Source organism: Burkholderia sp. Ax-1719 (assembly GCF_011753055.1).
Lineage (GTDB): Bacteria > Pseudomonadota > Gammaproteobacteria > Burkholderiales > Burkholderiaceae > Paraburkholderia.
The window spans coordinates 1-56,871 of sequence record NZ_VWWJ01000036.1; the positions used below are offsets into that span (position 1 = coordinate 1).

Here is a 56,871-nt window from a genome sequence, read left to right on the forward strand (position 1 = left end):
TCGCCCAGCGCGTAAGCCGCCGCCCGCCGCGACGACCACGCGATACCCGCGAGCAGCACCATGCCCGGCAGCGTGCCGGAAGCGAAGACGGTCTGCGCCAGGCCGCTCATCAGGCCCGAAAACGCTTGTGCTGCATCCAGCGCGGCGGGTAACGGGGAAACCGCGGTGGCGGTGCGTTCGCCGCCCGCGCCCAACGCCATCCAGAGCCACGTCGCCGCCAGACACGGCGCCGAATACACCGCCAGGCGCGCGCGGCCCCAAAGATGCACGAGCGGCGTCCCCAGCCATGCGCTGAACGCCGCAGCCAGCAGCGCGAGGGCGAAGGCCGTGGCGGTATCGGCGGCGAAGGTGAAGGCCGCGAGGCCCGCGAGCGCACCGTTGAAGCCCGCCAGGCCGTCGCGGATCGCGTCGAATGGCGCGCGCCCCAGTAGCGCACAGACGTTGGCGGCGGTCGCGCCGATCAGCGCCGCGCAGGCCAGCCGCAGGTCGCAGAGCGCCAGCGCGGCGAGCACGCATGCGCCCGTGCCCGCGTGCCTTTGCAGGACGATCTGGCCGAGACTGCGCAGCAGCGTGCGCAAGGGCTCGGCGAGACTGGCCGCGGAATCGAGGGAAATGGCGCGAACGGTCGCGTGGGATGACATGGTGGGGCGAAAACGAAGGGAACGAACAAACGATCAAACGCGAAGAACAAGCGGCACGCGCCGCTTCGCGAGCATAGGCGAAGCGCGCCGTCCTGCGCGCGCGCAGACGTAATAGTCGCTATTTGCGGGGCTGCTACGATGAACGCCTGATCCGCCGCATTGCTGTTCAACACATTCAGCACGGAGACGCACCATGCGCGAAGTACGTTGGGCTTCGGAGGAAGGCGAGGGCATCGAGCATCTGGCATTCGATGCGAGCGGCGGCGCGATCCGCGTGGAAAGCGTGGTTGTCGGGCAGCGTTACGGCAAGGCGTACGGCCTTTGCTACACGGTGCACTGCGATCCGCATTGGCGCGTGACCTACGCGGCGTTTCGCGTGATGGGCGGCGCGAGTTTCGTTATGCACAGCGACGGCCAGGGCCACTGGCGCGACGGCGAGGGCCACGCACTCGACGCCATCGAAGGCTGCATCGATATCGACCTCGCGGCCACGCCATTCACCAACACGCTGCCGATTCGCCGCCTGGGTCTCGCGCGCGGCGAGCGTCGTCCGATCGAAGTAGCCTATATTGCCGCGCCGGAACTCGGGGCCACGCGCGTCGCCCAGGCGTACGTGTGCATCGAGCCGGATCGCGAATACCGCTACGAAGGCATTTTTCGCGACTTCACCGCGGATCTGAAGATCGACGCGGATGGTCTGGTGATCGACTATCCAACGCTGTTCCGTCGCTTGGCAACGACCGCGTGATCAAGGCGTTGGCTGCGCGGCAGGCTCGCCGCTTTGCACGATATGCAGTTCGCGCGTGCGCAGCGGCAGCGCGAAATGCGCGTCATTGAGCGTCTGGCGCACCTGACGCGAGAGTTCCCAACGCATTTCCCAGAACGTATCGATATTGGCCCAGACGCGAATATTCAGCACTGCGATGCTATCGTCGAAGCGCGTCACCATGACTTGCGGCGCGGGCGCGGCCAGCACGCGCGGATCGGCGGCAGCGAGTGCGCGTAATGCGTCAATCGCGCGATTCACATCGTCGCGCACCGAGACTTCCACTTCCAGATCCAGACGGCGCGTGGGATTGCGGCTGTAATTGCGGATCGAATTGCTCCACAGCGCGCTGTTCGGCACGTATTCGCAGATGCCGTCGGGCTTGGTGAGGCGCGTGGTGAAGAGATTGACTTCCTCGACGGTGCCCGCGACATTGGTGCCGCCATCGATATAGTCGCCCACCTTGAAGGGGCGCAGCAGCAGCAACATGATGCCGGCGGCGATGTTTTGCAGCGTGCCTTGCAACGCAAGACCGATGGCGAGACCCGCCGCGCCCAGCACCGCGACGATGCTCGCAGTCTGAATGCCGATCTGCGAAAGCGCGCCGACAATCGCGATCAGACGCACGCCCCATACGGCGCTGTCGCGCACGATGGGCCGCAGCGTGGCGTCGATGCTGCCCTGACGCGAGAGCCAGTTGCCCGCGCGCCGCGCGATCCACCAGCCAAGCCACAGAATCGCCACAGCCGCGCACAGGCGCAGCGCGAAGGCGGTGAGCGCGTCCCACAGGAAACTCCAGTTGGACGGATGAACGTGCACGAGTAGCGATTGCATGGGGCGATGATCCTCGAAATAAGCGTGCGGGCCGGTGTGCGACCGGCTCGCGGGAGGACCTATTTTAAGGGCGTGTGCGCCCCAGATGCGTTCGCTAACGTTGCGCCGGGTTCAGCTCAGGCTTTCGTGGCGACGATGAAAAGGCGCGGGAACGGCAACAGCACGGTGCCATCGGCCAGGGCGGGATAGGCCTGCGCGATGGCTTCGCGATAGCGCGCCGTGAAAGCCGCACGCTCCTCGTCATTGCCGAGCGCGGCGAGGAAAGGCCGCAGGGCGCTGCCCTTGAACCATTCCACGACGGCGTCGGCTCCGCCTGCGAGTGCGTGATAGTAGGTCGTGCGCCACACGTCGACGCGCGAGCAGAGCGGCGCGAGCAGCGCGTAATAGTGGCGCGCATCGTAGCGTTCGGTGCGTGCAGTGTTCGCCAGGCGGCTTGCCCACGGCCCGTTTGCGGCGATCTCGCGCAGCAACCGGTGTGCGGGTTCGTCGAGATTGTCGGGCATCTGGATGGCGAGATGACCGCCGGGAGCAAGACGCCGCACGAGCTGCGGAAATAGCGTGTCGTGATCGGGCAACCATTGCAGCACGGCATTCGCCAGCATCAGATCGTAGTGCGGCGCTTCGTCTTGCGCGGATGCGCTCCATTGCGCGATATCGGCGAGCGTGAAGTCGATCTGCGGCAGCCGTTGGCGCGCGGCGTCCAGCATATCCGCCGATGCGTCGAGACCGCTTATATGGGCTTCAGGCACGCGCGCAATCAAGCGTTCGGTGGAGTTGCCCGGCCCGCAGCCGATATCGATCGCATGGGTCACCGGCGTGGCAGGTACGGCGGCGAGCAGATCGCGCACGGGCCGCGTGCGCTCGCTTTCGAACTGTACGTACTGCTTTGCGTAGCCGTCGCCACGTGTGAGGTTGCTGTTCTCCATCGCGTTCTCCTGTTGCGTGCTGCGCCGTGGGGTAGGGGGAATGCGCGTATTCTGGTCGCCGGGCGGAAATCAGTAAAATGAAATAAATTGACGGATTGATGCCAATTTCTAATGAAAATCGACACACTCGGCGTACAGGCATTCGTGGCCATCGCGGAAGGCGGCAGCTTCCGGCAAGCGGCGCAGGAGCTCAATGTCACGCAAACAGCCATCACGCAGCGGCTGCGCAAGCTCGAATCGTATCTTGGCGTGGTGCTGGTCGAGCGCACCACGCGCCATTGCGCGCTCACGGAAATCGGCGAGCGCTTTTTGCCGCAGGCGCGCCGTCTGTTAGGCGAACTGGCCGATGCCCTCACGGAAATCCGCGAGACCGGCATGAGCCAGCGCGGCGACGTGTCGATTGCCTGTGTGCCAACGGTCGGCGTGCAGTATCTGCCGCGCGTGCTGCGGCGCTTTTCGGCGAGCCGTCCGCATGATCGCGTGCGGATTCTCGATCATGCGTCCGCGCATGTGCGCGCGGCGGTGCTCAGGCGTGAGGCGGAATTCGGCATTGGCGTGGCGGGCGAGCAGCATCCCGAGTTGACGAGCGTGCCGCTCACCACCGATCCCTATGTGCTGGTGTGCCGCGACGATCATCCGCTGGCGAAGCGGCGGCGCGTGAAGTGGTCGGCGCTAGGCGCACACGCGCTGATTTTCGCGGGCGAAGTGAGCGCGAATCGCGGCTTGCTGGATGTCGCGCTCGAAACCAATGGCGTGAATCTGCGCGCGTTTTACGAGGTGCAGCGCAGTTCGACGGCGCTTGGACTGGTCGCGGAAGGGCTGGGCGCGGCGGTGGTGCCGCGGCTCGCGGTGCAGAAGGATGTGTTCCCGATGGTGCGCGTGATCGAACTGATCGAGCCCGATGTGTCGCGCACCTTGGTATTGCTCACGCGCAAGGCCGCGCATCTTTCGCCTGCGGCACAGGCGCTCTATGACATGTTGCTGGATCAGGCACAGATGCCGCGCTAGACGGGCGACGTATCTAGCAAGGCATGCCTGGCTTCAATCGATCGGCACGCTTTGCGCCCCTTCACCCAGCGTACGCTGCATCAGCGCCGTGTCGCGCCAGGCGCCGTGCTTGAACCCGACCGATCGCAGCGTGCCCACCGGCTCGAAGCCCAGACTCGCGTGCAGTGCGAGCGATCCGCCTTGCGGGTCGGCGATCACGGCGATCATTTGACGCCAGGGGCCCGCTTCGCAACGCTCGATCAGCGCGGCTAGCAAGGTGCGACCCAAGCCACGCCCGCGAAACGCTTCGTCGATATAGATCGAATCTTCGACCGTAAAGCGGTAGGCCGGACGCGGCCGATACGGCGTGGCGTAACAGTAGCCCGCCACGCATCCATCGATTTCCGCGACGATCCACGGCAAGCCGTGTTCGCGTACAGCGGCGTGACGGCGCAGCATTTCGTCGAGCGAAGGCGGCGTTTCTTCGAACGACGCCGTGCCGTACTGCACGTGATGGGCGTAAATCGCGGCGATGGCGGGGAAGTCTGCGGGCGTGGCGTCGCGCAACAGCGGCGCGGCAATGGGCGGTGCGTTCATGATCGGCATGCGGATTCAATGTGCCGCGCAAGCGGCGCGGCGCTCGCATCCACTATGCCTTGCGGGCGGCCCGAAATGAAGCGCGTCAAAAATCCGGCGCAGGCATTGGCGTTTGAATCCTATCTGCTATGCATTCAACCCGCACGCGCCGGAGCGGGCGTAGCGCGCCCGAAGCGCCGCGCCCCCGCCACGCAGGCGATCACGACCGCCGTGACGGCGAGCATCGCGGGCGGCACTGCCTCATGGAGCAGCAGCGCGGCAAGCACGAAGCCGAAGAACGGCTGCAGCAACTGCAACTGGCCGACGCCCGCGATCCCGCCAAGCGCCAGGCCGCGATACCAGAACACGAAGCCGATCAACATGCTGAAAAGCGACACATAGGCGAGTCCCCACCACGACGCAGCGCTCACGGACGCGAACGAAACCGGCATGAACCAGCCCGCGAGCGGCGCCATCACCGGCAACGAAATCACCAGCGCCCAGCAGATCACCTGCCAGCCGCCGAGCCGGCGCGAAAGCCGCGCGCCTTCCGCATAGCCCAGCCCGCAGACGACGATGGCGGCGAGCATCAGCGCATCGCCGATGGGCGAGGCGTCCGCGCCGTGGCGCAGCGCGAACGCGACGACGGCGGCGCTCCCAATCGCCGAAAACAGCCAGAACACGGGCTGCGGGCGCTCGCCGCCGCGCAGCACGCCGAACAACGCCGTCGAAAGCGGCAGCAGGCCGACGAAGACGATCGCATGCGCCGAACTCACATGCCGCAGCGCGAGCGCCGTGAGCAGCGGGAAACCCACCACCACGCCCAGCGCCACGATCACGAGCGGCCAGAGTTCGCGCCGTTCGGGCCACGCGGCGCGGAAGAGCACCAGTAGCAGCGCGCCGAGTGCGCCTGCCAGCGTGGCGCGCGCGCCGGTCAGAAAGAGCGGATCGAGGCCGAGCACGGCCAGCCGCGTGGCGGGCAGCGAGCCGCTGAAGATCAGCACGCCGGCGAGACCGCAGAGCCAGCCATCGGTAGTGGTATCGAGGGATTTGCGCATGAATTCGACGAGAGAGTAAGCGTTAAGCCATTCGACCGATCATGCGCGCGTGGGGACAAACCGGTAAGCTAAGCATCAGTACAATTTCGACAAACTGTATTGGATACGGAGCAGTACAGATGGAGGACACGCTTCGCGCGCCGAGCGCAACGAAAGTCAGCAGCGCAGCCGCAGCACCGCTAACCCGCGTCGAACAGGTGATGGAGGCCGTGCGCGAGCGCATTGCGACGCGCGCGCTGGCGGCCGGGGCGCGCGTGCCGTCGATCCGCGTCATGAGCGAGCAGATGGGCGTGTCGAAGTCGACCGTGGTGGAGGCGTACGAACGGCTGGTCGCCGAAGGCGCCCTGGCGGCGCGGCGTGGCTCCGGCTTTTTCGTGGCGGGACATGGCGCTGCATTGACGCGCGGCCTTGCCGGCATGCACGGAACGCCCGGCCCAAAGATCGACCGCGAAATCGATCCGCTCTGGCTCACGCGCCAGTCGCTCGAAACCGATGCGCGCGCGCTGCGTCCCGGCTGCGGCTGGTTGCCCGCCGCGTGGCTGCCGCAGGATGCGGTGCGGCGTGCGCTGCGCGCCATCGCCCGCGACCCGCGCGCGCAACTCACCGATTACGCCACGCCGCTGGGCCTGCCCGCGCTGCGCCATCAGCTGGCGTGGCGGCTTGGCCAGCATGGCATCGACGCCGCGCCGGAGCAGATCGTCCTGACTGATGGTGGCAGCCAGGCGCTCGACATCCTGTGCCGCTTCCTGCTCGAACCCGGCGATGTCGTGGTCGTCGACGATCCGTGCTACTTCAATTTCCAGGCGCTGCTACGCGTGCATCGCGTGCAGATCGTGAGCGTGCCCTATACGCCCACCGGGCCCGATCTGGCCGCGTTCGAGCGCGTGCTCAAGGAACATCGGCCGCGCTTGTACGTGACGAATTCGGCGATCCACAATCCGACCGGCGCGACGCTCGCGCCCGCGATTGCGCACCGGTTGCTCAAGCTCGCCGAGGAGCACGATCTTCTGATCGTCGAAGACGATATTTTCGCCGACTTCGAGACTGATCCCGCGCCGCGTCTCGCCGCCTTCGACGGCCTCGCGCGCGTGGTGGCGATCGGCAGTTTTTCGAAGACCATGACGGCGGCCGCGCGTTGCGGCTATATCGCGGCGCGCGCGGACTGGGTCGAACCGCTCGTCGATCTCAAGCTTTCGGTGTCGTTCGGCAATGGGGAACTGGCGGCCGATCTGGTGCAGCGTCTGCTGGTGGACGGCACCTATCGGCGTTATCTGGATGGGCTGCGCGCGCAGCTTGCCGATGCGATGGGCGAGACACTGCGTCGTCTCGCGTCGGCGGGACTTACGGCCTGGACGCGGCCGCAGGCGGGCATGTTGTTGTGGGCTCAACTACCCGATGGGCTCGACGCGGCGCAGGTCGCGCGCGAGGCGCTCGTCGATGGGGTGGTGCTGGCGCCGGGGAACGTGTTTAGCGTGTCGCGCAATGCGGCCAGTTTTCTGCGCTTCAATGCTTCGCAGTGCAACCGGCCAAAAGTCTACGAAACCTTGCAGCGCGCGATGGAGCGCGCTGCAACGCCTGCGTGAGTGTGGTCTGGATGTTTCAGTGATGCGTACGCAACGGCGCATTGCGCATCAACCAGGACAGCGCAAAGGCCAGCACGACCACGCACGCCGCCGAGAGATAAACCGTATGCAGCGCGCCCGCGAACGCATCGAGATATTGCGCGTGCAGCGCGGGCGGCAGATGGCGAATCACTTCAGGCGTGAGCGGCTGGGGCAGTTCGACATCGGCGCTGATCAAGGCGGCCAGCCGCGTATGCAGGCCGTGCGAAAACACCGCGCCGAACGCCGCCACGCCCACCGAGCCGCCAATCGAGCGGAACAGCGTCGCGCCCGAAGTCGCCACGCCCATATGGCGGAATTCCACCGTGTTCTGCACGGCCAGAATCAGCACCTGCATCACCATGCCCAGCCCGCAGCCGAGCAGGCCCATGTACAGATACATCTGCGTGATCGGCGTGGAGATTTCCAGCCGCGCGAGCAGCATCATCGCCGCGGCCACGCATGCGGTGCCCAGGATCGGGAACATGCGGTACTTGCCGATCTTGCTGATGATGCGTCCGGCGACCATCGACATGACCAGTACGCCGCCCATCATCGGCAACATCTGCACGCCGGCCTGCGAAGGCGTCGAGCCCTTCACGACCTGCAAATAGAGCGGCAGGAACGTCACCGACCCAAACAGCGACACGCCGACGATAAAGCCGATCAGGCTCGACAGCACGAAGGTGCGCTCGCGAAACAGCGCCAACGGCATGATGGGCTCGACCGCGTGCTTTTCCTCGTGGATGAAGCCCGCGACGGCCACCACGCCCATCAGCAAGGTCAGCCAGAGTTGCGGCGAATTCCACGGCAGCAGCGATCCGCCCTCGCTCGTGAAGAGGATCAGGCAGGTGAGCGCGGCGGCCAGCCAGCCCGCGCCCAAATAGTCGATCACGTGCTTGACCTGCTCGACGCGCGGCTTGAACACCGCGCCGATCACCACCAGCGCGAGCGCGCCCAGCGGCAGGTTGATGTAGAAAATCCAGCGCCACGACAGATGCTCGACCAGAAAGCCGCCGAGCAGCGGACCGACCACGGTCGCGAGGCCGAACACGCCGCCGAACATGCCTTGGTACTTGCCGCGCTGCGCAGGCGGAATGACGTCGCCGACAGCGGCCATCGTCACGACCATGAGGCCGCCGCCGCCGATGCCCTGCAGTGCGCGCAGCGCGATCAGCTGGGGCATGTTCTGCGCGACGCCGCACAGCGCGGATCCGACCAGGAAAATCACGATGGCCGTCTGCAGCACGATCTTGCGGCCGAACAGGTCGCCGAACTTGCCGTACAGCGGTACGACGATGGTGGAGGTGAGCAGGTAAGCGGTCACGACCCACGAGAGCCGGTCGAGCCCGCCCAGTTCGCCGACGATGGTGGGCAGGGCGGTCGACACGATGGTCTGGTCGAGCGCGGCCAGCAGCATGACGAGCAGCAGCGCGGGGAACAGCAGACGCAGCGGCGGGTGCGCCGACGCCGCGGGACCGGATTCCGTGTTAACGGAGAGCGCGGTTTGCGTGGGGGATGGCATCGGGGAATCTCCAGCCTTGGGAAGCCTTGAAGGCATCGCGGATCTTGAAATTAATTAACTCGACGATTAATATTAGGATAATTCCTGTTGCCGGTCAAAGCCAGAAAAAGTAACGAGATGAAAGAGTCGAACGAATCGAAGGAAACGCAGGGGCGCGCGACGTCGGACAAGCCCGTCGCACGCCGTCCGGGACGCCCGAGCGGCGCTGCGCGCGGGGTCGAGCAGCGCGAGCGCCTGATTGCCGCAGCGCTGACGCTGTTCGCGCGTCAGGGCATCCTGGACACCACGCTCGGCGCGATTGCGCGCGAGGCGGGCGTCACGTCCGCGATGGTCCACTATTATTTCAAGACACGTGACCAGTTGATCGATGTCCTGATCGACGAGCGTTTCCTGCCGCAGCGCGCCGCGTTTGGCGGCTGCTTCGAGGCGCATCCCGACGATCCTGTCGCCGCGCTGACGGCGCTCACGCGGCGTTTTGTTGAAGTCGGCGAGGCCAATCCGTGGTTTGCGCCGTTGTGGGTGCGCGAGGTCATCAGCGAAGGCGGGCTGCTGCGTCAGCGTATGCACGAGCGCTTCGGGCAGGCGCAGCAGCACCGTGTCCACGAGGCCATCGTGCGCTGGCAGCGCGAAGGCAAGCTCAACCCGGCGCTGGAGCCGTCGCTGCTGTTCCAGTCGCTGCTCGGGCTGACGCTGCTGCCGCTTGCCACCGCGCCGGTCTGGCGCAAGGATGTGGTGCCGCGCAACGTCGGTGCGGAGGAAATTGCCCGCCACGCCGTCGCGCTCATCACGCAAGGCATACGGCCTGCTTAAGCCTCGTCGTATCGCGTGGTACGCTGCGCCTCGCAATTAGAGACCGCCGCGAGGCCGCCGCGCGGCATCACCATCGTCGAGGTCCGTCTGTCTCCGAAAAAATCCGCTTCCGCTCCCGTGATCGTCTGGTTTCGCGACGATCTGCGTCTTGCCGACCAGCCCGCGCTCGCGCACGCGGCCGCCACGGGCCAGCCCCTGATCTGCCTGTATATCCACGATGAACAGGCGGCGGGTGAACGACCGCCCGGCGCGGCGATGCGCTGGTGGCTGCACGGCTCGCTCAAGGCGCTCGACGCGTCGCTGCACGAGCACGGCGGCCGGCTGCTGATCGTGGCCGGCGCGCAGGACGAAGTGCTCGATGCGGTCATCGCTGCGAGCGGCGCAACCGGCGTGTTCTGGAACCGACGCTATGGCGGAAAGGCGCGTGAGGCCGATGCGGCGCTCAAGGCGCGTCTGCGCGACGACGGCCTGACGGTCGAAAGCTTTAACGGCACGCTGCTGCATGAGCCGTGGACGGTGCTCAACCAGTCGGGCGAGCCCTTCCAGGTTTATACGGCGTTCTGGCGCGCTTGCCGCCGCGCGGGCGATCCGCCGCCGCCCGAACCCGCGCCGGAACGGATGATTTTTCAACGTCTACCGGCAGGACTTACCCAAATGGCATCGAAACTCGACGATCTGGGTTTCGAGCCGAAGAAGCCCGACTGGGCGGGCGGCATGCGCGACGCGTGGGCGGCGGGCGAAGAGGCCGCGCTGGAACGCCTGCGCGCATTCCTGCACGGCGACCTCGAAGCCTATGCCGAAGAACGCGACGACCCGAGCGTCGCCGCCACCAGCCGTCTTTCGCCTTATCTGGCGGTGGGGGCGCTGTCGCCGCGCCAGGCATTTGCGGCCCTGAAGGCGGCGCAGCACGGCAAGCACGGCGGTTCGCCCACGCGCCGCGAGACCAGCGCCGAAAAATTCCTCAGCGAACTGGGCTGGCGGGAGTTCTGTTACTACCAGCGTTTTCACTGGCCCGATCTCGCCGAACGCAATCTGCGCGCGGCTTTCGACGCGATGCCTTGGCGCCGCGACGCCAAAGGGCTGCGCGCATGGCAGCGCGGTCTGACGGGGTATCCGCTCGTCGATGCCGGGATGCGCGAGCTTTGGCACACGGGCTGGATGCATAATCGCGTGCGCATGGTGGTGGCGTCCTTTGTCGCCAAGCATCTGCTGGTGGACTGGCGCGAGGGCGAGGCGTGGTTCTGGGACACCCTGGTGGACGCCGATGGCGCGAGCAATCCGGCCAACTGGCAGTGGGTGGCGGGCTCGGGCATGGATGCGGCGCCGTATTTCCGCATTTTCAATCCCGTGTTGCAGGGCCAGAAGTTCGACCCGCGCGGCATCTACGTGCGGCAATGGGTGCCGGAACTCGCGGGCCTGCCCGACAAGTTCATCCATCAGCCGTGGAAGGCCAGCGAGGCGCAACTGGAAGAAGCCGGTGTGCGCCTGGGCACCGACTATCCGCTGCCGGTGGTCGAGCATGATATGGCGCGCCAGCGGGCGCTTGAAGCGTTCGCCAAGACCGGCAAGGGCAAGAATCCGCCCGCTGCGGCCGAGCGCAAGACGAAGCAATAAATCGACAAAAAAGGGCCGCGTGGCTGTCATCGGCGTGACGTCGGCGGCGGTTATCGTGCGCGCGGCTGAACGCACGGCATCAATATTGCTCTAATGGAGCGCCCGGGCATGAATGGGCGCATTCGCAGCGTCGAATTCGCGCCTTGCCCGGTCGGGTTGCCAGATGCGAACCGCGCCGCCTGCCAGGCCGCGCGGCAAGCCAAACAGACAGAACGGCATTCAAGCAAACACAATGAACGCAGTACACAAGCTCGACCAGACGACCATCGTGCTGGTCGAAGACGACCCGCAAAGCCGGGATTCCCTCACCTCGCTGCTGGAGGCGGAAGGAGCCCGGGTCGTTGCGGTGGAGGACGCCGAAACCGGCGTCGAAGCAGCCCTCAGCCTGCTCCCCGATGCAGTGGTCTGCGATCTCGATCTGCCCGCGATGGACGGTTTTTACCTCATCCAGCGCCTGCGCGATCACGAGATTCGCGGCGATCACGCACCGGCGGTTGCGGTAGCGCTCACCGGCCATACCGACGAAAGCTGGCGCTTGCGCAGCATCGGCGAGGGCTTCCAGCACTTCATGACCAAGCCGGCCAAGCCGGAGGCGCTGGTCGCGTTGCTCAGCGACGCGATCGACGCTCGCCAGTCGTCCTGAGGTTTTGACGGAGCGCGGCGGCGCTCGGGTTTCAAGCGTCGTCGCATTTGCGCCATTCGCGCGCGGCCCGTGAGCCGCGCGGGGAATTCGCAACCGTCTCGGGCCGATTCAGCCCTCAAATCGCGGTGGTTTTCAGGCGTGCAAGGATTTACGAATGCGCGGCGGCTTTCGCGCCTTCGGCGCTGGCCTGCTCGTTCGCCTGGCATTGCGCGCAGACGCCCTTGAGTTCGATGCCATCGCCCGAAAGACGATAGCCCGCGGCTTCGATCTGCGAGACCAGCGCCTGGCGCAGCTTCGGCTCGTGCAGTTCTGTGACGTTGCCGCACTGCTGGCAGACCACCAGAATGCCGTGCTGGCATTGCGTGAGATCGTGGCAGACCGCGAATGCGTTGATCGATTCGATGCGGTGAATCAGCCCCGCCGACAGCAAAAAGTCCAGCGCGCGATACACCGTGGGCGGCGCCGATCCCGGGTGGATCTGGCGCATTTCGTCGAGCAGGGAATACGCCTTGGTCGCGCGGCCTGAAGCAAGCAGCAGCTCGAGCACCTTGCGGCGGATCGGCGTGAGCTTTTCGCCGCGCTCGCGGCAGTAGGCTTCGGCCATCTCAAGTGCGCTTTCGAGCGATGCGCCGCCCGCTGCGAAATGGCCGTGCGCGTGATCGTGACCGTGAGCGTGTCCATGATCGTGCGCTTCGTGGGCGTGATCATGAGCGTGTGCAGGGTCGTGCGGCGCTGCATGGTCCGCATGCAGTGCCGCAGTGTCCGGGGACGGTTTTGCTGTCTTCATCCTGCGATTATACGGGGCGTGCCGCACGCGCGCCTGGCGTCGACGGCGCGCCCGCATGGGCGCCCGGCGCGTGCTTCAGGTGAGCGGCAGGTCGATGTACTTGCGAAAGCCCTGGCGCTGCGCCAGCCGCTGATACCAGCGATCGAGATTGGGCAGCGTGGGGCGCTCGACGCCTTCGAGACCGTACCAGCGCCGCGCAAACGAGCCCAGCACGATATCGGCGAGCGAAAAGCGCTCGTTCTCCAGGAAGAAGCGGCCTTGCAGATGCTGGTCGAGCAGCGTCCACAGCGTGGCCGTATTGGCCAGATCGGCTTCGATCTTCGCGGCGTCGCGCTGATCGGCGGGCGTGCGCACGAGCGCGAGAAAGAGCGGACGCTCGGCGGGCGCGAGCGTGCCGATCGACCAGTCGAGCCAGCGGTCGATGCCGGCGCGCACCTTCGGCTCGTTCGGATACAGCAGGCTCGACGGGCCGTATTGCATCGCCAGATAACGCAGGATCGAATTCGATTCCCACAGCACGAAGTTGCCGTCCTGGAGGGTCGGCACCTTGCCGTTCGGGTTCATGGCCAGAAAGGCCGGCTCTTCGAGTTGGCCAAACTTGCCGCCCGCGTCGATGCGCTCGAACGGCAGGCCGAGTTCGTCGCAACACCACAGCACTTTCTGGACGTTGACCGAGTTGGCGCGTCCCCAGATCTTGATCATCCGGTGCACTCTCCTTTGCAGCTAAAAGGGCAGGTAGGGACCGCAACGATACACGCAACGGTCCCTGATTTGGCGCGCGTTGTTGATCGCGGTGATTGCGTTGATCGCGAGGCCGGGCAAGCGATCTTCACAGAATAGACGCTACAGCGCCCTCAACCCCAGGCCGAAGCGCCGATCATCGTGCCCGCACGCGCCTGCGCGTTCCACCAGATCACGCGCAGCAGCGGTGCTTGCTGGGCGATATAGATGGCCTGCACCGGATCGCTTTCGATGAAATGCGTCACGCCGCAGCGCACGGCGGCGGCGGCCTTGTGGGCGGCGGCGCCCGAGGGCGTGTCGTCGTGCTCGCCCGGTGCGCGCATGATCAGTTCCAGATGGCCGAAACCGTGGCGGTCGAGCCACGCCTGGGTGCGCTCGCGATCGACTTCGGGGCGGCCCGTGATGATCGCGCGGGCGCGCTTGATGTCGATATCGGGAATGCGGTCGAGCGGCAGCAGCGCGTCGCGTTCGGCGAGCGCGGCTTCGAGATCCTCGTCGTAGCGCGCGAGCGCGATGTCGGGCAGCAGAATGCCGTCCAGGTCGATCGCGTAGACCGTGTATTCGTGGTCGTCGGCCATGCGGGTGCCTTCGCGCGTGCCTTCCTTGACCCAGTCGGCGCGATAACGGTCGGTGTAAGCCTGGCGCTCCCACGGGAACAGCGCGAAGTAGCCGCTGGCGTCGATCGAGTAGTCGGGACGCAGGCGGCTCAGGTCGTCGTAAGCGCCCGTGAGCGTGCGCACCACCAGACCGTGTTCGCGCAGGAAGGCGATGCAGTCGACCAGCGTATGGCCGCGGCCCGCGATGTCCTCGCACAGCAGCACCTTCGCGCCCGGTTCCGGCATCGGCAGCGTGGAGTCCCAGCGCACTTCGCGGGTCTCGCGCGTGTAGCGCAGGAAGGCGACGCTCGCGCCGGTCGCATGCGAGACCATCAGCGCGAGCGGCGCACCGCCGCGCAGGATGCCGACGACGACGTCGAATTCCTCTTCGACCAGCAACGGCTGCAGCGATTCGACCCAATGGTCGAGCTGTTCATAAGTGAGCGGGACGACGGGTTTGTTCATTTGATGGCAAATGCAGCACGAAGACGGTCAGTTACGCGACGCTCACAGATGTGTCAGCGAAGAACACGTCTATTGTCGGAGTAATGTTTGACGATATTATGCCTATGCTTGCGGGCAGATGCAGACCGGCTGGCTTCGGACAGATCCAGTACAGCCGCGCCGGCTATGCCGCCGATGATGGGGCCCGATGAAAAGACCCGTCGCAACACCACACGACCAACACTTAGCGCCTTGGGGGCGAGCAGATGCAGGATCGCATTGTCCTGGGGAATGAGCAGGAGACGAATCGTGACGAGAGCCGGCAGCAAGACCGGCCCGCAAGCGGCGAGCGACGGCGCTTTGCGCTTGCGCTCGCGGGACTGCTGGCGGCCGCCGCGCTGCCGTTGCCGCGCCGCGCGCTGGCCGGCGAGAGCGGCGGACTCTCGCTCGACGTGAACGGCGAGGTCCACGTGACCAACAACGCCGCGCACACGGCTTATCACTTCAGCGAAGAGCAACTGCTCAAACTGCCCCAGCATTCGATCGAGACCGCCACCACCTGGACGCCGCGCTCGACCTTCACCGGCCCGCGTCTGGCCGACGTGCTCGCGATCGTGGGCGCATACGGCAGCCAGATCGAGATCCACACCATCGACGACTACACCTGCGTCGTGCCGGTTTCCGACGCCGATCGCTACGGCGCGGTGCTGGCCTACGCGATGAACGGCCGGCGTCTGAAGGTCAGCGACTTCGGCCCGCTGTTCCTGATCTATCCGCGCGACCAGTTCCCGCTCGAACTCGATGGCGCGGCGGGCGATTCGAAATTCGCCTGGCAGATCGTTTCCATGACCATCAAGCCTTGAGTTTTACGTGATGCATCGTCCGCTGCGACGCTTCCTGCATGTGCTGATCTGGATCGTCGCGCTGGCGCCGCCGGTGATGGCAGTCGGCTACCTGCTCTACGCAAACCTGCTCAATCCCAAGGTCGTGCAACGCCTCACCGGCAACTACGACGGCCTCTACTGGGACGCCGCGCAGATGCAGATCGCCTACGCGCGCTTTGAAAGCCAGTTGCTCATCTACGCCGACGGCATCGACCGCGATCTCGACAAGGTGCGCCTGCGCTACGAAGTTCTGCAATCGAAGCTCAACGTCATGAAGGGCTCGACGCGCACGCTCGCGGGCATGCCGAGCCTGATGAAGCTGCAGCAGCAGGATCTGGCCGTGATCGACGCCACCATCGCGCCGTTCGAAGCGCAGATCGCCACGCTCGCCGATAGTCCCGCGCGCGCCGTGCCCATGCTGACCGCGCTCGACACGCACTGGGCCGAAGTGACCGATCTCGCGCTCAATCGCCGTTTCGCCGATGTGACCGAGCGCGAGGGCATACGTCGCGATTTCATCGCCAAGCGCCGCGAGCTGTTTGCGGCGGGACTCGTGCTGCTGATGCTGTCGGCGGCGGCGGCCGTGTTGCTGGTGATGAACGGCTACCGGCGCACGCGTCTGATCCGGCAGCAACACGCCGCACTGGAAGCCGAACACCAGGCCACGCGCGCCGCGCGCGAGGCGAGCAACGCCAAGGACGCCTTCCTCGGCATGATCAGCCACGAACTGCGCACGCCGCTGCACGCGATCGTTTCGTCGATCGAATTACTGGGCTTCAATTCGCACTCGGAAAGCGACCGCAAGGTGATTTACCGGCTGGAAACGGCCGCGCGTCAGCTTGAGGCACAGATGAAGGATCTAACCGATTACGCGCGTCTGGGCGCGGGCAAGCTGGAGTTGCGGCAGGAGGAGTTCTGTCCGCGCGAACTGCTGCAATCGATTGTCGACCAGAACGAACAGGCCGCGCGTGCGCGGGGACTTGAATTCGCGCACGCCTGGAGCGGGCCGCAGCGCAACGTCCTGGCCGACCCGCATCGCATTCGCCAGATTGCCAACAACCTTGTGACCAACGCGATCCGCTATACCGAACGCGGTTCGGTGCGCATCGAATTTTCCGCGCGCGACGATGCAGCGAGCGGCGCGCAGACGCTTGCGATCATCGTGAGCGATACCGGGCCGGGCGTCGCGCCCGCGCAGATTCCGCTGATTTTCAAGGAGTTCACGCAGCTCGATACCTCGCGTTCGCGCCGTTACGAGGGCGCGGGGATGGGGCTGGCGATCGTGCGCGGGCTGGTCGATCTGTTTGGCGGCACGATCGAAACCGATAGCCGCGTGGGCGAGGGCACGACCTTTACGGTGACGATTCCGGTCACGGCCGTCGCGCCGCCGGTGCCGGACACGCTCGTGCCGCCCGTGCGTGCGGAGGCGGCGCCCCCGCTAGTGCTGGTGGTCGACGATAACCCGCTCGTGCGCGAGTCGCTGTGCGAAATGGTGGCGCACATGGGTTACGCGGCGCTCGCCGCAAGCGACGCCGATGGCGCGCTGGCGAGCCTCGACGCCACGCCATGCGACGTCGTGCTGCTCGATCTGCATATGCCAGGGCGTGACGGATATGCGTTTGTGGCGGGGCTGGAGGCGAAGGCGGGCTGGAAGCCGCGCGTGATAGCCGTGAGCGCCGATGTGGCTGCGCTCACGTCATCCGGGGAAGGGGAGAATCCGTTCTTCGACGCGTTGCCGAAGCCCGTGCACTATGAGGTGCTGCGGGCGGCGTTGCAGAGAGCGTTTGGTGGGGCGCGCGCGGCTTAGCCGTCTGACCGCCTAGCCCCGATTCAACCGCTTCGAAAGATCCGCCACCAAAATCGCCATCCGCGCCGGTTTCTCATAGCACGCGACGTTGTAATGCCGCACCACCTGGCTGATTTCCGATTCGCTCGCCTTGCCGGTCAGCAGTTCGCCGGTCAGCACGAAGATCGGCGCTTCGGGGTTTTCTGACGCACGCACCTGGCGGATTGCCTCTGCGGCGGTCTGGCTGCCGAACAGCCAGTCGATCACCACGCCGTCAAACACGTTGTGCTCCAGCGCTTCAGTGAACGCGGCAAGACCGTACAGCGCAAGCGCCGCGTAGCCGCTGTGCTCCAGATAGTCGCGCAGGTTGTCGGCGGACGCCTGGTCGTCGTCGACCACGGCGATGAGCGGTTTGTCAGCCTCGGCGCGACGCGGGTAGATCTCGATCTTGTGAACTTCGCGTGCGTTCAGATAGAGCGCGCCGTCCGGGCGCACGACGCGCCACTGGCCCTGCTTCTCATACGCGACGAAGTCGGGGCGCGTACCCGGTTCCACCGACGCGCCGATCCACGCGGTACACGCCAGTTCCACCGCGCTCACGCACAGCAGCGCGTCCTGCGCGGTCGCGCCCACCATGCCCGGATCGAGCAACTGTGCGCCGAACAGCTGTCCCGCAGGTTCGCCGAACGCCTCGGCCACTTTCTTGATCTGCGCGAGCGTCCAGGGGCTGTTACCGCGCAGCTTGCGGTGCCCCTGTGAAAAGCTCAGCTCAAGAATCCTGCACAGCTCGGTAGTCTGCTGGCGTTTGCCGATGCCATGTCGGCTCATCAGCTCACGTACGCGCTCCGCGACCGCGGCTGAGTCGGTTGTGTGTGCAACGTTCGACATACTGCTAATGGGGGAAGATCGAGTCGGATTGGGCTAATTATCTCGTGCCGCTGTGCCGCCGCTAGAAGAAAAATCCTGACGGAGCACGGGCGCACAATATTCTAAACGCATCATTTGACAATCGCTTAGCTTTCGTATGACAACATTAAGGGTCTGATGGCAACGCGATTCCGGTGACGTCGTTCAACGGCTCGGAGCCCACTTCAATGCTGACTGGCAGAGGCTGTGGCGCACCGCACCCACACGCGTCACGCGGCTTTGCGACAATGGTCTTTGTACGCGCATTTCACGAGCCGGGGCGCGGCATTGCCCTTCAGGCCGATTACGGTTGCATAACGTCACTGGGATGAGAAAAGCTTGAACGAAATCAACACGCAAGCAACGCGCGAACAGCAAACCGGGCAGCGCAAGGCGCTCGCCCAGGAAAAGGAAATCCGCCATTTTGGCGTACCGTATTACAGTCAATGGGGCAGTCCCGAATGGGTGGCGCGCATTGTCGAAGACGATGTCGATCCTTGCGATGACCCCGCCTGGCGCGCGAGCGGTTTCGCGCAGCCGGAGCAATACCGCTTCTGGGCCAAGCGCCTTTGCGGGCTGACCTGTTTCGAATCGGCGCTCGATTACTGGGGCATCGAACATGCGCCGCGCGCCGCCATGCTCGAAGACGCGCTGCGTCACGGCGTCTACCGCATGCGCGAGGACGGCGGCGTGGACGGGCTGATCTATCAGCCCTTCGCCGACTGGGCCGAATCGGCTTACGGCGTGCGCGTCGAGGTGATGACCGATGAGGACATTCAGGTGAGCGCGGCACGTCTGGCCGCCGACACGCTGGCGATCGTGTCCGTGAGCCCCGAGATCCGCTACCCGGAGCGCGCCAACACCGATCAAGGCGGTCACCTGATCCTGCTGCACGGCCGCAGCGATGGCGGCGTGTGGTTCCACAATCCGTCGGGCGTGGCGCCGTATCAGGCCGACGCCTGGCTGCCCTACGAGACGGTGGCGCGCTTCCATGCCCGCCGCGGCATGGCGCTCACGCGCATTGCCGTCGACGAGACGTTGGCCGAATAAAAAACGGCGCGGCGGCCCGATCGAAGCCGCCGCGCCGTGTGCTCATCAAGCCGGCTGCAACCCTCCCAGCAACTGGCGCACGCGCGACAGATCGCGATTGAGCGCGCCCGCGTCCTCGAACAACTCCGCGAGCCAGTCGATAAACACCCGCACGCGCGGCGCGGGCTGGCGCGACTTCACGAACGCGACCGAAACGGGCGTCGGCAGCGGCTTCCATTGCGGCAGCACTTCGACTAACGCGCCGTTGTCCAGATACTGCTGCGCCGCGAGCAGCGGCGGCTGCACCAGACCGTAGCCTTGCAGCCCGCAGGTGAGATAGGCGAATTCGTCGGAAACGTGCACGAAGCCGTCCACCTTCACCTTGGTCGGGCTGCCGTCCACCTCGAAGTCGAACTCGTACGGGCGGCCCGTGAGCGGCGACAGGAAATTCACCACGGGATGCTGGGCGAGATCGTCGAGCGAAGTCGGCGCGCCGTGGCGTGCGAGATACGCCGGGCTCGCGCAGGTCACATGCTCCAGCAGGCCGAGCCGACGCGCCGCAAGACCCGAGTCCGGCAACTCGCCGAGCTGGATGCTGCAATCCACGCCTTCGCCGACCAGGTCGACGTTGCGCAGACTCACGCCGATCACCAGATCGATCTGCGGATAACGCGCGTGAAATTCGTCGAGTGCGGGCAGCACGATCGCGTTGGCGATCAGCCCCGGCATTTCCACGCGTAGACGTCCGCCAATCGCGCCGGGTGTCTGGCGCAGGCTCGCTTCGGCGTCGTCGATATCGGCGAGGATCTGCGAGGCGCGCTCGTAATACGCCGCGCCTTCAGGCGTGAGCGAAAGCCGGCGTGTGGTGCGAACGAGCAGTTGGGTGCCGAGCAGCGCCTCAAGGCTCTGCATCAGCGTGGTGGCGCTGGCGCGCGGCATATCCAGCGACTGCGCGGCTTTGGTGAAGCTATTGGTATCGACGATACGCACGAACGTACGCATCGCCTGGATGCGGTCGATCACGGGCGAGCTCCTTCAAAAACAGGCTTGAAAACTGAGCTAAAACGGGTGGAACGATTTCCGCGAAATTCCCATGCGACAGTACGAAAGCGCCGGAAAGGGGCGAGCCGCGCTGCGTTGAAAAACGCTTCGCGACGCCGGCGTCTCGCGGAAAGCGACGCGCGGCAGCGGTTGTACAAAAACGGTTCGTTAGATGACGGCGCACGGGGACGCCGGCTCGACTACGCGATGTACTGCGGGAGGCCGGAAAGGTTGGCCTCGAAGCGGGGGCTGGCGGGCCGTCCGGAATGGACGGCCCGGCGGGGCAAAGCGTTACGTCGTGGGTTGCGCGCTTACTTGCGCAGCGTGTCGATATCGATCACGAAGCGGTACTTCACGTCGCTCTTGAGCATGCGCTCGTAGGCGTCGTTGATGTCCTGCATCTTGATCATTTCGACATCGGACGTGATGCCATGCTTGCCGCAGAAGTCCAGCATTTCCTGCGTTTCCGCGATGCCACCGATCAGCGAGCCCGCCAGACGGCGGCGCTTCATGATCAGGTTGAACACCTGCGGCGACGGGTGATCGTGTTCGGGCGCACCTACCAGCGTGAGCGTGCCGTCGCGCTTGAGCAGTTCGATGAACGGGTTCAGATCGTGCTGCGCCGCCACCGTGTTGACGATCAGGTCGAAGCTGTTGGCGTGCTTCGCCATCTGCTCCGGGTCTTTCGAAATCACGACTTCGTCGGCGCCCAGGCGCTTGCCGTCTTCGATCTTCGAAGGCGAGGTGGTGAACAGCACCACGTGCGCGCCCATCGCATGCGCGATCTTCACGCCCATGTGGCCCAGGCCGCCCAGACCGACGATGCCGACCTTCTTGCCGGGACCCGCGCCCCACGTGCGCAGCGGCGAATACGTGGTGATGCCGGCGCACAGCAGCGGGGCGGCCGCGGCGGCGTCGAGGTTCTCGGGCACGCGCAGCACGAAGGCTTCGTCCACCACGAGTTGCGTCGAGTAACCGCCGTAGGTGACGTCGCCGCTCACGCGGTCGTTGCCGTTATAGGTGCCGACGAAACCGTTCTCGCAATACTGCTCGAGTCCTTCCTCGCAGCTACCGCAGGTGCGGCACGAATCGACCAGACAGCCCACGCCGACCAGATCGCCGACCTTGTAGCGCGTCACGCCCGTGCCCACCTCCGCGACGCGGCCGACGATCTCGTGGCCCGGCACGACGGGGAACAGTGTGTTGCGCCACTCGTTGCGCGCCTGATGCAGGTCGGAATGGCACACGCCGCAGTACTGCACGTCGATACGCACGTCGAGTTCGCGCAGGTCGCGGCGCTGGAATTCGAAGGGAGCGAGCGGCGACTGCGCGTCGCGGGCGGCATATCCGTAAGTGGGGTACATATCGTGTGGCTCCTGAAACTGGTTTGCCTGAAAACAGCGCGAAAAACAGCGCAAACGCCAAAGCGCAACGCGTTGAAGCGCTGGACGATTCGGGTGTTGCGGCAGGGTTCCCATCGTAAGGACCGGACCTCACCCAGGGAATACCTGAATCTATCGAAGACTTGCCTGATTCTCCTGGTCAACAGCGGGGCTGTGCATTCGGTGATAGATTGGCAAGCCTGTTTCTCCGCCTTTGCCGATGAATTTAGGGGCGCTTCTGTCATGAAAAATGCACATACCGCCGACGCTGCGCCGCTTGCGGCCAGCCCGGTTTCCACAGCAGTTTCCCTGCCCGCCGCTTCGCTCACCGCGCCCGCGCTGCCCGCCGTCCAGAACGAGGACGCCATGCAGCGCCGCGTCGTCGACCTGCTGATGCAGCTCACGCAGCGCGACGGCGCGCATCACACCGCCGTCGAAGGCGTGCGGCTGTTTCGCGGCAGCCAGGCGCATCCGCGCCAGCCGGTGATGTACGAGCCGAGCATCTTCATCGTCTGCCAGGGCCGCAAGCGCGGCTTTCTCGGCGATCAGGTGTTCATCTACGACGCGCAGCAATATCTGGTGCTGTCGGTGCCGCTGCCGTTCGAATGCGAGACCGAAGCCACGCCCGAGAAGCCGCTGCTCGCGATTTCGGTGCGCGTCGATCTCACCATGGTCGCGGAATTGCTGATGGCGCTCGACGACACGCGCGGCAGCGCCGTGGCGGAACCGGTCGGCATCTACGCCACGCCGCTCGACGCGCCGCTTTCGAACGCCGTGCTGCGCCTGCTCGAAGCGCTGGCGCATCCGGGCGACGCGCGCATTCTCGGCCCCGCGATCGTGCGCGAGATCTGCTACCGCGTGCTGACGGGCGAGCAGGGCGATGCGATTCGCGCGGCGCTCACGCATCAGCATCACTTTGGCCGCATCGCCAAGGCGCTGCGCCGCATTCACGCCGATTACCGCGGCGATCTCGACGTGGTGACACTGGCCTCAGAAGCGGGCATGAGCCTTGCCGTGTTTCATGCGCATTTCAAGGCCGTGACCTTGACCTCGCCGATGCAGTACGTGAAGACCACGCGCCTGCACCACGCGCGCATTCTCATTGCGCACGATGGCATGAACGTGAGCGCGGCGGCCACGCGCGTGGGCTACGAAAGCGCCTCGCAGTTCAGCCGCGAATTCAAGCGCCTGTTCGGCTGCAGTCCCGCCGACGAGATGCGTCGCGCGCGCACGGCGGCAGAAGCGGCCGCGCCGCGCGTGGAAGTGGTGGCCCGATACGCGACCGCCGCCTGACTGGGTGAACTTGCTTCGCATGACTGAGGAATGACGTCGATATGAACGCTGCCGCGCCTGCTGACCGTCCCCGCCTGCTCGTCCTGATCCCGCTCACCGATGCCGATCGCGCCGCGCTGGCGGAGTGTTTCGAGGTGCACTATGCGCCCGATGCCGAGCAGCGCACAGCGGCGATTGCGCAGCAGGGCGCAACGGTACAAGCGCTGCTCACGAACGGCACCACGGGTCTTACGGCAGACGAAATCGACGCCATGCCAGCGCTGAAACTGGCGGCGGCGCTGGGCGCGGGCTACGAGAACATCGCGCTCGACCACGCGCGTTCGCGCGGTATCGCGCTGTGCAACGGCGCGGGCGTGAACGCGGATTGCGTCGCCGATCACGCGATGGCGCTGCTGCTCGCCGCCGTGCGCGCGGTGCCGCAATACGACGCGGCGTGCCGCGCGGGCATCTGGCGCGACGCCTTGCCGATGCGGCCCACGCTCACGGGGCGACGCCTCGGGATCGTGGGCTATGGGCATATCGGCGCGAAAATTGCGCAGCGCGCGGCGGGCTTCGATATGGTCATCGGGTATCACAATCGTGCGCCGCGCGAGGGCGTGAAGGCGCGCTATTTCGATTCCACGCTCGCCCTTGCGCAGTGGAGCGACTGTGTCGTGATCGCCACGCCCGGCGGCGCGCAGACGCGTCATCTGGTCGACCGCGCGGTGCTGGATGCGCTTGGGCCGGAAGGTTTCCTCGTCAACGTTTCGCGCGGCAGCGTGGTCGATACGGCGGCGCTGGGCGCGGCGCTCAAGGAAGGCACGCTGGGCGGCGCGGGCCTTGATGTCTACGAAGGCGAGCCGGAGCCTCCGCAGGCGCTGATTGCGCTGGAGAATATCGTCCTCACGCCCCACGTGGCCGGCACCTCGCCCGACGTGCGCGCGGCCACGGTGCGCAACTTCATCGACAACGCCACACGCTGCTTTGCCGGCGAACCGTTGCTCACGCCGCTCTGAAGCGGCGTTGAACGCGCCTTGAGCCTGCTTTGAAGCGGCTTTGAAGCAGCTTTAAAGCGCCCCGCGCCAAGGCCGTTTTTTACCGCCAATCCCTGGCGTTTTCCCGCCCCTCGTGCCCGCTATGTACGTTGGGGCACGGCCGTGCCCGCGGGCATGCCGTATCATTGCGCCTAAAGCGTCGCGTTCTCGCTCGCTGCTTCGCCCGTTGCCTCGCGCGCCGCGCATGGACGGCCGACTTCCCCGCCCGGGAGCCAAGAGGCGTCAAGCACATGCAAACCCTGATCGAGGCATTGCAAGGCACTGCAGACCTCGTGGTGAACCGTTTCTACGAGGAGCTGGCTCGCCTGCCTAAATCCCGGCGCATTCTGGAAATGCTGTCGGAGCCGGAACTCGCCCAGTTAAAATCGCGGCAGATCCAGAATCTGCTGGCGATTGCCCAGCCCGGACTGACCTCGAAAGCGCATGCCGAAATGGCGATGCGCATCGGCCGCATTCACGCCATTGTCGGACTCGACAAGGAAGAACTGGTGCGCAGCCGCGGCATCCTGCAGGAACTGCTTTACAAACTGATTGGGCGCAACGTGAGCAGCCAGGCGCTTTCGCTCTACTCACGCCGCCTGACTTCCGATACCGCCTGGCAATTGAAAGCCTATCAATCCGTCGAAGACTCGCAGCAGGACGTACTTCAGCGCATCACGCGCATCGTCTGGGAAGCGGGCAGCTACACGCATTTCATCGATCAGGTGATCGCGACGCTTGCCGCGCACGATGAAGTCACTGCTTGCGCCATCGGCCGCCCTGACGCGGCCGGCATTTTCCATTTCGAAGCGGGCACCGGCAGCACCGCCGGCGACGGCCTGGTCAATGTGCTGATGGCGCAAGGACACGAAATCAGCGTGCGCGCCGATCATCCGCAAGGGCAGGGCGCCGTGGGGCGCGCGTGGCGCAGCGGCAACCCCGAACGCGTGGTCAATTACCAGACCGATCCGCTCGTCGCGCGCTGGCGCGAAGTCGCCGAACGCGAAGGGCTGCGCTCGGCCGTGGCGTTGCCGCTGGCCGCGCCGGGCCAGACGCCGATCGCAATCCTGATGCTCTACAGCGCGTACCCGGGCGGTTTCGTCGGCCCCGATCAAGTGGCTTTCGTCGAATTGCTGCAAACGCTGCTGGGCTGCGCGGTCACGCGCCTGCAGACGCACGACGGTCTACATGTCGCCGCCGTGCCGATGAGCGTGCGCCAGCATTGGGCCGCGCTCGTGCGCACCGGCGCGCTGGAAATGCACTATCAACCGCTGCTGAATCTGGCGAGCGGCCATTGCGGCAAGGTCGAAGCGCTCGCGCGGCTGCGCGACGGCGAGCGCCTGCTGACGCCCGACGAATTCCTCTTTGCGCTGGCTTCCGACGATCTGCTCGAACTGTTCGTGCGCGGCCTGCAACAGGCGCTCGCCGAGCGCGCGCAATGGCTTGCGGCGGGCCACGATCTGGAAATGTCGATCAATCTGCCGCCCGCCGCGCTCAACGATATCCGCTACTTCGACGCGACCTGCGAATTGTTGAGCGCACATGCATGCCCGAGCGCACGCCTGACGCTGGAAGTACTGGAGAACGAAGCGTTGTCGCTGAACCAGGGGCAACGTGCGATTCTTGCGAAGTTCCGTGCGCTGGGTGTATTGCTGGCGCAGGACGATCTGGGTTCGGGCCATAGCGGGCTGGCGCGGCTGCGCGAACTGCCCTTCGACTGGATCAAGATCGACCGCGAGATCGCACACCTGGGCGGCGAAAAGCGCAGTGGCGATGCGACGCTCGACGCGCTGCGGGTCGTCTATCAGGTGACGCGGCTTGGGCACTCGCTCGGCAAGCTGGTGCTGGCGGAAGGCGTCGATGCGGCCGATCTGCTCGAAGCGCTCGCGATTCTCGGCGTGGATGGCGCGCAGGGCTATGTGATCGCGCGGCCGATGCCGGCCGACGAACTCGCGGTGTGGATCGGCGGCGCGCCGCATGTGCCCGACGCCGGTGCGGGCGGCAGCGTGCTCGCGCGGCTTGCACACTTTATCGTCTGGGAAGAGCGCGTGCGCATGATCGCGGCAACGCCGGGCGCGGCGCGCGATCTGCTGGGCGCGAGCGATTCGCGCGATCCCTTGACACAGGCGCTGGTGGGTCTCGGCGATATTCTGCCTGCGGGCGAAGCGCGCGATGTGATTCAGCGCGATCTGCTGCGCGCGTTGCCAGGAGGACGCGAAAGCGCCGCGTGGCGGGCGGCGATGGCGCAGCTGATGCTGGCCATCGAAGTGGCGGCGCTGGAAGCGCATGCCACCGCGCACGCGCACTGAACGCCTATTCCGGCATGGCGAGGGCGACATCGCGGCGCGATGTCTGCGGCTGCCGGCGTTCGAGGACTGCGATACAGATCAGCGAAACCCCCGCAAGTGCGCTATAGAACAGCGCAAGTGGCCACCATTGGCCCGGGAAATCATGGGCGAGCAGCGTGCCGAGCAACGGCGTGAGGCCGCCCGCGAGCGCCGCGCAACATTGATAGGATATCGAAATAGCGGAGTAGCGCACCCGTACCGGGAATGCGTTGGTCATGAAGCCTGCCATCACCGCGTAGGAACTGCACATGCACATCACCGTGATGGCGATGCCGGCCACAATGGCAACCGGCTTGCCCGTGGACACCAGCACGAACATCGGCCACGGCGAAAGCATCGCCAGCGCGGCGGCCAGCGTGAGGAAGCGGCCCGCGCCCACGCGCTGAGCAAACCAACCCGAAGCAAGCTGCGTGAACAACTGAATGAACGCGACGATAAACAGGCAGTCGAGGATCAGGCCGCGATCGAGGCCAAGCGTCTGCGTCGTGTAGTTCAGCATGAAGGTGTTGACGAACCACGCGCCCGCCACGCCGATTACATTCGCACCCAGACACAGCAGCACGACGCGCCAGCTATCGCGCAGCACGTCGAGAATCGGCAGCGAAGCCGTGCGGCGCTGCGCCTTGACCGCCTCGAATTCGGGCGATTCGCCGACGCCCGAACGGATCAGCAAGCCCACCACCAGCAGCACGGCGCTGGCGATGAACGGCAGACGCCAGCCCCAGGAAAAGAGCGCGTCATGATCCAGATGGGCGACGCTGCGAAACGCCAGAAGCGCAAGAATCAAACCAGCGGGACTGCCCAGTTGTGCGAACGAAGCGAGGAAAGTGCGCTTGTTCTGCGGCGCATGTTCTCCCGCCATCAGCACCGCGCCGCCCCATTCGCCGCCAATCGCGATGCCCTGCGCAATGCGCAGCGCCACCAGCAACGCGGGTGCGAGCGCGCCTGCGCTTGCGTAAGTCGGCAGAAAACCGATGCCCACCGTCCCCACGCCCATGATCGAGAGCGTCGCAACCAGCGCTTTCTTGCGGCCGATGCGGTCGCCCAGATGACCGAATATCAGTCCGCCGAGCGGTCGCGCGAAAAAGCCCACGGCAAAGGTGCCGAACGATGCCAGCGTGCTGTAGAACGGCTCGTGCGACGGAAAAAACAGCTTGCCGAAAATCAGCGCAGCCGCTGTGGCATAGATATAAAAGTCGTACCACTCGATCGTCGTGCCGACGAAGGCGGCCAGCGAGGCGCGCGCGGGCTGGCGTCGGGTCTGCTGTACGGCAGGTTGCGTCATGGTTGTCTCCTTTAACCTGAACTGGGCGTGTCGAGCCGGCTAAAGCCGGTCTTCGTTTTTTGCGCTGGCGGCGGCCTATCCCTTCACGACGCCGGCCTCAAAAAGCTTGCGTTGCGTATCGATATCGATGCCTAACGCGTCCAGCACCTTGCGCGTATCTGCGCCCAGGGCGGGCGGCGGCGTGCGATACGTTGCGGGCGTGCGCGAAAGCTTGACCGGCGCGCCGGTGCCGCGATAGCCGTCCATCTCCACCAGCATCTGCCGATGGCGCGTGTGGGGGTGCGTGGCCACCGCATCGACGGTCTGCACGGGCCCGCACGGCACCCCCGCCTGGATCAGCTCGCGCGCAAGCGGTTCGCAGTCGTGCAACGCAAGCCGCGCTTCGAGCGCCGCCTTCAGCTCGGCGCGATGCGCGCAACGGCTGCGGTTATTGGAGAAGCGCGCATCGTCGGCGAGTTCGGCGATGCCCAGATGCGCGCACAGCCGCGCGAACTGGCGATCGTTGCCCACCGCGAGAAAGATCGGCGCGCTGCCGGTTGCGTAGCTGTCGTAGGGCGCGATATTCGGATGCGCGTTGCCGCTGCGCTGCGGTGTGCGGCCATTGCCGAAGAAGTTGGGCAGATGCGGATGCAGCAATGAGACCCCGCAATCGTAAAGCGCGATATCGACTGATTGGCCGTGCCCGCTCTTTTCGCGTTCGGCCAGTGCGAGCAGGATGCCCGCGAGCGCATTCAACCCCGTGACCATATCGACGATGGGCAGGCCGATGCGCAACGCCGGGCCGTCGCTTGCGCCGTTCACGCTCATGAGGCCCGCCATCGCCTGGATCACGGCGTCATAGCCGGGCAGACCGCCCAGCGGACCATCGGGACCGAAGCCCGAAATCGCGCAGTGAATCAGGCGCGGGAAGCGCGGTTTGAGATCGCGCTCGTAATCCATGCCCCAGCGCGCGAGCGTGCCGGGCTTGAAGTTTTCGACCAGCACATCCGCGCCTTCGAGCAACTGCCAGAGAATCGCGCGGCCTTCCTCACGCGACAGATCCACCGCGATGCCTTGCTTGTTGCGATTCACGCCCACGTAGTACCAGGCGGTGTCGTCGAGGAAGGGCGGGCCCCAGCCGCGCGTCTCGTCGCCGTCAGGCGGTTCGAGCTTGATGACCTGCGCGCCGTGGTCCGCAAGCGCCTGCGTGCAGTAAGGGCCGCCCAGCACGCGGCTCAAATCGATGACGCGCAGACCGTGCAATGCGCCGACGTTTTTTGATGATTCGGATGCCTGATTATGGTGCATGCTGCGTCACCTCAGTGTGCGGGCATGAGCAGCATCGCATCGGCGAGCGCCATCGGTTGTTCATCCACCAGCGTGCGCAACTGCGCGCTATGGTCGTCGCGTTCGTCGAGTGCGAGCGGATCGCGCGGCAGCAACTTGTGGCGCACGATCAGATGCGCAAGCGCGAGACGCCGATAATCGGCCGCATCGCGCGATACTTGCGCCGCTTCGCACGCCATGAAAGCCGCCGTCGTGGCGTGATAAAGCGCGCTGGCTGCCTGGCGCACCGATTCGTCGCGGCCACACTCGGCGACGGAATCCAGTGCCGCGGCGGCCCGCTCGAACGAGGCGCGCAGCAGCGCTACGCTGGCATCGGGCAGTCCCGATTCAGCCAGTTCGGCGCACACGTAGCGGGCGAGCGCATCGAGCGCGCCTTCGCGTCGGGCTGCGCGCGCCACGTCCAACGCCACGATATTGCTCGTGCCTTCCCAGATCGATCCCAGATGCGCGTCGCGCACGAGACGCGCATCGCTCCATTCCTCGATATAACCGACGCCGCCGCGCACTTCCATCGCGTCGCCCGTGACGCGGCGCGCGTCGCGGCAGGCGCGGAACTTGATGAGCGGCGTGAGGATGCGCACGCATTTCGCGGCCAGTTCATCGCCGCGATCGGCGCGCGGCAGCAGGGTGGCGATGCGCATGAACAGCGTGCGCGCCTGTTCGGCGGGCAGCATCATCTTGAGCAACTGACGCTGCATCAAAGGCATATCGATCAGCTTGCGACCAAATGCTTCGCGATGACGCGCGACGTGCAGCGCCTCGGTGAGCGCACGGCGCATCAGGCCTGCCGCGCGCACGCCGTTCGACAGACGCGACATATTGATCATGTCGGCCATCTGATGGAAGCCGCGCCCGACTTCGCCGATCAGAAACGCCTGCGCGCCTTCGAGCACGATCTCGCCGCTCGCCATCGACCGGCTGCCGAGTTTGTCCTTGAGGCGCACGATGCGGTAGGCGTTGCGCGCGCCGTCGGGCAGCGTCTTCGGCAATAGAAAGAGCGCAAGACCCTTGATGCCTGCGGGCGCGCCGTCGACGCGTGCGAGCACCATGGCGAGATCGGCGTCGGCATTCGAGCAGAACCATTTGTCGCCGTGCAGGTGCCACAGGTCTTCGCCATGTGCGCCTGTGCTGCGTATCGCGCGCGTGGCGATGCGCGCGACGTCGGAGCCGGCGGCCTGTTCGGTCATGAACATCGCGCCCTGATAGAGCGTGTCGAAGTCCTGCGAAGCGAGCATCGGCAGATAGCGCGCGATCAGGTCGGGCGTGCCGAACTTGCGCAGCGTGCGCGTGAGCGAATCGGTCATGCTCACGGGGCAGCACAGACCGAATTCGGCCTGAACGAATAAGTAGGTGAGCGCGTATTTGACGAGCGGCGCGGGCGCGCGATCGCGATGGCTCATCGCGGCCAGTCCGAGTTCCGCGTAGGCGACGCGTTCTAGCGCGACGTAGTCGGGGTGCTTGTCGATCTGCTGGATCGGCTCGCCGCGACGGGTGCGCTGGCGCAGCGTGGGCGGATGATGATCGGCGACGAGCGCGAGGTCGTCGAGTTCGTCGGAGGCGCGCTGGCCGAGCGAAACGAGTTGCGCTTCGATGCCGACATAGGCGGCGTCGCCGAGATAGCTGCGCAGTAGTGGCGCCAGACCCGGATCGCTGGTGTAGAAGTTGATGCCGCGGCTGTCCGGGATGTTGGACGCGCCGTCCGCTTGCGCGACAACGGCTGAATGATCGCTCATCGATTTGTCTCCGTGGATTCTTTTGTGCGGCGCACCGTATCTGCCGGCGCGATAGTGAACCCAGCTTAGGCAAGGCGTCGATAAGCGTCCAATACAACCGATGTCCTGTACGATAAGCGCCATCTATCGTTAAACCAGCAACGAGATCGCGCAAGCGACAGGAGACGCCACGATGGAACTCAAGCAATTGCGCTATTTCGTGGCCGTTGCGGAGGAACTGCATTTTGGTCGCGCGGCGCGGCGGCTGTTCATTTCGCAGCCCGCGCTGAGTTTCGATATCCGCAAGTTCGAAGAGCAATTGGGCGTGCAGTTGCTCGAACGCAGCAACAAGGCCGTCACGCTCACGAATGCCGGTTATGTGCTGCTGGAGGAGGCGCGACGGTTGCTGGAACAGGCCGACGAGGTGAAGCGGATCGCCGCGCGCTCGGCGCATGGATTGGCGGGGCGGCTGCGCATCGGCTTCGTCAATTCGATGCTGTATCGCGGCTTGCCCGCCGCCGTGAGCCGCTTCGAAGCCGATCATCCCGGCGTGGAAGTCGTGCTGCGCGAGATGAACACCATCGAGCAGGTGCAGGCCTTGCAGCGTTTGCAGATCGACCTGGGCTTCGCGCACTGGGGTCGCTTTCCCGCCGAGGTGCAATCGGAAACGCTGTTTTCCGAGCCGTTTTTGTGTTGTCTGCCAGCCGGGCATGCTCTGGCGCGCAAGCGACGTATCGATCTGGCGTCACTGGCGCGCGAGCCGTTTATCCTGTTTCCGCGCTCGGTATCGCCGCACTATCACGACCAGATTATCGCGACCTGTGTGGAGGCGGGTTTCAGTCCGCAGATTCGCCATGAGGCCCGCTTGTGGCAGACCGTGGTGACGATGGTGGAGTTCGGCATGGGCGTCGCGCTCGTCCCCGCTGCGCTCGGACGTATGGGCGGGGAGCGGGCCGTGTTCAGGCCATTGACGAGCAATCCTTATGAATCGCAGGTGCTGCGGCTCGTGCGCGCGGGAGAGACGGACGCGATTGTGCAGGGGTTTTCGGCCTGGCTGGGCAGAACGTGAAGCGCAGTGATGGGTGCTGCGCGGTTTCCCTTATCCGCACACCCCAATCTCCCCACACGCCGTACAAAAATCGCACCCGTCCTTGCGAATGACCGCATTCGCGCCGCACGAACCGCATTTTCGACCGAACATCGCGTGCTGCGTGCCGAACGTTGCATCGGCGGGTAGCGCATTCGGGCCGTCGAGCACCTGATCGCCGGCGCGCGCTTCCACTGCACCGTCGCTGGCCGCGGCACCAGAAAAAGCCGAAGCCTCGCGCCGCTGCGCCAGCAAGCGCGACGGCACCTGCCGGCCTTCCGCGTCGAGAAACCCGCGCCGATGCAGGATTTGCTGGATCGCATAGGCAATCGCCGCCACTTCCGAGTCGTGCCACAAAGGCGTGCGCTTGCCGTCGAGCCGCTGCGTTTCGCCGTAACGCACCTGACCGCGATCCCACGACACCTTGCGCAGATCCTGCAGATTGCGCGCGACAAACCCGCCGCGCGCCGCGAGCGACAACGAGCGCATCGTCGCCGTAATCCATTGCTGCGATTCGTCGCGCTGGCCCACGGGGATGAAGAACTCGATGGGCCGCTCGATCGTCACCGGCTCGCCGCCCACCTGGCCCGTGACTTCGAGAAACGACACCGCCACGTAGAGCGACACCTTGCCCGTCTGCGTGAGGTATTCGATTTTTTCGATCACCGCTGGCAGTTCGCCTTTGGGCCGATGATCGATCGCCACGCGCAGCGGATCGAGCACAGCGTCGCTTTGCGCATCGGCGGGCGTGTCTTCGTTGGCGGGCAGCGTTTGCAGCACTGCACCCAGCGTTTCGTTGGGCCGATACGTCGCCAGCCCCTTCAGCCCGCGCCGCCACGCGTCCAGATAGAGATCCTCGAACGCTTCGAACGGATAATCGGCGGGCACGTTGACGGTTTTCGAAATCGACGTATCGACGAAGGGCTGCACGGCCGCCATCATCGCCACGTGTTCCTGCGCGCTCATCTGCAAAGCGTTCACGAAATAATCGGGCAGGGCGTTCACGTCGCCGCCCAGCGTGCGATAAAGCCGCCACGCGTGATCCTCGACCGCGAAGGTTTCATGACTGCCGTCGGCCATGCGGCGCGTGCGCTGATAGGTCCACGAAAACGCGGGTTCGATGCCATTCGAAACGTTGTCGGCGAACGCGAGGCTCACGGTGCCGGTGGGCGCAATCGAGAGCAGATGGCTGTTGCGGATGCCGTGCGTGCGGATCGCCGCCTGCAGATCGTCAGGCAGACGCGAGGCAAAAGTGCCGGGCGCAAGATATGTATTGGCGTCGAACAGGGGAAACGCCCCGCGCTCGCGCGCAAGTTCGACCGAGGCACGGTACGCGGCGTCGCGCATGGTGCGGCCTACGCGTGCACCGAACGCGCAGCCTTGCGCAGAGTTGTAAGGAATGCCGAGCATTACCAGCGTATCGCCCAGCCCGGTAAAACCCACGCCGATGCGGCGCTTGGCCATCGCTTCCTGGTGCTGCTCGGGCAGCGGCCAGAGCGTAACGTCGAGCACATCGTCGAGAAAGCGCACCTGCGTCGTTGTGCGCGCAATCAGGTCGTCCCAGTCGAACGAGGGCGATGCGAACGGATTGCGCACGAAACGCGTGAGGTCCAGCGGGCCGAGATTGCAGCAGCCGTAGGCGGGCAAGGGCTGTTCGCCGCACGGATTGGTGGCGCGGATGGTTTCGACGGCGCGTAGGTTGTTGTCCTCGTTCATGCGCGAGATGAACACGACGCCCGGTTCCGCCACGTCATAGGTCGAGCGCATGATGGTGTCCCAGATCGCGCGGGCGCGTTTTTCGGCGTAGACCCAGAAGCCGTCGTCGCGCTGGCGTAGATCGCCTGCCGCGCGCAGTGCGGGCGAGGGTTCGGCGCGATGTATCAACTGCCAGGTTTCGTCGTTTTCGACCGCGCGCATGAAGGCGTCGGTCACCGCCACGGAGACGTTGAAGTTGTTCCAGCGCCCCTTCGAATGCTTGGCTTCGATGAAGTCGGGCAGGTCGGGATGGTCGCAGTCGAGCACGGCCATCTGCGCGCCGCGCCGCGCGCCCGCGCTTTCGACGGTGCGGCACGAGGCGTCGAACACGTCGACGTAACTGCACGGTCCCGAGGCGCTCGATCCTGTCGAATGGACGAGTGCGCCGCGCGGCCGGATCGCCGAGAAGTTGTAGCCCACACCGCCGCCGCGCCGCATGGTTTCGGCGGCCTGGAGCAGCGCCACATAGATGCCGGGGCGGCCTTCGTCGTCAACGCCCTGGATGCTGTCGCCCACGGGCTGCACGAAGCAGTTGATGAGAGTGGCTTCGATGCCGGTGCCCGCCGCGCTCATGATGCGGCCCGCGCCCAGCGCGCCGTGGCGCAGGTTGTCGACGAAACGCGCCTCGATTTCGGCGCGCAGCGCGGGCGGCTCGGCCTGTGCCACGCCGTGCGCGACGCGGCGGTAGATGTCGTCGGCGCTGCGCTCGTCGCCTTTGGCGTACTTCTCCAGCATCACATCGAGCGAAAAGGCCTGTACGTCAGGCGTCGAATCAGCTTGCGGGCGCGAGTTTTCTGCCATGGCCGGATCCTTGCGAGCGTTCTGCGTTAGCTCAGAGTAGCGCAGAGGCAGCGCGCGTGCCTGGGCATGTGCCGGAGCCCGCGTGGGCGCAATGGGTAAACTGGGCGCGCCGTTCCAGGCGAAGCCGCAGCAAGGAGAAGGAAACATGAGCGAGCACGTCCCCAGCGTCGTCTACCGCGACCGCGTGCGCCCCGAATGGGTCGATTACAACGGTCATCTGCGCGACGCGTTCTACATGCTGATCTACAGCCATGCGACCGATGCGCTGCTCGACGCGATCGGCCTCGATCATGCGCAGCGCGAGGCGCGCGCTCGCTCGATGTTCACCGTCGAGGCGCATGTGAACTATCTGCGTGAGGTCAGGGAGGGCATGCCGCTGCGAGTGGAGGTGCGGGTGCTGGAGCACGACGCGAAGCGCGTGCGGGTCTATCTGGAGATGTTTGTCGACGCTGACGAAGAAGCCGCGACGCCGGTTTGCGCGAGCGAGCAACTTTTGCTGCACGTGGACCGTTCTGGCCCGCGCGCCGTGCCGTTCGACGCCGATGTGCTCGCGCGCGTGGCTGCGTTGGGCGAGGCTTCGGCGGGGAAGGCGGCGCGTTATGCCGGGCGGGCGATTTCGCTTGCGCCGCTGCGGCAGGCTTTGGGCTGGGACGCCACCATCGTGGCATCGAGCGGCTAAAGCGGCGGGAGTATGTCCGTGTGCGCCTGTCGCGCGTGCGATCCGCAGATGATCCGCTGGTGAACCATCTGTAACATTCGGATCGCGATTATTACCGGAACCTCACCTAATCGCTTTGTCGCCGCTTGCCTGCAAATCTGCCGCTTTTGACGGCTTCGGGCGCTTCAGGCCGCTTCGCTATACGGCACGTTGGCGACCAGATCGCCGAACACTTCGGCCGCAATCATCACCGACGCGTTGAGCGGCGCGGGGCGCTCGGCCGGTTTGAACACGGCATCGCCACGGCGGATCTTGCGGCGCGAGACGGCGCAGGTGCCCGACGTATGCGCCGAGCGGCGGCGCCAGCGCTGCTCGCCATAATGACAACGGCCAGGTTCCACCCAGCGGATCACGAGCGCGGAATCCGTTTGTTCGAGGATTTCGATGCGTTCACCGTTGGCTCCGTCAAGCGCGAGGCACGCTTTTTTCTTCATTGTCGGCTCCGTAAGTGGGGTTGCCGCAATGTATTCCTCTAAGGCGTCAAGTGCCATTGTGTCGCCGTTGAAACACCATTCCAAAAACGGCAACAATCGATCTGGCACATATACGGGTTAACGAAGGAATGCGGGTTTGCGGGCGATCGAGACCCGACCCTTCGAATTTGTGCAACGCAGTGTTGTGCGAGGCGCGACATGGAAATCGGCCTGAAGAGGGGCATCTGAGCGGGGTGGGAACGCCGGAGGCTGGTGTGAATCTGACTGGATCGCGAGGGCGAGGGACAGTTGGATCGCGTTTTTGGTCTGTCGCCCTTATGCTGGCGGCTCGTCTTGCACGAGCCGATCCGCCGAATTTTCACGAGGTTACATGATTCATCGCCCGCCTGCTCCGAACTCCGCAAACGAGCAAAAACTCCAGCGCGCCGCGTCGGCCGCCCTGTACGCCGTGCTCGTCCTGCTCGCCCTGTGGGTCGTGCGGGAATTCCTGCCTGCCGTGGCGTGGGCCTGTGTGCTTGCTATCGTCCTCTGGCCGGCCTATCAGGCCATCGAACGGCACAAGCTGTTCCGCGGCCGCACCACCTGGCTTGCAACCGTGCTGACGGTCGCCATTGCGCTGCTGGTCGTGCTGCCGATCACGCTCACGGCAATCCAGGCCGGGGGCGAGGCGCATGATCTCTACCTGTGGGCGCGCGCAGCGCAGGAAAACGGAGTGCCGGTGCCCGATTTCGTCTCGCATCTGCCGGTCGGCAGCCGTCAGGTCAGCGACTGGTGGCAGGCCAATCTGGCCCAGCCGTTGAAGGAATCGCCCGCCATGAAGGGGCTGCACGGCGACGCCATCGTGTCGTTCGGGCGGCATTTCGGCGCGCGTGCGGTCCATGCGTCGATGACCTTCGGCTTTATGCTCGTGACGCTGTTCGTGGTGCTGCAGGCGGGTCCGAAGCTCTCCAGCACGGTCATGCGCGGCGCGCGCCGCGCGTTCGGCGCGGACGGCGCGCAACTGCTCCAGCGCATGGCCGCAGCCGTGCGCGCGACGGTGACGGGGCTCGTGGTGGTGGGGCTGGGCGAAGGCGTGCTGCTTGGCATCGCCTATATGTTCACGGGCGTGCCGCATGCGGCGCTGCTCGGCACGATTACCGCCATCGCGGCGATGCTGCCGTTCTGCGCGCCGCTCGTGTTCTTCGGCGCGGCGTTCTGGCTGGCGGCGCAGGGCGCGATCGTGGGCGCGATCGTGGTGGCCGTGACGGGCATGGTGGTGGTGTTCGTCGCCGAGCATTTCGTGCGGCCCGTGCTGATCGGCAATTCCACGCGGCTGCCGTTCCTGCTGGTGCTGTTTGGCATCCTGGGCGGGGCGACGACGTTTGGCCTGATCGGCATCTTCATCGGCCCGGCGCTCATGACGGTGCTGATGGTGCTGTGGGCGAACTGGGCGGAGTGACGCTCGAAAGAGCGTGTTGAAATCTCGCGCGTTCAGCGCACGCAGGCAAGCGTGTATCTGAGCGCGGCGGGCAGCAGTTCCCGCCACACCGGCCAGACGTGGCCGCCATCGACGATGCGCAGCGCCGCCGGGTTGCCGGCTTCGCGCAGGCGCGTGTAGAGCAGCGACGATTCGGCCTGGATCACGAGGTCGTCGTCGCCCGAAGCGATGAAAAACGGCACCCGCCACGGGCGGCCGAAGTAGCCGCTCCAGAGCGCGGGATAGTTGAGCGTGCGCCAGATGTGCGAGTCGAACTGATGCTCGCCGAACACGCCCACGCGCCGCGCCGACGAAGCCGGCGGCGGATCGCCCGAGTAGATCGCGGGCGACAGCAGCAGCGTGCCGCAGAACATATCGGGATGTTCGAGCGTATAGCGCAGCGCGCCGAAGCCGCCCATCGACACGCCGCCGATTGCGCGCCCGTCGCGCGTATCGGCGACGGCGAAGTGCGATTCGATCTCGGGCATCAGGTCCGAGAAGAACGCCGTCTCCATCTTTTCCTTGCGATCGACGTACCAGTCGGTGCCGCCTTGCGGCATCACGATCACGACCGGCGGTATTTCGTGGCGTGCGATCAGCGCGTCGGCGGTGCTTTGCAGCGCGCCTTGCGTGACCCAGTCCATCGGCTCGCCGTTGTTGCCGTGCAGGAGATAAAGCACGGGATAGCGCACGCTGTCGGCGCGGTAACCGGTGGGCAGATAGACCACGTAAGGCCAGTCGCGATCGAGCGCATTCGCGTGGAAGGTGCGCGAGGCGATGGTGCTGGCGGCGGCGGTGCCTGCGTGGCCCGCGAACGCGGAGAGCGCCATGACGGCTAACGGGGCTACGAAGGACGTAACGACGGAACGCAGGGTTTCAAGCAGCGAAGCGAACGGCGCGGTGCGTGAGTGTCTGCGCATGGCAGGAAAGCTGGCTCGTGAAGACGCGCCTGCGGCGCGGGGTCAACATACTAGCAGTGGCCCGTGACAGCGGGAAACCGCGTCGGGTGCGCGGTTGACCGGACGCGGTGCGCGGGGACGCATGCCGCTCAGGCAGACGCCTTGGCGCGCGACGGCAGCAAACGCTTGAGCGGATCGGATGCGCGCGCAACGGCAAACAGCGCGGTCAGCGCGATGGCATCGGCGGCCAGGCCCGCTGGATAGTCGAGATAGCCGTCTGTGTACCAGTACAGCACGGAATCGACGGTCAGCGAGATCACCGCGCCCGCGACGAAGGACAACATCCCCTTGCGGCCGACCAGGCCCACCCACGGCAGCGCAATGGCGAGCTTCCTCGCCCAGCCCAGCCGGATGGCGTGCGCCGTGAGCCACGCGATGCCGAAGAAGTTGAGCGCGCGGAACCACGCGAGGTTGCGTTTGAAGTCGGCGTCTAGCGCGGTGTTACCCAGATGCAGTCGATAGATCGCCGCGGCCGCGACCACGAGAAGCGCGAGTATCGTGACGAGCGTACCGAGCCTGGGCCTCGCGGTGATGTTCTGGAACACCGGTTGCGCCTGGGCGATCACACCGGCCACGAACAGCAACTGCCACGCGAACGGATTGAAGTCCCAGTTGACGTCGTCGACGTGGGGGAGATACGGCGTGAGGTGCGGCGCAACGCCCCACAGCGCGAGGCTGATCGCCACCAGCAGCCAGGGCCGCGAGCGCGCCAGCGGCAAGGCGAGGGGCGCGGCCAGCGCGAAGCAGGCGTACATCGGCAGCACGCCGGCGAGGTAGGGCTGGCGGCGCAGCAAGACGATGTCGCGCAGCGCCGCGGCGGGGGCGAGCGTGAGATCGTCGAGATCGGTGGTGGCGAGATTGGGCGCGTCGACATTGCAGGCGACGAGGATCGCCGTGACCAGCAGCATGAGCAGCGCGGTGACGACGAAGGCGCGGTAGATCTCGAACGCGCGCTTGATGAAGCGCTGGCGTGCCGCGGCCTCGGTGCGGCGCGCGCAGAGCGCGGTCCAGGCGGTGGCTGTGGCGAAGCCGCCGAGGAACACGAACACCTCGGCCGCGTCGCACAGCGCGTAGGCGTGCAGCGTGACGCGCGACAGAATGCTGCCGCCGATGTGATCGACGACGATGATCAGCAGGACAAGCCCGCGAAAAAAGTCGAGTTCGACTAGACGATTGGAAGACTGTGACATGGATCCGGCGCTGCCTGACTGGCACGCCCGATGGCGTGCACGGCCCGGCTGGCGCATGCAAAAAACCGCTGCGAGGGCCCGCTGCCGGAGCGAAAGGCTCGACGGCGGCGGCTGCGCGAGGCAGCGGAGAAAAAGTCGGTGACGACGGAATGAACCCGCGGAATGTAACCCGCGAACGACGAAGTCAGCAGGTTGCCCAGGAAATGACCCGATTGACGCGGTGAGGTTCCAGTGGGGCGGATTCTACCGGGATGTGGGCAATACTACCTTAATTTCAAAGGGCTTTCAGTGGCCCAGGCCGAATGCTGGCCATTCGGATAAGGCTGCGATAGGGACAGGTCCAGCGTTCAAGTTCTGTCAGGGATTGCCGTTATGCAGAAGAGATAAGGGGCACGATCTGGCGCCATTCAGCAGACGGCATCGACGCGAAAATTCAGGCGCGCAAGAGTTGTATCAGAGTGTAGTGGCCTGAATGTTGCCTATGAAATGCGCATTACAATGCCGGATCGCTTTTGAGATAGAGCGTAGTCGTCGCAACGAGCGTTTGCGCGATGGTGGGCGCTTTTATCAGATAAAGCACGCAATTTGAATGAAGATGGAAGCGGCTGGGCTTGGGGTTTCGCGGTCAATCAGCAGGGCGGGAGCGCGTGAATACGCAGCAGATCGTCCTTTTGCCGACCGGAATGCAGGCGAGCCGCATGCAACAAGGAGCATCGATTATGTTCGAGGATCGTTCGGGGCAAACCGCCTCCGGTCTGACACGATTTTGGGCAGGCCTGGCCGGCCTTGGCCTAAGTCTCATGCTGGGCGCTTGCGCTAACGTTAGCGACCCCCAGGCGCCGCAGCCGCAGCCCGATCCGTCGGCGGCGACGAGTCCGGCAACGGATGCCGCCGGCGCCGCTGCACAGGCGGCGAGCACGCCGGTCAAGCGCACCGTCACGAAAACCACCTACGTGCGCGTGCGCCGCGGCGATTCGCTGCAGCGCATTGCGTCGGCGCATAACGTTTCGGTCAGGGATCTGACCGCATGGAACCATCTGAAGCCGAATGGCCGTCTGCGCGCCGGTCAGTCGCTCAAGCTGGTTTCGACGCAGACGATCATCGTCCAGCAGGCCGCGCCCGCGCAGGGCGGGAGCGCGGCAACGGCCAATACGGCGCAAAGCCGTGCGGTAGCCGCCGAAGTCGCGCGCCACGCCAGCAGTGTGGCGCTCATGTGGCCGGCGCGCGGCCATGTGTTGGAACCGTTCGAACCGGGCACGACGCGCGGCATCGAGATCGGCGGCAAGGCCGGCGATCCAGTACTGGCCGCCGCGGACGGCAAGGTCATGTACGCGGGCACCGGCCTTAATGAATACGGCAGCCTCATCATCGTCCAGCACAACAAGGACTTTCTGACGGCGTACTCGCACAATCGCCGCCTGCTGGTGAAGACGGGCGATACCGTGCATCAAGGCCAGCAGATCGCCGAGATGGGCAACGAGAACAACGACCGCGTGGCCGTGCTGTTCGAAGTGCGCCGCGATGGCAAGCCCGTCGATCCAATGCCGTATCTGCCGACGCCGCAGAGCTAGGCGAGTCGCCACACGCGGCTTCGGAAACACAAAGAGCCCTGGCGCAGCAATGCGTCAGGGCTCTTTTGTTTTCAGCGAGCTGCTTGAAACGGCGCTTTAAAACGCGTCGCCGGGCACTCGCACCCAGCCTTCCATCAGCACGCGCGCGCTGCGGCTCATGATGGCTTTGGTGACGCTCCACTCGCCGTTTTCCTGGGTGGCTTGCGCGCCCACGCGCAGCGTTCCCGACGGATGGCCGAAGCGCACGGCATTGCGCTCGCCGCCGCCCGCCGCCAGGTTCACGAGCGTGCCGGGAATGGCCGCCGCGGTTCCAATGGCCACGGCAGCCGTGCCCATCATCGCGTGATGCAGTTTGCCCATCGACATGGCGCGCACCAGCAGATCGACGTCGCTGGCTTCCACGCGTTTGCCGCTCGATGCCGTATAGGCCGCGGGCTTTGCGACAAAGGCGATCTTGGGCGTGTGCTGGCGCGTGGCGATTTCGTCGAGATTCTTGATGAGGCCCATACGCAGCGCGCCGTGAGCGCGCAGGGTCTCGAACTTTGCCAGCGCCTGGGCGTCGCCATTGATGGCGTCCTGCAATTCCGTACCGGTGTAGCCGATGGCTTCGGCGTTCACGAAGATCGTCGGGATACCCGCATTGATCATCGTCGCTTTGAGCGTGCCAACGCCCGGCACTTCGAGGTCGTCGACGAGGTTGCCGGTGGGGAACATCGCGCCGCCCGCGCCTTCTTCCTCGGCGGCGGGGTCGAGGAATTCGAGCTGCACTTCGGCGGCGGGGAAGGTCACGCCGTCGAGTTCGAAGTCGCCGGTTTCCTGCACCTGACCGTTGGTGATGGGCACGTGCGCAACGATGGTCTTGCCGATGTTGGCCTGCCAGATGCGCACGGTGGCGACGCCGCTATCGGGTACGCGGCTGGGGTCGATCAGGCCGCTGCTGATCGCGAACGGCCCGACTGCGGCCGACAGATTGCCGCAGTTGCCGCTCCAGTCCACGAAGGCCTTGTCGATGGCGACCTGGCCGAACAGATAGTCGACATCGTGATCTGGACGCGTGCTTTTGGCGACGATCACGGTCTTGCTGGTGCTGGAGGTGGCGCCGCCCATGCCGTCGATCTGCTTGCCGTAGGGGTCGGGGCTGCCGATGACGCGCATGAGCAGTTTGTCGCGCGCCGGGCCGGGCTGCTGCGCGGCCTCGGGCAGATCCTGCAGGCGGAAGAACACGCCTTTACTGGTGCCGCCGCGCATATAGGTGGCGGGAATCTTGATCTGGGGTAGTTGGCTCATAAAAATCCCGTTTCTACAGTTTTTCTCCCCTCTCCCTGCGGGAGAGGGGCCGGGGGAGTGGCGCTGGCGCGTCGAGTGACCGTCATCAGAATCACCTCAAGCACTGCTTCGGTGTTCTGCAATATCTCATCGTTCCAGAAGCGCAGAACGGTGCAGCCGCGGTTCTTTAACCAGGCGTCGCGTACGGCGTCACCTGCGTTGCCGTTGTGGTGTCCGCCGTCGGCTTCGATCACCACGCGTGCGCCGCAGTGCATGAAATCGACGATGTACGGGCCGATGGGGTGCTGGCGGCGGAATTTCTCGCCGCTCAGGCGGTGGGCGCGGAGGTGACGCCAGACGCGTTGCTCGGCTTCGGTCATGTGCTGGCGTAGATATCGGGCTTGCTCTATCTGGTTCATTCCCCGCTCCCCCACTCCCCACTCCCCAACCCCTCTCCCTTAGGGAGAGGGGCTTTACGTCGCTTGTGATGACTCCAGGAAGTCTTGTGCAAAGCGCTGCAGCACGCCGCCTGCTTCGTAGATCGACACTTCTTCCGCTGTGTCCAGTCTGCACGTTACCGGCACTTGTGCGCGTTCGCCGTTCTTGCGCACGATCACCAGTGTCAGGTCCGCCCTTGGCGTGCGCTCGCCGATTACGTCGTACGTTTCCGTGCCGTCGATCCCTAGCGTCGTGCGGTTGGTGCCCGCCTTGAACTCCAGCGGCAATACGCCCATGCCGATCAGGTTCGTACGGTGAATGCGCTCGAAGCCTTCCGCCACGATCGCCTCCACACCCGCCAGTCGCACGCCCTTGGCCGCCCAGTCGCGCGACGAGCCCTGGCCGTAGTCTGCGCCCGCCACGATGATCAGCGGCTGCTTGCGCTCCATGTAGGTTTCGATCGCTTCCCACATGCGCGTTACCTTGCCCTCCGGTTCGACGCGCGCCAGCGAACCCTTCTTCTGCACGCCGTCCACCACCGCCATTTCGTTGATGAGCGTGGGGTTCGCAAAAGTTGCGCGTTGCGCCGTGAGGTGGTCGCCCCGGTGCGTGGCGTACGAGTTGAAGTCCTCTTCGGGCAAGCCCATTTTTGCGAGGTATTCGCCCGCTGCGCTGTCCGGCAGGATCGCGTTCGACGGCGAAAGATGGTCGGTCGTGATGTTGTCGCCCAGCACGGCCAGCGGTCGCAGTCCGCGCAGCGTGCGCTCGCCCGCCAATGCGCCTTCCCAGTACGGCGGGCGGCGAATATACGTGCTCTGAGCGCGCCAGTCGTAGAGCGGGTCGGTGGTCTCGCCGCTGGCGGCCGTGACCGCGAACATCGGCTCGTACACCTTGCGGAACTGCTCCGGCTTCACGCTCTGCGCCACGATCGCGTCGATTTCCTCGTCGCCTGGCCAGAGGTCCTTCAGATAGACCGGTTGGCCGTTCTGATCCGTGCCCAGCGAGTCTTTCTCGATGTCGAAGCGGATCGTGCCCGCAATCGCGTAGGCCACCACCAGCGGCGGCGAAGCCAGAAAGGCCTGCTTCGCGTACGGATGGATACGGCCGTCGAAGTTGCGGTTGCCCGACAACACAGCGGTCGCATACAGATCGCGATCGACGATTTCCTGCTGGATCTTCGGGTCGAGCGCGCCCGACATGCCGTTACAGGTCGTGCACGCAAACGCGACGATGCCAAAGCCCAGCTTTTCCAGATCCGGCAGCAGCTTCGATTCTTCCAGATACAGTTCGACCGCCTTCGATCCCGGCGCGAGCGAACTCTTCACCCAGGGCTTGCGCGTGAGGCCGCGCGCGTTCGCATTGCGCGCCAGCAGCGCCGCCGCGATGACGTTGCGCGGATTGCTGGTGTTCGTGCAACTCGTGATGGCCGCGATGATGACCGCGCCATCCGGCATCTGCCCCGGCGTTTCTTCCCATTTGCCCGCGATGCCGCGCTCCGCCAGTGCGGAAGTCGGCAGGCGTTTGTGCGGGTTCGACGGACCGGCCATATTGCGCACGACGCTCGACAGGTCGAACGTGAGCGTGCGCTCGTATTGCACGTTGGCAAGCGAATCGGACCACAGGCCAGCGGTTTTCGCGTAGGTTTCGACCAGCGCGACCTGCTCTTCCTCGCGGCCCGTGAGGCGCAGATAGTCGAGCGTCTGCTTGTCGATGAAGAACATCGCGGCCGTGGCGCCGTACTCAGGCGCCATGTTCGAGATCGTGGCGCGGTCGCCGAGCGTGAGGCTCGACGCGCCAACGCCACGAAACTCCAGATACGCGCCCACGACCTTTTCTTTGCGCAGGAATTCGGTGAGGGCGAGCACGACGTCGGTGGCGGTGATGCCGGGCTGACGCTTGCCCGTCAGTTCCACGCCGACGATATCCGGCAGGCGCATCCACGACGCGCGGCCCAGCATGACGTTTTCCGCTTCCAGGCCGCCCACGCCGATGGCGATCACGCCCAGCGCATCCACGTGCGGCGTGTGGCTGTCGGTGCCCACGCAGGTATCCGGATAAGCGACGCCATCCGTTACGCCAATCACCGGCGACATCTTCTCCAGATTGATCTGGTGCATGATGCCGTTGCCCGGCGGAATCACATCGACGTTCTTGAACGCTTTCTTCGTCCAGTTGATGAAGTCGAAGCGGTCAACATTGCGACGATCTTCGATCGCGCGGTTCTTTTCGAACGCCTGCGGATCGAAACCGCCGCATTCCACCGCCAGCGAGTGATCGACGATCAACTGAACCGGCACGACCGGGTTGACCTTGGCAGGGTCGCCGCCTTGATCGGCGATGGCGTCGCGCAGGCCCGCGAGATCGACCAGCGCGGTCTGGCCGAGAATGTCGTGGCAGACGACGCGCGCCGGATACCACGGGAAATCGAGGTCGCGTTTGCGCTCGATAAGCTGCTGCAGCGACGCGGTGAGGGTAGCCGGCTCGCAGCGGCGCACGAGGTTTTCGGCGAGGACGCGCGAGGTGTAGGGCAACGTGTCCCAGGCGCCGGGCTGGATCGCTTCGACGGCTTCGCGCGCGTCGAAGTAATCGAGCCGGGTGCCGGGAAGAGGCTTGCGGTGGGCAGTATTCACGGCTGGGGGACCAAAGATGTAATGGAGGTTTGCAGCGGCGCATGACGCGCGCCGTGAGCGACCGGGTCACTCTACGCGCGCGCCGCGCCGCGTCACAGTCAGCCGGACGGCATAGGCCATCCGGACGACTGACGTACAACGATCAACGCTTGCCGATCGGCACGAACTTCAGGTTTTCCGGGCCGGTGTAGTTGGCGCTCGGACGGATGATCTTGTTGTCGACACGTTGTTCGATGATGTGCGCGCTCCAGCCGGCGGTGCGTGCGATCACGAAGAGCGGCGTGAACATCGCGGTCGGCACGCCCATCATGTGATACGACACCGCGCTGAACCAGTCGAGGTTCGGGAACATCTTCTTGACTTCCCACATCGTCGATTCAAGGCGCTCGGCGATATCGAACAGCTTCAGATTCGACTGTTCCTTCGAGAGCTTCTTGGCGACTTCCTTGATGACCTTGTTGCGCGGGTCCGAGATCGTATAGACCGGATGGCCGAAGCCGATCACGACTTCCTTGCGTTCGACGCGCGCGCGGATGTCCGCTTCCGCCTGATCCGGGTCTTCGTAACGCGACTGGATTTCGAACGCCACTTCGTTCGCGCCGCCGTGCTTCGGGCCGCGCAGCGCGCCGATCGCGCCCGTGATGGCCGAGTAGATATCCGCGCCCGTGCCCGCGATCACGCGGCCCGTGAAGGTCGAGGCGTTGAATTCGTGTTCGGCGTAGAGATTGAGCGAAACGTGCATCGCGTCGACCCACGACTTCGACGGCTCCACGCCATGCAGCAGATGCAGGAAATGGCCGCCGATCGAATCGTCGTCGGTTTCCACTTCGATGCGCTTGCCGTTATGCGAGTAGTGATACCAGTACAGCAGCATCGAGCCGAGCGAGGCCATCAGACGGTCGGCGATATCGCGTGCGCCCGGCAGGTTGTGGTCGTCCTTTTCCGGCAGCACGGTGCCCAGCACCGACACGCCCGTGCGCATCACGTCCATCGGGTGCGCCGAAGCGGGCACCCATTCGAGCGCCGCCTTTACGTTCGCGGGCAGGCCGCGCAGCGCCTTGAGTTTGGTCTTGTACGCGGCCAGTTCGGCCGTGTTCGGCAGCTTGCCGTGCACCAGCAGATACGCGACTTCCTCGAATTCGCAGGCCGTCGCGAGGTCGAGAATGTCGTAGCCGCGGTAGTGCAGGTCGTTGCCGGTGCGGCCCACGGTGCACAGCGCCGTGTTGCCTGCCGCCACGCCCGACAGGGCGACCGACTTCTTCGGCTTGAAACCGCCTGCGCTTTGCGTGGTGTTGTCCGTTTCGCTCATGGTGTCTTCCTCTCTCGATCTAATAGGTTCAAACGTATCGGGGACGCGTTGGCGGCGCTTACTTCTTCGAGGCGAACAGCGCGTCGAGCTTGTCTTCGTATTCGTGATAGCCGAGGTATTTGTACAGATCCTCGCGCGACTGCATGGTCGAAACCGCCGCCTTTTGCGTGCCGTCGCGCTTGACCGTCTCGTAGAAGTTCAGCGCGGCGGCGTTCATGGCGCGATAGGCGCCGCAGCAGTAAAGCGCGATGTCGACGTTCGCACTCTTCAGTTCTTCGGTCGTGAAGAACGGCGTCGAGCCGAATTCGGTCAGGTTGGCGAGGATCGGCACCTTCACGGCAGCCTTGAAGCGGCGATAGTCGTCCAGCGTCTTCATGGCTTCGGGGAAGATCATGTCCGCGCCCGCTTCGACGTAGGCGACCGCGCGCTCGATGGCGGAATCGATGCCTTCGGCGGCGGCGGCGTCGGTGCGGGCCATGATGACGAAGCCGTCGTCGGTGCGCGCGTCAACGGCGGCCTTCACGCGGTCCACCATCTCGTCGATCGGTACGACTTCCTTGTTCGGACGATGGCCGCAGCGCTTCTGGCCCACCTGGTCTTCCATGTGCACGGCAGCCACGCCCGCCTTGATGAACGACTTGATGGTGCGTGCGATGTTGAAGGCGCCGCCCCAGCCGGTGTCGATATCGACCATCAGCGGAATGTCCACGGCGTCGGTGATGCGGCGCGCATCGATCAGCACGTCGTCCATCGTGCTGATGCCCAGGTCCGGCACGCCCAGCGAATTGGCGGCCACGCCGCCGCCGGACAGATAGACGGCCTTGAAGCCGGTTTGCTCGGCCAGTTTGGCGGCGTAGGCGGTGATCGCGCCCACGACTTGCAGCGGTTGTTCGGTAGCCACGGCCGCGCGGAATTTCGCGCCGGCGCTTGCGGGGAATTTGCTGTTCATGCGTGAAGTCTCCGAAGGAATCGGCGCTGATACTGCAGATACCGTGCCAGCGCTAAGGCGGTGGGCAAGCCGTGATCTAAGACGTTGATTTTGCGCCTGATCGCTTGCGATAGGGTTCTCGCCCCGATTTCTCTTGTGAAATCGTGATTTCAATTATGAAATCGAAGCGCGATAATGAAATTTCGTCTGAAAACGCCCCAACAACGTCGATGAACCGCTTTCCCGCCAATCCTTCCGAGCCGTTCCGCCCGCGCGTCTGGGCGATGGGCATCAGCCGCCTGCGCGATCTGTTCCGCGATATCGCGGGCGAGTACGACGATCTGGCCGATCTGCGCGTGGTGCCGCGCGGCTTCGAGGAGGCGGTCGCGGAAATCGCGGCGGCGGGCCCGAACCAGCGCCCTGACGTGGTGGTGGCGGCCGGCTCGAACGGCACCTATCTGAAGGCGCGCATCGACTTGCCCGTGGTGCTCGTGCAGCCCACCGGCTTCGACGTGATGCAGGCGCTCGCGCGCGCGCGCCGCGAGGCTGATCTGGTCGCGCTCGTGACCTACGGCGAAACGCCGATGGAAGTGCGCCGCTTCGCGAGCGCCTACGGCCTCGACGTGGTGTTCGCCTCGTATCGCACCGTGCAGGACGCGGAAGCCTGCGTGCTCGATCTGCGCGATCGCGGCGTGGGCGCGGTGGTAGGACCGGGCCACGTCAACGATCTGGCGGCGCGCTTCGGCCTCGTGCCGTTTTTCGTCTATTCGCGTTCGTCGGTGCGTGCGGCTTTCGACAATGCGCTCGAAGTGGTGCAGGCCACCTGGCGCGAAACGCAGCGACGTCAGCGCCTGGACAGCGTGCTGCAGCATTTGCGCGATGGCGTGGTGGCGCTCGATGCGCGCGGGCGCGTGGAGGCGATCAACCAGCGCCTTGCGGGCGTGCTCGGCATCGATCCGGTGACGGCTTCCGGACAGCCGCTGGCGTCGCTCGCGCCCGACATCGCCTTCACGCTACCCGACGCCGATGGCGAATCGCTCGAAACCATCCGTGGCGTGAGTTATGTCGTGCATCGCGGACCGCTGGTCGATAACGGCGTGACGACAGGCGCGGTGCTCACGTTCCAGGAATCGCGCGCGGTGGAGCGGCTCGACCGAACCTTGCGCACGCGCCAGCGCACGCAGCAGTTCGTGGCGCGTTACCGGATCGGCGATTTGAGCGGCGCGACGCCGGGCATCGCGCGCGTGCGCCAACTCGCGCAGCGCTACGCGAAATCCGATGCGACCGTGCTGATTCGCGGCGAAAGCGGCACGGGTAAGGAGATGGTCGCGCAGGGTATTCACCGCGAAAGTCCGCGGCGCGATTTTCCGTTCGTCGCGATCAATTGCGGTGCGTTTCCGGAGGCGCTGCTGGAGAGCGAGCTGTTCGGTTACGAGGAAGGCGCGTTCACGGGCGCGCGGCGCGGCGGCAAGGTCGGGCTGATCGAGGCGGCGCATCGCGGCACGCTGTTTCTCGATGAAATCGGCGAAATGCCTTTGCCGCTGCAAAGCCGTTTGCTGCGCGTGTTGCAGGAGCGCGAAGTGGTGCGGCTGGGCGCGACGGAACCGACGCGCGTCGATGTGCGTGTGGTGGCCGCGACGCACCGCGCGCTCACTGCGCAGATCGAAAGCGGAGCGTTTCGCGCCGATCTGTTCTATCGGCTGAACATTCTGAATCTGGCGATTCCGCCGCTGCGCGAACGCCACGCCGACATTGTGCCGCTGGCGGCGGAATTGCTGCTGCAATCGGCGCGTCGCGAGCCGCGCGTGGCGCTGCGCATTCGCACCCAGGACGACGCGATGCGTGCGCTCGATGCCATCGGCCATGCGCTCGAACGCCATCCGTGGCCTGGCAACGTGCGCGAGTTGCAGAACGTGGTCGAGCGGATGGTGGTGGAACTGGCGGATTCGGATGTGGACGTGCTCACGCCTGAGGTGCTGCGCGCGATTGCGCCGGAGGTGTTCGAGACCGCGCGCAACGTCGCGCCCGACGCACGCGAAGCGGTGCAGGAGCCGCGCACCTTGCGCGAACGCAGTTTGACCGTGGAGGCTGATGAAATCCGTGCGGCGCTCGAAGCCTGCGGCGGCGACCGCGAGCGCGTGTGCGCGATGCTCGGCATCAGCAAGACGACTTTGTGGCGGCGTTTGAGCGCTGCGAAGAAGACGCCGTTGGTTGCCAGGCCTGAGCGTGACTAATTTGTTGCCGACCGGGATCAGGTTGTTGCTTCAATCGACGCCATATAACTGGCGATATTGATTTTGGCGAAGCTGGCGAAGTGGACGACGAAAGAATCCTGCAACGGAAACGGGCTTTGAAGCAGACGCCACGATGCACTACGCAAACGATCTTTATAGCGCGCAAGCATATGTTCCGAAAACGCGCCCTGCTCGTAGGCGGGGCCTGCCCATACATCCGTGCACTCCCACGAACCTTCTCTTTTTTCCCATTTGCTGGCCGGAAACAAACTCGCCCATGCTTTCATTAGCTCAAGACCTAATGGGCCTTTGCAGGCGAAAACGCCAGCATTGAATTTTGATGGCCAAAATGGATTGTCGGGAGAAAAGACCATATTCTCATCGCCAACAAAGAGCGCTTCAACGGATAGATCGAAATTGTGAATTACCGCATCCGTATCGATCCATAGTGCTATGTCATAGCCTCGTTCCAGAAGATTGCCGATTAAATGCGGTTTTAGCCAATATGGTGGCAAATCTAAGTCGCAATTTCTGATGAAGAAATAATCGTACCCCTTGACTCTGGCGTATTGCTTATTTCTCTCAATCAGACCAGAAAACGACGATATTTCATCGTCGTCGCGATTATCGAACTGAACGATTGCTACTTTCATAATGTATCTGGATTGGATGGTTCGCATCCGCTAGACGCAGGGCAACAGGTGCGATCGTGACCGCAGATCGGTCCGCACAATACATCAATCCAGATATCAGGAAATTGGGGTTGCTGCTCACACTGCCTGGAGAACGGCTAGTCATTGATTTTCGTCAAAGTCAGAAAATCGGGAAAGCCTGTGCTGCGGAAAATAGGGTGGGAAACGGTCGTGCGCCAGATTTGCCATTGCATTGGATAGGGACGCACGACCTCCCGCAGTAACCTCAGTTCTTCACGCCGTTGAGCAACTGCGCCACCACGCCGTGCAGTTGCAGCACATCAGGACTCTTCTGCAGCAGCGCCTGGTAGCGCTCGAAGAATTCCGCCGATTCCTCGCCGGAAAACAGCGCCGTCACGCCTTCGGCCGCACCGATGCGGTCTTCGGGTTGGGCGTCCTTCGCGTCCAGCGTTTCGTCGACATTGGCGATCACCGTCGAAAGCGGCATCAGCCAGCGAAATCCCGTGCCGTTGATGAGCACCTGCAAAAAGGCCGCGGGCGTGGTCGGGCCGAATTCGCGCTCGTATTCGGCGCGCTCGTGATCGAGCATGGCCTTGTGCAGATTGAGCAGCGGCTTGCGGACTTCGGAGAGAAATTGAATCGCGCGGGCTTCGTCCATCGTGGCGGCTCCTTGGGTGTGCATGAAGGGCTGTATATGCGTGCATTATTGAGCGGCTTCAAGGGATGGTAGCGCAAGGCCAGAACGCATGTCGTTATGGAGCGGTCGGCATCCCATTGGCATCCTTGTCAGCGCGCGAATAAAGTCGGCGCTACACTCGCGCAGTCCTCGCAAGGCCGCATTCGCGCGCCCCTCGCGCAAATGTCCCACGATTTGCGCAGGTTGCTGGAACAACGCGCAGGTATGGCCTTCGATTGATCGAACGCAGTCAACAATCATCGATATCCCCCACAGCGGAGAGCCGCCTCATGACGACGCTAATTATCAATGGCGAGACCCACACGATCGACGCGCCACCCGACATGCCGCTGCTCTGGGTGCTGCGCGACCTCATCGGCCTGACGGGCACCAAATTCGGCTGCGGCATCGCGCAATGCGGCGCCTGCACCGTGCATCTGGACGGCGAGGCGACGCGCTCTTGCGTGCTGCCGGTCGCCGCGCTCGAAGGCCGCAAGATCACGACGATCGAAGCCGTGGGCGCGACGCCCGCCGGCCAGAAAGTGCAGAAGGCATGGCGCGAGATCGACGTGGTGCAGTGCGGCTACTGCCAGTCGGGGCAGGTGATGTCGGCGGCGGCGCTGATCGCGCAGAACGCCAACCCCAGCGACGCGGATATCGATGCCGCCATGGCCGGCAACATCTGCCGCTGCGGCACCTATAGCCGCATCCGCGCGGCCATCAAGCAAGCAGCGAAGGAGGCCTGAGCGATGTCACAAGGTCTTCTTGACGCGGGCAAAGGCGCGGCGCGCGCGGCTCCGGCGGCAACGGTTTCGCGGCGCGCGTTCCTCAAGCTGGGCGCGGCGGCGGGCGGCGGTCTGCTGCTCGGTTTCAGTTTCGACGCGGGCGCGCAGGGCGACAGCGCCGCGCGCAAATCGGTGGTAGGCGGCGACGGCAACGAAGCGCCGCAGGACGGCGTGTTCGAGCCGAACGCCTTCGTGCAGATCGACCGCACCGGCAAGGTCACGCTCATCATCCCCAAGGTGGAGATGGGGCAGGGCGTCTACACGTCGATTCCGATGCTGATCGCCGAAGAGCTGGAAGTGCCGCTCGACAGCGTCACGCTCGATCACGCGCCGCCAGACGCGACGCGCTTCACCGATCCGCTGCTCGGAGGGCAATTGACGGGCGGCTCGACCTCGATCCGCTATGCGTGGGAACCGATGCGCCGCGCTGGCGCGACGGCGCGCGTGGCACTGATCGCGGCGGCGGCGCAGCAATGGAGCGTGGATGCCGGCGAATGCCACGCGAAAAACGGCGAAGTCCTGCACGACGCCAGCGGGCGGCGCGCCTCGTACGGCCAACTAGTGGACGCGGCGGCGAAGCTGCCCGCGCCGCAGAACGTGGCGCTCAAGAATCCGAAGGATTTCACCCTCATCGGCAAGCCGACCAGGCGGCTCGATTCGCCGGAAAAAGTCGATGGCTCGGCGCTGTTCGGTCTCGACGTGCGTCTGCCCGACATGGTCTACGCGGCCATCGTCAATTGTCCGGTGTTCGGCGGCACGCTCGCGCGCGTGGACGACACGCACGCCAGGCAGATTCCCGGCGTCACGCAGATCGTCAAGATCGACAACGGCGTGGCCGTGATCGGCGCGCATACCTGGGCCGCGAAGCGCGGCGCGGCGGCGCTCGTGATCGAGTGGAACGAGGGTGCGGCGGCGAATCTGTCGATGCGTCAGATCGTCGGCGATCTGGCCAATGCGGCGCAGCAGCAGCCGGGCGCGGTCGCGCGCAAGGACGGCGACGTGCAGCAGGCGTTCGGCGGCGCGAAAACGCGCGTCGATGCGGTCTATCAGCAGCCCTTCCTCGCGCACGCGACGATGGAGCCGATCAACTGCACCGTCCATGTTCGCGCCGATGCCTGCGAAATCTGGGTCGGCACCCAGGTGCCTACGCGCGCCATCGACGCGGGCGTGGCCGTCACGGGTCTCAAGCCCGAACAGATCGTGCTGCACAACCACCTGCTGGGCGGCGGCTTTGGGCGGCGTCTGGAAGTCGATGCCATCACCCAGGCGCTCAAGGTCGGCAAGCAGGTGAATACGCCCGTGAAGGTGTTCTGGACGCGCGAGGAAGACATCCAGCACGACATGTACCGGCCGTTCTACTACGACCGCATCTCGGCCGGGCTCGACGCCAATGGCAAGCCGGTGGCGTGGCAGCATCGTATCGTCGGCTCGTCGATCATGGCGCGTTTCGCGCCGCCCGCCTTCAAGAACGGCATCGATCCGGACGCGGTGGAAGTGGCCGCCGATCTGCCCTACGACCTGCCGAACCAGTTGATCGAATACGTGCGCCAGGAGCCGCATACGGTGCCGACGGCCTTCTGGCGCGGCGTCGGGCCGACGCGCGGCACCTTCGTGGTGGAGAGTTTTATCGACGAATGCGCCGTAGCGGCCAAGACCGATCCGGTGCAGTACCGGCGCAATCTGCTGGGCAAGTCGCCGCGTGCGCTGGGCGTGCTCGACGTCGCCACGCGCGCCGCCAACTGGGGACCGCCAATGCCGAAGGGGCAAGGGCGCGGCGTTTCGGTGATGCACGCGTTCGGCAGTTTCTTTGCGATGGTCGCCGACGTGACCGTGACCAACGGCGAAGTGCGCGTGAACCGCGTGGTGGCAGCCGTCGATTGCGGCATGGTGGTGAACCCGACCACCATCGAGGCGCAGGTGCAGGGCGGCATCGTGTTCGGCATTTCGGCGGCGCTGTATAGCGAAATCACGATCGAGCGCGGCCGCGTTCAGCAGCGCAATTTCACCGACTACCGCATCCTGCGCATCGACGAAGCGCCGGTGATCGAAGTGCATATCGTGCCGAGCGGGGAAGCGCCGGGCGGGATCGGCGAGCCGGGCACGGCGGCGCTCGCGCCTGCGGTGACCAATGCGATCTACGCGGCCACGGGCCAGCGGCTGCGGCATCTGCCCGTGGGACGCCAGCTCATGAACACGAAAACCGCCTGAGGAGGACGACGATGAAGCCTTTCAACGCATCCTCCATCGCGCGAGGATTTGCTACTAACTGTCTAGCCGCTGCGGCGCTTGCGAGCACGATCGCATTCGCGCCGGGTTCCGCTTTCGCTGCGGATTCCAACGCGGATTCCAGCGCGCCTTCCAGCGCAGACGCCACCATGATCCAGCGCGGCGCGTATCTCGCGCAGGCGGGCGACTGCGCGGCCTGCCACACAGCGCCGGGCGGCAAGCCCTTCGCGGGCGGCCTGCCGATGAGCACGCCGCTCGGCCATATCTACACCACCAACATCACGCCCGATCCGAACACGGGCATCGGCGGTTATACGCTCGACGACTTCACGCGCGCGATGCGCGAGGGCGTGGCGAAGGACGGCCACAACCTCTATCCGGCGATGCCGTATCCGTCCTACGCCAAAGTGCGAGACGACGACGTGGCCGCGCTCTATGCGTACTTCATGCACGGCGTGCAGCCGGTCAAACAGGCCAATCGCGACAGCGATATCAAATGGCCGATGAACATGCGCTGGCCGCTCAAGCTCTGGAATCTCGTGTTCCTCAAGAAGGGCGTGTACCAGGACAAGCCGGGCAAGGATGAGGCGTGGAATCGCGGCGCGTATCTGGTGCAGGGTCTCGGACACTGCGGCTCGTGTCATACGCCGCGCGGCATCGGCTTCAATGAGCAGGCGCTGGACGAAAGCGGCACCGAGTTCCTGACCGGCGCGCTGCTCGACAACTGGTTCGCTTCGAACCTCACGGGCGAGCACAACACCGGGCTCGGGCGCTGGAGTCAGGCCGATCTCGCGCAGTTCCTCAAGACGGGGGCGAACCAGCACGCGTCGGCGTTTGGCGCGATGACGAGCGTCATCAACAACAGCACGCAGGCAATGAACGACGCCGATGTCAACGCGATCGCGGGCTATCTCAAGTCGCTTCCGCCAGCGGGCGGCAACGGCGGCCCGGCCTACGCCTACGATCCGCAGGCGACGAAGGTGTCGCTGTCGCGGCCCGCGAACGATGCGGGCGCGCGCGTCTACACGGCCTATTGCATGCACTGTCACGGCGTCGACGGACGCGGCTTCGCGCCCATGTTCGCGCCACTCGCGGGTAATCCGAATGTGCTGGAAAAAGAGGCCGCGTCGCTCATCAACGTGACGCTCAATGGCACCGGCGACCTCGTGATCCAGGGCATCCCCGCGCCGTATCCGATGCCGCCGTATCGCGATCAGCTCAACGACCAGCAGATCGCCGATGTGCTGAGCTTTATCCGCGCGGGCTGGAACAATCGGGCGGGCGCAGGGGCGGGCGCGGTGGGCGCAGGCGACGTCGCGAAGCTGCGGGCGGCGACGCAGCCGGAGTCGCAGGCCGGATCCGGGTCCGATTCGCAGGCCGCGCAATGAAGCGTGCGGCGGCTGTCAGTGCGTTAGAGGCTGTGGCCGCCGCGCCCTTGCCGATCGTGCCGCTGCGGCGCGACGATCTGCCCGTCGAGACCGCTGCGCTCGCGCGCTTCATGGTCGGCAAGTATCTGGTTCATGAGCAGCCCGAGGGGCGGCGGGTGGGGCGCCTCGTCGAGATCGAGGGCTATCCGCCCGGAGACTCCACCGGACACGCTTTTATCGGGCCGCGCGCGTGGAATGCCTCGCTCTTTCTCTCGCGCGGGCATGCCTATGTGCGGCTGACCTATGGCGTCTCGTACATGCTCAATATGTCGAGCGAGCGGGAGGGCGTGGGGGCGGGCGTGCTGTTTCGCGCCGTGGAGCCGCTCGAAGGCGTGGACGCGATGGCGGCGCGCAGGCCGCTCGCGCCGCTGCGCGATCTCACGCGCGGGCCCGGCAAACTGACGCAGGCGTTCGGGATCGGCGCGGGTTTCGACGGCGTCGATCTGTGCGCGGGCGTGGGCTTGTGGATCGGGCAGATCGTCGCCGATGCGCCGCCGAATGTCGGCGTGACCACGCGCATCGGGCTGTCGCGCGAACAGGACCGGCCGCTGCGTTTTTACGAAATCGCCAATCCTTTTGTCAGTGGCCCTCGAAAATTGCTGGAAAGCCGCTAAAAACGGGTTCGAACGCTGATTGACGGCGATTCTTGCATCCGCCGCATTGTTGCTCATAGCGGAACTGTATTTTGGAGAAATAAGTATTTTCCCTGATCGCTTGCCTTCCTAGACTACATGCACTGGCCCGACGCATCGCGCATATCCACGCGGAGTCGAGGCCCGGCACAACAAGCGATGGAGGTAAATATCATGAAGTCCCGTACCCTGATTCAAGCCGCAATCGTCGCGGCGCTCGTGGCCGCACCGGCGCTGTCGTTCGCCCAGTCGGTGGACCAGAACAATGCCCCCAAGACGCGCGCCGAAGTGCGCGCCGAACTCGTCCAGATCGAGCAGGCCGGCTACAACCCCGCCATTGCCGATGACGCCACGTATCCGCGTGATATCCAGGCAGCGGAAGCGCGCGTTTCGCAGCAGCAAGGCGTCGCGCAGACCCAGCCGTCGGCCGACACGGGCTACGGCGGCGCTTCGATGGGCTCGTCGCAGTCGGGCGCCCAGCCTGCGCAGATCGCGCCGTCGCAACGCGTGTATTTCGGCAACTAAGTTCGGTAACCAAGTCCGACAACCAGGTTTCGGCCACCAGGCTTTAGCTGGCCATCCCAAAGTCGCGGCGCGACGGACACGCGGCCTGCGTTGCGCAGGCCGCGTCCGATACCTTCGTGGATTGACTGGTGGTTTGACTGTCACGCCGCGACTCGCGTCTTCGCGCGAATTTTCATGCGTGGAACCTCCGCCGCCGAAAGGTGGCTTCGCCCAACCCGCCCCCGGATTGGGCTTTTTTCGCAGCGTCTGTGGCGTTAAAGCGTCTGAAGCGTCGGGACAACGTCGTCGGATGCCAAGGTCAGGTGCCAGGGCCGCCGGTGATGTAATGCTCCAGTTGCGAAATCGTGAACTGCTGCTCGGCGATGATTTCCTTCACCAGGTCGCCGATCGACACCATGCCGATGAGCTTGCCTTCTTCCATGACCGGCAGGTGACGCATGCGCCGCTCGGTCATCAGCGCCATACAGTCGTAGGTGGTCTGCTCAAGCTGCACAAAGCGCACGTGCGGGGTCATGATGTCGCGCACGGCGGTCGTTTTCGACGAGCGGTCCATCAGCACGATCTTGCGCGCGTAATCGCGCTCGGTCACGATGCCGACGATCGCGTCGCCGTCAAGC

Annotated in this window: 49 protein-coding genes (1 of these 49 only partly in view); 22 read left to right on the forward strand and 27 right to left on the reverse strand. The window is 65.1% G+C overall.

The window, feature by feature from the left end; translation table 11 throughout:
* A partial coding sequence (locus F3J17_RS33060; protein WP_167069593.1) for an urea transporter occupies nt 1-641 on the reverse strand: 641 nt, incomplete at its 3' end.
* Nucleotides 642-834: 193 nt separating this feature from the next.
* On the opposite strand from F3J17_RS33060, the gene F3J17_RS33065 reads away from it, so the two are divergent.
* On the forward strand, nt 835-1,389 hold the full coding sequence (locus F3J17_RS33065; protein WP_167069595.1) for a putative glycolipid-binding domain-containing protein: 555 nt from the start codon (nt 835-837) through the stop codon (nt 1,387-1,389).
* Here F3J17_RS33065 and F3J17_RS33070 read toward each other — a convergent pair whose 3' ends face one another.
* Both F3J17_RS33070 and tam read right to left on the reverse strand, forming a co-directional pair.
* Entirely contained in the window at nt 1,390-2,241 is an 852-nt protein-coding gene (locus F3J17_RS33070) for a mechanosensitive ion channel family protein (protein WP_167069597.1), read from the reverse strand. It abuts the gene before it with no gap.
* 116 nt (nt 2,242-2,357) lie between these two features.
* Complete coding sequence (tam, locus tag F3J17_RS33075; RefSeq protein ID WP_167069599.1) at nt 2,358-3,167, reverse strand: trans-aconitate 2-methyltransferase; 810 nt, start codon at nt 3,165-3,167, stop codon at nt 2,358-2,360.
* Between the two features lie 111 nt (nt 3,168-3,278).
* Between tam and F3J17_RS33080 the strand changes: the two genes are divergently transcribed.
* Nucleotides 3,279-4,175: a LysR family transcriptional regulator gene (locus F3J17_RS33080; protein ID WP_167069601.1), complete on the forward strand. Its 897-nt coding sequence runs from the start codon at nt 3,279-3,281 to the stop codon at nt 4,173-4,175.
* Between the two features lie 33 nt (nt 4,176-4,208).
* Here the strand turns inward: F3J17_RS33080 and F3J17_RS33085 are convergent, their stop codons facing one another.
* Both F3J17_RS33085 and F3J17_RS33090 read right to left on the reverse strand, forming a co-directional pair.
* Nucleotides 4,209-4,760 (reverse strand): GNAT family N-acetyltransferase, encoded by a 552-nt coding sequence (locus F3J17_RS33085; protein WP_167069603.1) that lies wholly within the window; start codon nt 4,758-4,760, stop codon nt 4,209-4,211.
* A gap of 125 nt (nt 4,761-4,885) precedes the next feature.
* Entirely contained in the window at nt 4,886-5,788 is a 903-nt protein-coding gene (locus F3J17_RS33090; RefSeq protein ID WP_167069605.1) for a DMT family transporter, read from the reverse strand.
* A gap of 200 nt (nt 5,789-5,988) precedes the next feature.
* Between F3J17_RS33090 and F3J17_RS33095 the strand changes: the two genes are divergently transcribed.
* Nucleotides 5,989-7,371, forward strand: coding sequence for a PLP-dependent aminotransferase family protein (locus tag F3J17_RS33095; protein ID WP_167069659.1), 1,383 nt, complete (start codon nt 5,989-5,991; stop codon nt 7,369-7,371).
* A gap of 16 nt (nt 7,372-7,387) precedes the next feature.
* Here the strand turns inward: F3J17_RS33095 and F3J17_RS33100 are convergent, their stop codons facing one another.
* Complete coding sequence (locus F3J17_RS33100) at nt 7,388-8,914, reverse strand: MDR family MFS transporter (protein WP_167069607.1); 1,527 nt, start codon at nt 8,912-8,914, stop codon at nt 7,388-7,390.
* Between the two features lie 117 nt (nt 8,915-9,031).
* Here F3J17_RS33100 and F3J17_RS33105 point away from each other — a divergent pair, with 117 nt between their 5' ends.
* From F3J17_RS33105 to F3J17_RS33115, 3 genes are all read left to right on the forward strand, one after another.
* The gene (locus tag F3J17_RS33105) at nt 9,032-9,724 is read left to right on the forward strand and encodes a TetR/AcrR family transcriptional regulator (protein ID WP_167069609.1); all 693 of its coding nucleotides are present in this window, start codon (nt 9,032-9,034) and stop codon (nt 9,722-9,724) included.
* Between the two features lie 117 nt (nt 9,725-9,841).
* Complete coding sequence (locus F3J17_RS33110; protein ID WP_345891282.1) at nt 9,842-11,338, forward strand: deoxyribodipyrimidine photo-lyase; 1,497 nt, start codon at nt 9,842-9,844, stop codon at nt 11,336-11,338.
* A 232-nt stretch (nt 11,339-11,570) separates the two neighbouring features.
* Entirely contained in the window at nt 11,571-11,981 is a 411-nt protein-coding gene (locus F3J17_RS33115) for a response regulator (RefSeq protein WP_240161245.1), read from the forward strand.
* A 148-nt stretch (nt 11,982-12,129) separates the two neighbouring features.
* Here the strand turns inward: F3J17_RS33115 and F3J17_RS33120 are convergent, their stop codons facing one another.
* The 3 genes from F3J17_RS33120 to F3J17_RS33130 all read right to left on the reverse strand — a co-directional run bounded on the left by F3J17_RS33120 (nt 12,130) and on the right by F3J17_RS33130 (nt 14,570).
* Nucleotides 12,130-12,768, reverse strand: a complete 639-nt coding sequence (locus F3J17_RS33120; RefSeq protein WP_167069611.1) for a Fur family transcriptional regulator — start codon at nt 12,766-12,768, stop codon at nt 12,130-12,132.
* Nucleotides 12,769-12,843: 75 nt separating this feature from the next.
* The gene (locus tag F3J17_RS33125) at nt 12,844-13,470 is read right to left on the reverse strand and encodes a glutathione S-transferase family protein (protein ID WP_167069613.1); all 627 of its coding nucleotides are present in this window, start codon (nt 13,468-13,470) and stop codon (nt 12,844-12,846) included.
* 152 nt (nt 13,471-13,622) lie between these two features.
* Nucleotides 13,623-14,570: a phosphoribosyltransferase gene (locus F3J17_RS33130; protein WP_167069615.1), complete on the reverse strand. Its 948-nt coding sequence runs from the start codon at nt 14,568-14,570 to the stop codon at nt 13,623-13,625.
* A gap of 245 nt (nt 14,571-14,815) precedes the next feature.
* On the opposite strand from F3J17_RS33130, the gene F3J17_RS33135 reads away from it, so the two are divergent.
* Nucleotides 14,816-15,412, forward strand: a complete 597-nt coding sequence (locus F3J17_RS33135) for a molybdopterin-dependent oxidoreductase (RefSeq protein ID WP_167069617.1) — start codon at nt 14,816-14,818, stop codon at nt 15,410-15,412.
* Between the two features lie 10 nt (nt 15,413-15,422).
* The gene (locus F3J17_RS33140) at nt 15,423-17,240 is read left to right on the forward strand and encodes an ATP-binding protein (RefSeq protein WP_167069619.1); all 1,818 of its coding nucleotides are present in this window, start codon (nt 15,423-15,425) and stop codon (nt 17,238-17,240) included.
* A gap of 12 nt (nt 17,241-17,252) precedes the next feature.
* Here F3J17_RS33140 and F3J17_RS33145 read toward each other — a convergent pair whose 3' ends face one another.
* A complete protein-coding gene (locus F3J17_RS33145) occupies nt 17,253-18,107 on the reverse strand; it encodes a helix-turn-helix domain-containing protein (protein WP_167069621.1) in 855 nt (284 codons plus the stop codon).
* Nucleotides 18,108-18,539: 432 nt separating this feature from the next.
* Between F3J17_RS33145 and F3J17_RS33150 the strand changes: the two genes are divergently transcribed.
* Complete coding sequence (locus F3J17_RS33150) at nt 18,540-19,175, forward strand: C39 family peptidase (protein WP_167069662.1); 636 nt, start codon at nt 18,540-18,542, stop codon at nt 19,173-19,175.
* Nucleotides 19,176-19,220: 45 nt separating this feature from the next.
* On the opposite strand, the gene F3J17_RS33155 is transcribed toward F3J17_RS33150, so the two are convergent.
* Both F3J17_RS33155 and F3J17_RS33160 read right to left on the reverse strand, forming a co-directional pair.
* Nucleotides 19,221-20,177, reverse strand: a complete 957-nt coding sequence (locus F3J17_RS33155) for a LysR family transcriptional regulator (RefSeq protein ID WP_167069623.1) — start codon at nt 20,175-20,177, stop codon at nt 19,221-19,223.
* 329 nt (nt 20,178-20,506) lie between these two features.
* Complete coding sequence (locus F3J17_RS33160; RefSeq protein WP_167069625.1) at nt 20,507-21,559, reverse strand: NAD(P)-dependent alcohol dehydrogenase; 1,053 nt, start codon at nt 21,557-21,559, stop codon at nt 20,507-20,509.
* Nucleotides 21,560-21,943: 384 nt separating this feature from the next.
* On the opposite strand from F3J17_RS33160, the gene F3J17_RS33165 reads away from it, so the two are divergent.
* The 3 genes from F3J17_RS33165 to F3J17_RS33175 all read left to right on the forward strand — a co-directional run bounded on the left by F3J17_RS33165 (nt 21,944) and on the right by F3J17_RS33175 (nt 26,192).
* A complete protein-coding gene (locus tag F3J17_RS33165) occupies nt 21,944-22,870 on the forward strand; it encodes an AraC family transcriptional regulator (RefSeq protein ID WP_167069663.1) in 927 nt (308 codons plus the stop codon).
* Between the two features lie 41 nt (nt 22,871-22,911).
* The gene (locus F3J17_RS33170) at nt 22,912-23,865 is read left to right on the forward strand and encodes a 2-hydroxyacid dehydrogenase (RefSeq protein ID WP_167069627.1); all 954 of its coding nucleotides are present in this window, start codon (nt 22,912-22,914) and stop codon (nt 23,863-23,865) included.
* 269 nt (nt 23,866-24,134) lie between these two features.
* A complete protein-coding gene (locus F3J17_RS33175) occupies nt 24,135-26,192 on the forward strand; it encodes an EAL domain-containing protein (protein ID WP_167069629.1) in 2,058 nt (685 codons plus the stop codon).
* A 4-nt stretch (nt 26,193-26,196) separates the two neighbouring features.
* On the opposite strand, the gene F3J17_RS33180 is transcribed toward F3J17_RS33175, so the two are convergent.
* From F3J17_RS33180 to F3J17_RS33190, 3 genes are all read right to left on the reverse strand, one after another.
* A complete protein-coding gene (locus F3J17_RS33180) occupies nt 26,197-27,516 on the reverse strand; it encodes an MFS transporter (RefSeq protein ID WP_167069631.1) in 1,320 nt (439 codons plus the stop codon).
* A gap of 75 nt (nt 27,517-27,591) precedes the next feature.
* A complete protein-coding gene (locus tag F3J17_RS33185) occupies nt 27,592-28,803 on the reverse strand; it encodes a CoA transferase (RefSeq protein WP_167069633.1) in 1,212 nt (403 codons plus the stop codon).
* An 11-nt stretch (nt 28,804-28,814) separates the two neighbouring features.
* Nucleotides 28,815-30,575, reverse strand: a complete 1,761-nt coding sequence (locus F3J17_RS33190; RefSeq protein ID WP_167069634.1) for an acyl-CoA dehydrogenase family protein — start codon at nt 30,573-30,575, stop codon at nt 28,815-28,817.
* Between the two features lie 172 nt (nt 30,576-30,747).
* On the opposite strand from F3J17_RS33190, the gene F3J17_RS33195 reads away from it, so the two are divergent.
* Nucleotides 30,748-31,623 (forward strand): LysR family transcriptional regulator, encoded by an 876-nt coding sequence (locus F3J17_RS33195; protein ID WP_167069635.1) that lies wholly within the window; start codon nt 30,748-30,750, stop codon nt 31,621-31,623.
* A 30-nt stretch (nt 31,624-31,653) separates the two neighbouring features.
* Here F3J17_RS33195 and F3J17_RS33200 read toward each other — a convergent pair whose 3' ends face one another.
* Entirely contained in the window at nt 31,654-34,197 is a 2,544-nt protein-coding gene (locus F3J17_RS33200; protein ID WP_167069636.1) for an adenosylcobalamin-dependent ribonucleoside-diphosphate reductase, read from the reverse strand.
* 145 nt (nt 34,198-34,342) lie between these two features.
* On the opposite strand from F3J17_RS33200, the gene F3J17_RS33205 reads away from it, so the two are divergent.
* Nucleotides 34,343-34,876: a thioesterase family protein gene (locus F3J17_RS33205; RefSeq protein WP_167069637.1), complete on the forward strand. Its 534-nt coding sequence runs from the start codon at nt 34,343-34,345 to the stop codon at nt 34,874-34,876.
* A gap of 164 nt (nt 34,877-35,040) precedes the next feature.
* On the opposite strand, the gene F3J17_RS33210 is transcribed toward F3J17_RS33205, so the two are convergent.
* Nucleotides 35,041-35,349 (reverse strand): DUF3331 domain-containing protein, encoded by a 309-nt coding sequence (locus F3J17_RS33210; RefSeq protein ID WP_027819484.1) that lies wholly within the window; start codon nt 35,347-35,349, stop codon nt 35,041-35,043.
* Between the two features lie 370 nt (nt 35,350-35,719).
* Here F3J17_RS33210 and F3J17_RS33215 point away from each other — a divergent pair, with 370 nt between their 5' ends.
* The gene (locus F3J17_RS33215) at nt 35,720-36,787 is read left to right on the forward strand and encodes an AI-2E family transporter (protein WP_167069638.1); all 1,068 of its coding nucleotides are present in this window, start codon (nt 35,720-35,722) and stop codon (nt 36,785-36,787) included.
* 32 nt (nt 36,788-36,819) lie between these two features.
* On the opposite strand, the gene F3J17_RS33220 is transcribed toward F3J17_RS33215, so the two are convergent.
* On the reverse strand, nt 36,820-37,635 hold the full coding sequence (locus F3J17_RS33220) for an alpha/beta hydrolase-fold protein (protein ID WP_167069665.1): 816 nt from the start codon (nt 37,633-37,635) through the stop codon (nt 36,820-36,822).
* A gap of 218 nt (nt 37,636-37,853) precedes the next feature.
* A complete protein-coding gene (locus F3J17_RS33225; protein WP_167069639.1) occupies nt 37,854-38,954 on the reverse strand; it encodes an OpgC domain-containing protein in 1,101 nt (366 codons plus the stop codon).
* Between the two features lie 800 nt (nt 38,955-39,754).
* Between F3J17_RS33225 and F3J17_RS33230 the strand changes: the two genes are divergently transcribed.
* Nucleotides 39,755-40,525 (forward strand): peptidoglycan DD-metalloendopeptidase family protein, encoded by a 771-nt coding sequence (locus tag F3J17_RS33230; RefSeq protein WP_167069667.1) that lies wholly within the window; start codon nt 39,755-39,757, stop codon nt 40,523-40,525.
* 96 nt (nt 40,526-40,621) lie between these two features.
* Here F3J17_RS33230 and prpF read toward each other — a convergent pair whose 3' ends face one another.
* The 5 genes from prpF to prpB all read right to left on the reverse strand — a co-directional run bounded on the left by prpF (nt 40,622) and on the right by prpB (nt 47,117).
* On the reverse strand, nt 40,622-41,812 hold the full coding sequence (prpF, locus tag F3J17_RS33235; protein WP_167069640.1) for a 2-methylaconitate cis-trans isomerase PrpF: 1,191 nt from the start codon (nt 41,810-41,812) through the stop codon (nt 40,622-40,624).
* Nucleotides 41,809-42,210 carry an endonuclease domain-containing protein gene (locus tag F3J17_RS33240; RefSeq protein ID WP_167069641.1) on the reverse strand — a complete coding sequence of 134 codons (402 nt, stop codon included), beginning with the start codon at nt 42,208-42,210 and terminating at the stop codon, nt 41,809-41,811. Before F3J17_RS33240 ends, prpF begins: the two co-directional genes overlap by 4 nt.
* Nucleotides 42,211-42,264: 54 nt before the next feature.
* Entirely contained in the window at nt 42,265-44,859 is a 2,595-nt protein-coding gene (gene acnD / locus F3J17_RS33245; protein WP_167069642.1) for a Fe/S-dependent 2-methylisocitrate dehydratase AcnD, read from the reverse strand.
* 142 nt (nt 44,860-45,001) lie between these two features.
* Nucleotides 45,002-46,168 carry a 2-methylcitrate synthase gene (gene prpC, locus F3J17_RS33250; protein ID WP_167069643.1) on the reverse strand — a complete coding sequence of 389 codons (1,167 nt, stop codon included), beginning with the start codon at nt 46,166-46,168 and terminating at the stop codon, nt 45,002-45,004.
* Between the two features lie 58 nt (nt 46,169-46,226).
* The gene (prpB, locus tag F3J17_RS33255; RefSeq protein WP_167069644.1) at nt 46,227-47,117 is read right to left on the reverse strand and encodes a methylisocitrate lyase; all 891 of its coding nucleotides are present in this window, start codon (nt 47,115-47,117) and stop codon (nt 46,227-46,229) included.
* A 209-nt stretch (nt 47,118-47,326) separates the two neighbouring features.
* On the opposite strand from prpB, the gene prpR reads away from it, so the two are divergent.
* The gene (prpR, locus tag F3J17_RS33260; RefSeq protein WP_167069645.1) at nt 47,327-49,330 is read left to right on the forward strand and encodes a propionate catabolism operon regulatory protein PrpR; all 2,004 of its coding nucleotides are present in this window, start codon (nt 47,327-47,329) and stop codon (nt 49,328-49,330) included.
* Between the two features lie 17 nt (nt 49,331-49,347).
* On the opposite strand, the gene F3J17_RS33265 is transcribed toward prpR, so the two are convergent.
* Both F3J17_RS33265 and F3J17_RS33270 read right to left on the reverse strand, forming a co-directional pair.
* On the reverse strand, nt 49,348-49,983 hold the full coding sequence (locus F3J17_RS33265) for a hypothetical protein (protein ID WP_167069646.1): 636 nt from the start codon (nt 49,981-49,983) through the stop codon (nt 49,348-49,350).
* 265 nt (nt 49,984-50,248) lie between these two features.
* On the reverse strand, nt 50,249-50,641 hold the full coding sequence (locus tag F3J17_RS33270) for a hypothetical protein (protein ID WP_167069647.1): 393 nt from the start codon (nt 50,639-50,641) through the stop codon (nt 50,249-50,251).
* 308 nt (nt 50,642-50,949) lie between these two features.
* Between F3J17_RS33270 and F3J17_RS33275 the strand changes: the two genes are divergently transcribed.
* The 5 genes from F3J17_RS33275 to F3J17_RS33295 all read left to right on the forward strand — a co-directional run bounded on the left by F3J17_RS33275 (nt 50,950) and on the right by F3J17_RS33295 (nt 56,254).
* On the forward strand, nt 50,950-51,405 hold the full coding sequence (locus tag F3J17_RS33275; RefSeq protein ID WP_167069648.1) for a (2Fe-2S)-binding protein: 456 nt from the start codon (nt 50,950-50,952) through the stop codon (nt 51,403-51,405).
* A gap of 3 nt (nt 51,406-51,408) precedes the next feature.
* A complete protein-coding gene (locus F3J17_RS33280) occupies nt 51,409-53,652 on the forward strand; it encodes a xanthine dehydrogenase family protein molybdopterin-binding subunit (protein WP_167069649.1) in 2,244 nt (747 codons plus the stop codon).
* Nucleotides 53,653-53,663: 11 nt separating this feature from the next.
* Nucleotides 53,664-55,058, forward strand: a complete 1,395-nt coding sequence (locus F3J17_RS33285; protein WP_167069651.1) for a cytochrome c — start codon at nt 53,664-53,666, stop codon at nt 55,056-55,058.
* On the forward strand, nt 55,055-55,711 hold the full coding sequence (locus F3J17_RS33290; protein WP_167069653.1) for a DNA-3-methyladenine glycosylase: 657 nt from the start codon (nt 55,055-55,057) through the stop codon (nt 55,709-55,711). The genes F3J17_RS33285 and F3J17_RS33290 overlap by 4 nt, the downstream gene beginning before the upstream one ends.
* A gap of 192 nt (nt 55,712-55,903) precedes the next feature.
* Nucleotides 55,904-56,254, forward strand: coding sequence for a DUF4148 domain-containing protein (locus tag F3J17_RS33295; RefSeq protein ID WP_167069655.1), 351 nt, complete (start codon nt 55,904-55,906; stop codon nt 56,252-56,254).
* A 298-nt stretch (nt 56,255-56,552) separates the two neighbouring features.
* On the opposite strand, the gene F3J17_RS33300 is transcribed toward F3J17_RS33295, so the two are convergent.
* A protein-coding gene (locus F3J17_RS33300; protein ID WP_167069656.1) for a CBS domain-containing protein crosses the window boundary here: on the reverse strand, nt 56,553-56,871 show its 3' portion. Its footprint extends 125 nt past the window's final position; only the last 319 of its 444 coding nucleotides appear in the window; its start codon lies off the right edge, out of view; its stop codon occupies nt 56,553-56,555.

What these genes read in the sequence shown, in the direction of transcription:
- F3J17_RS33065 (WP_167069595.1), top strand. Translation starts at nt 835, where the DNA reads ATGCGCGAAGTACGTTGGGCTTCGGAGGAAGGCGAGGGCATCGAGCAT.
- F3J17_RS33070 (WP_167069597.1), bottom strand. Translation starts at nt 2,241, where the DNA reads ATGCAATCGCTACTCGTGCACGTTCATCCGTCCAACTGGAGTTTCCTG.
- tam (WP_167069599.1), bottom strand. Translation starts at nt 3,167, where the DNA reads ATGGAGAACAGCAACCTCACACGTGGCGACGGCTACGCAAAGCAGTAC.
- F3J17_RS33080 (WP_167069601.1), top strand. Translation starts at nt 3,279, where the DNA reads ATGAAAATCGACACACTCGGCGTACAGGCATTCGTGGCCATCGCGGAA.
- F3J17_RS33085 (WP_167069603.1), bottom strand. Translation starts at nt 4,760, where the DNA reads ATGCCGATCATGAACGCACCGCCCATTGCCGCGCCGCTGTTGCGCGAC.
- F3J17_RS33090 (WP_167069605.1), bottom strand. Translation starts at nt 5,788, where the DNA reads ATGCGCAAATCCCTCGATACCACTACCGATGGCTGGCTCTGCGGTCTC.
- F3J17_RS33095 (WP_167069659.1), top strand. Translation starts at nt 5,989, where the DNA reads ATGGAGGCCGTGCGCGAGCGCATTGCGACGCGCGCGCTGGCGGCCGGG.
- F3J17_RS33100 (WP_167069607.1), bottom strand. Translation starts at nt 8,914, where the DNA reads ATGCCATCCCCCACGCAAACCGCGCTCTCCGTTAACACGGAATCCGGT.
- F3J17_RS33105 (WP_167069609.1), top strand. Translation starts at nt 9,032, where the DNA reads ATGAAAGAGTCGAACGAATCGAAGGAAACGCAGGGGCGCGCGACGTCG.
- F3J17_RS33115 (WP_240161245.1), top strand. Translation starts at nt 11,571, where the DNA reads ATGAACGCAGTACACAAGCTCGACCAGACGACCATCGTGCTGGTCGAA.
- F3J17_RS33120 (WP_167069611.1), bottom strand. Translation starts at nt 12,768, where the DNA reads ATGAAGACAGCAAAACCGTCCCCGGACACTGCGGCACTGCATGCGGAC.
- F3J17_RS33125 (WP_167069613.1), bottom strand. Translation starts at nt 13,470, where the DNA reads ATGATCAAGATCTGGGGACGCGCCAACTCGGTCAACGTCCAGAAAGTG.
- F3J17_RS33130 (WP_167069615.1), bottom strand. Translation starts at nt 14,570, where the DNA reads ATGAACAAACCCGTCGTCCCGCTCACTTATGAACAGCTCGACCATTGG.
- F3J17_RS33135 (WP_167069617.1), top strand. Translation starts at nt 14,816, where the DNA reads ATGCAGGATCGCATTGTCCTGGGGAATGAGCAGGAGACGAATCGTGAC.
- F3J17_RS33140 (WP_167069619.1), top strand. Translation starts at nt 15,423, where the DNA reads ATGCATCGTCCGCTGCGACGCTTCCTGCATGTGCTGATCTGGATCGTC.
- F3J17_RS33145 (WP_167069621.1), bottom strand. Translation starts at nt 18,107, where the DNA reads ATGTCGAACGTTGCACACACAACCGACTCAGCCGCGGTCGCGGAGCGC.
- F3J17_RS33160 (WP_167069625.1), bottom strand. Translation starts at nt 21,559, where the DNA reads ATGTACCCCACTTACGGATATGCCGCCCGCGACGCGCAGTCGCCGCTC.
- F3J17_RS33165 (WP_167069663.1), top strand. Translation starts at nt 21,944, where the DNA reads ATGCAGCGCCGCGTCGTCGACCTGCTGATGCAGCTCACGCAGCGCGAC.
- F3J17_RS33170 (WP_167069627.1), top strand. Translation starts at nt 22,912, where the DNA reads ATGAACGCTGCCGCGCCTGCTGACCGTCCCCGCCTGCTCGTCCTGATC.
- F3J17_RS33175 (WP_167069629.1), top strand. Translation starts at nt 24,135, where the DNA reads ATGCAAACCCTGATCGAGGCATTGCAAGGCACTGCAGACCTCGTGGTG.
- F3J17_RS33180 (WP_167069631.1), bottom strand. Translation starts at nt 27,516, where the DNA reads ATGACGCAACCTGCCGTACAGCAGACCCGACGCCAGCCCGCGCGCGCC.
- F3J17_RS33185 (WP_167069633.1), bottom strand. Translation starts at nt 28,803, where the DNA reads ATGCACCATAATCAGGCATCCGAATCATCAAAAAACGTCGGCGCATTG.
- F3J17_RS33190 (WP_167069634.1), bottom strand. Translation starts at nt 30,575, where the DNA reads ATGAGCGATCATTCAGCCGTTGTCGCGCAAGCGGACGGCGCGTCCAAC.
- F3J17_RS33195 (WP_167069635.1), top strand. Translation starts at nt 30,748, where the DNA reads ATGGAACTCAAGCAATTGCGCTATTTCGTGGCCGTTGCGGAGGAACTG.
- F3J17_RS33200 (WP_167069636.1), bottom strand. Translation starts at nt 34,197, where the DNA reads ATGGCAGAAAACTCGCGCCCGCAAGCTGATTCGACGCCTGACGTACAG.
- F3J17_RS33205 (WP_167069637.1), top strand. Translation starts at nt 34,343, where the DNA reads ATGAGCGAGCACGTCCCCAGCGTCGTCTACCGCGACCGCGTGCGCCCC.
- F3J17_RS33210 (WP_027819484.1), bottom strand. Translation starts at nt 35,349, where the DNA reads ATGAAGAAAAAAGCGTGCCTCGCGCTTGACGGAGCCAACGGTGAACGC.
- F3J17_RS33215 (WP_167069638.1), top strand. Translation starts at nt 35,720, where the DNA reads ATGATTCATCGCCCGCCTGCTCCGAACTCCGCAAACGAGCAAAAACTC.
- F3J17_RS33220 (WP_167069665.1), bottom strand. Translation starts at nt 37,635, where the DNA reads ATGGCGCTCTCCGCGTTCGCGGGCCACGCAGGCACCGCCGCCGCCAGC.
- F3J17_RS33225 (WP_167069639.1), bottom strand. Translation starts at nt 38,954, where the DNA reads ATGTCACAGTCTTCCAATCGTCTAGTCGAACTCGACTTTTTTCGCGGG.
- F3J17_RS33230 (WP_167069667.1), top strand. Translation starts at nt 39,755, where the DNA reads ATGCTGGGCGCTTGCGCTAACGTTAGCGACCCCCAGGCGCCGCAGCCG.
- prpF (WP_167069640.1), bottom strand. Translation starts at nt 41,812, where the DNA reads ATGAGCCAACTACCCCAGATCAAGATTCCCGCCACCTATATGCGCGGC.
- F3J17_RS33240 (WP_167069641.1), bottom strand. Translation starts at nt 42,210, where the DNA reads ATGAACCAGATAGAGCAAGCCCGATATCTACGCCAGCACATGACCGAA.
- prpC (WP_167069643.1), bottom strand. Translation starts at nt 46,168, where the DNA reads ATGAGCGAAACGGACAACACCACGCAAAGCGCAGGCGGTTTCAAGCCG.
- prpB (WP_167069644.1), bottom strand. Translation starts at nt 47,117, where the DNA reads ATGAACAGCAAATTCCCCGCAAGCGCCGGCGCGAAATTCCGCGCGGCC.
- prpR (WP_167069645.1), top strand. Translation starts at nt 47,327, where the DNA reads ATGAACCGCTTTCCCGCCAATCCTTCCGAGCCGTTCCGCCCGCGCGTC.
- F3J17_RS33265 (WP_167069646.1), bottom strand. Translation starts at nt 49,983, where the DNA reads ATGAAAGTAGCAATCGTTCAGTTCGATAATCGCGACGACGATGAAATA.
- F3J17_RS33270 (WP_167069647.1), bottom strand. Translation starts at nt 50,641, where the DNA reads ATGGACGAAGCCCGCGCGATTCAATTTCTCTCCGAAGTCCGCAAGCCG.
- F3J17_RS33275 (WP_167069648.1), top strand. Translation starts at nt 50,950, where the DNA reads ATGACGACGCTAATTATCAATGGCGAGACCCACACGATCGACGCGCCA.
- F3J17_RS33280 (WP_167069649.1), top strand. Translation starts at nt 51,409, where the DNA reads ATGTCACAAGGTCTTCTTGACGCGGGCAAAGGCGCGGCGCGCGCGGCT.
- F3J17_RS33285 (WP_167069651.1), top strand. Translation starts at nt 53,664, where the DNA reads ATGAAGCCTTTCAACGCATCCTCCATCGCGCGAGGATTTGCTACTAAC.
- F3J17_RS33290 (WP_167069653.1), top strand. Translation starts at nt 55,055, where the DNA reads ATGAAGCGTGCGGCGGCTGTCAGTGCGTTAGAGGCTGTGGCCGCCGCG.
- F3J17_RS33295 (WP_167069655.1), top strand. Translation starts at nt 55,904, where the DNA reads ATGAAGTCCCGTACCCTGATTCAAGCCGCAATCGTCGCGGCGCTCGTG.